This is a genomic window from Methanobacterium spitsbergense (assembly GCF_019931065.1).
In the GTDB taxonomy this organism is placed as follows: Archaea; Methanobacteriota; Methanobacteria; order Methanobacteriales; family Methanobacteriaceae; genus Methanobacterium_B; species Methanobacterium_B spitsbergense.
Genome location: NZ_JAIOUQ010000009.1, coordinates 248,531 through 305,412, shown reverse-complemented (window position 1 = coordinate 305,412; position 56,882 = coordinate 248,531). Strand labels below are relative to the sequence as shown.

General features: G+C 35.8%; 69 protein-coding genes, 2 tRNA genes and 1 pseudogene (2 of these 72 running past the window's edge). 6 read left to right on the top strand and 66 right to left on the bottom strand.

Going from position 1 to position 56,882, the window contains the following annotated elements; genetic code table 11:
* The 57 genes and pseudogenes from K8N75_RS09540 to K8N75_RS09260 all read right to left on the bottom strand — a co-directional run.
* Window positions 1-1,297: the 5' portion of a phage holin family protein gene (locus K8N75_RS09540; protein WP_223791810.1), read on the bottom strand. It extends 719 nt beyond the left edge of the window; only the first 1,297 of its 2,016 coding nucleotides appear in the window; the start codon lies at window positions 1,295-1,297; its stop codon lies off the left edge, out of view.
* Between the two features lie 429 nt (window positions 1,298-1,726).
* Complete coding sequence (locus K8N75_RS09535) at window positions 1,727-2,962, bottom strand: LL-diaminopimelate aminotransferase (protein ID WP_223791809.1); 1,236 nt, start codon at window positions 2,960-2,962, stop codon at window positions 1,727-1,729.
* 108 nt (window positions 2,963-3,070) lie between these two features.
* Window positions 3,071-4,750 (bottom strand): glutamate--tRNA ligase, encoded by a 1,680-nt coding sequence (locus K8N75_RS09530; protein ID WP_223791808.1) that lies wholly within the window; start codon window positions 4,748-4,750, stop codon window positions 3,071-3,073.
* Window positions 4,751-4,911: 161 nt separating this feature from the next.
* On the bottom strand, window positions 4,912-5,898 hold the full coding sequence (gene idsA, locus K8N75_RS09525) for a short chain isoprenyl diphosphate synthase IdsA (RefSeq protein WP_223791807.1): 987 nt from the start codon (window positions 5,896-5,898) through the stop codon (window positions 4,912-4,914).
* Window positions 5,898-7,247 (bottom strand): RNase J family beta-CASP ribonuclease, encoded by a 1,350-nt coding sequence (locus K8N75_RS09520; protein WP_223791806.1) that lies wholly within the window; start codon window positions 7,245-7,247, stop codon window positions 5,898-5,900. Before K8N75_RS09520 ends, idsA begins: the two co-directional genes overlap by 1 nt.
* Window positions 7,237-8,298 carry a type 2 isopentenyl-diphosphate Delta-isomerase gene (gene fni / locus K8N75_RS09515; protein WP_223791805.1) on the bottom strand — a complete coding sequence of 354 codons (1,062 nt, stop codon included), beginning with the start codon at window positions 8,296-8,298 and terminating at the stop codon, window positions 7,237-7,239. Before fni ends, K8N75_RS09520 begins: the two co-directional genes overlap by 11 nt.
* A 10-nt stretch (window positions 8,299-8,308) precedes the next feature.
* Complete coding sequence (locus K8N75_RS09510) at window positions 8,309-9,109, bottom strand: isopentenyl phosphate kinase (protein WP_223791804.1); 801 nt, start codon at window positions 9,107-9,109, stop codon at window positions 8,309-8,311.
* Window positions 9,110-9,256: 147 nt separating this feature from the next.
* Window positions 9,257-10,243, bottom strand: a complete 987-nt coding sequence (mvk, locus tag K8N75_RS09505; RefSeq protein WP_223791803.1) for a mevalonate kinase — start codon at window positions 10,241-10,243, stop codon at window positions 9,257-9,259.
* Between the two features lie 167 nt (window positions 10,244-10,410).
* Window positions 10,411-11,250, bottom strand: coding sequence for an AmmeMemoRadiSam system protein B (gene amrB, locus K8N75_RS09500; RefSeq protein WP_223791802.1), 840 nt, complete (start codon window positions 11,248-11,250; stop codon window positions 10,411-10,413).
* Between the two features lie 115 nt (window positions 11,251-11,365).
* Window positions 11,366-11,962, bottom strand: coding sequence for a 30S ribosomal protein S2 (rpsB, locus tag K8N75_RS09495; RefSeq protein ID WP_223791801.1), 597 nt, complete (start codon window positions 11,960-11,962; stop codon window positions 11,366-11,368).
* Between the two features lie 73 nt (window positions 11,963-12,035).
* A complete protein-coding gene (locus K8N75_RS09490) occupies window positions 12,036-12,230 on the bottom strand; it encodes a 4Fe-4S dicluster domain-containing protein (RefSeq protein WP_048191003.1) in 195 nt (64 codons plus the stop codon).
* Between the two features lie 150 nt (window positions 12,231-12,380).
* Window positions 12,381-13,637, bottom strand: coding sequence for a phosphopyruvate hydratase (gene eno, locus K8N75_RS09485; RefSeq protein WP_223791800.1), 1,257 nt, complete (start codon window positions 13,635-13,637; stop codon window positions 12,381-12,383).
* 130 nt (window positions 13,638-13,767) lie between these two features.
* Window positions 13,768-13,956 (bottom strand): DNA-directed RNA polymerase subunit K, encoded by a 189-nt coding sequence (locus K8N75_RS09480; RefSeq protein WP_223791799.1) that lies wholly within the window; start codon window positions 13,954-13,956, stop codon window positions 13,768-13,770.
* 54 nt (window positions 13,957-14,010) lie between these two features.
* Window positions 14,011-14,241 (bottom strand) — tRNA-Pro (locus K8N75_RS09475).
* Between the two features lie 13 nt (window positions 14,242-14,254).
* Window positions 14,255-14,422 (bottom strand): DNA-directed RNA polymerase subunit N, encoded by a 168-nt coding sequence (locus K8N75_RS09470; protein ID WP_223791798.1) that lies wholly within the window; start codon window positions 14,420-14,422, stop codon window positions 14,255-14,257.
* A gap of 11 nt (window positions 14,423-14,433) precedes the next feature.
* On the bottom strand, window positions 14,434-14,835 hold the full coding sequence (locus tag K8N75_RS09465; RefSeq protein WP_048191007.1) for a 30S ribosomal protein S9: 402 nt from the start codon (window positions 14,833-14,835) through the stop codon (window positions 14,434-14,436).
* A gap of 18 nt (window positions 14,836-14,853) precedes the next feature.
* Window positions 14,854-15,276: a 50S ribosomal protein L13 gene (locus K8N75_RS09460; protein WP_223791797.1), complete on the bottom strand. Its 423-nt coding sequence runs from the start codon at window positions 15,274-15,276 to the stop codon at window positions 14,854-14,856.
* 14 nt (window positions 15,277-15,290) lie between these two features.
* On the bottom strand, window positions 15,291-15,653 hold the full coding sequence (locus tag K8N75_RS09455) for a 50S ribosomal protein L18e (protein ID WP_048191009.1): 363 nt from the start codon (window positions 15,651-15,653) through the stop codon (window positions 15,291-15,293).
* Window positions 15,654-15,667: 14 nt separating this feature from the next.
* On the bottom strand, window positions 15,668-16,456 hold the full coding sequence (locus tag K8N75_RS09450) for a DNA-directed RNA polymerase subunit D (protein WP_223791796.1): 789 nt from the start codon (window positions 16,454-16,456) through the stop codon (window positions 15,668-15,670).
* 20 nt (window positions 16,457-16,476) lie between these two features.
* Window positions 16,477-16,869, bottom strand: coding sequence for a 30S ribosomal protein S11 (locus K8N75_RS09445; RefSeq protein WP_013644409.1), 393 nt, complete (start codon window positions 16,867-16,869; stop codon window positions 16,477-16,479).
* Between the two features lie 25 nt (window positions 16,870-16,894).
* Window positions 16,895-17,431, bottom strand: coding sequence for a 30S ribosomal protein S4 (locus K8N75_RS09440; RefSeq protein ID WP_223791795.1), 537 nt, complete (start codon window positions 17,429-17,431; stop codon window positions 16,895-16,897).
* Between the two features lie 12 nt (window positions 17,432-17,443).
* Window positions 17,444-17,902 (bottom strand): 30S ribosomal protein S13, encoded by a 459-nt coding sequence (locus K8N75_RS09435; RefSeq protein WP_223791794.1) that lies wholly within the window; start codon window positions 17,900-17,902, stop codon window positions 17,444-17,446.
* A 176-nt stretch (window positions 17,903-18,078) separates the two neighbouring features.
* Window positions 18,079-18,163, bottom strand: a tRNA-Ser gene (locus tag K8N75_RS09430).
* Between the two features lie 237 nt (window positions 18,164-18,400).
* The gene (locus K8N75_RS09425; RefSeq protein WP_223791793.1) at window positions 18,401-19,363 is read right to left on the bottom strand and encodes an RNA-guided pseudouridylation complex pseudouridine synthase subunit Cbf5; all 963 of its coding nucleotides are present in this window, start codon (window positions 19,361-19,363) and stop codon (window positions 18,401-18,403) included.
* 102 nt (window positions 19,364-19,465) lie between these two features.
* Window positions 19,466-19,696: a 50S ribosomal protein L14e gene (locus tag K8N75_RS09420; protein ID WP_048191014.1), complete on the bottom strand. Its 231-nt coding sequence runs from the start codon at window positions 19,694-19,696 to the stop codon at window positions 19,466-19,468.
* The gene (cmk, locus tag K8N75_RS09415) at window positions 19,684-20,214 is read right to left on the bottom strand and encodes a (d)CMP kinase (protein WP_223791861.1); all 531 of its coding nucleotides are present in this window, start codon (window positions 20,212-20,214) and stop codon (window positions 19,684-19,686) included. Before cmk ends, K8N75_RS09420 begins: the two co-directional genes overlap by 13 nt.
* Window positions 20,214-20,480: a 50S ribosomal protein L34e gene (locus K8N75_RS09410; RefSeq protein ID WP_048191016.1), complete on the bottom strand. Its 267-nt coding sequence runs from the start codon at window positions 20,478-20,480 to the stop codon at window positions 20,214-20,216. The genes cmk and K8N75_RS09410 overlap by 1 nt, the downstream gene beginning before the upstream one ends.
* A gap of 278 nt (window positions 20,481-20,758) precedes the next feature.
* Window positions 20,759-21,340 carry an EMC3/TMCO1 family protein gene (locus K8N75_RS09405; RefSeq protein WP_223791792.1) on the bottom strand — a complete coding sequence of 194 codons (582 nt, stop codon included), beginning with the start codon at window positions 21,338-21,340 and terminating at the stop codon, window positions 20,759-20,761.
* Window positions 21,341-21,374: 34 nt separating this feature from the next.
* Window positions 21,375-21,932, bottom strand: a complete 558-nt coding sequence (locus K8N75_RS09400; protein ID WP_223791791.1) for an adenylate kinase — start codon at window positions 21,930-21,932, stop codon at window positions 21,375-21,377.
* Complete coding sequence (secY, locus tag K8N75_RS09395; protein ID WP_223791790.1) at window positions 21,929-23,272, bottom strand: preprotein translocase subunit SecY; 1,344 nt, start codon at window positions 23,270-23,272, stop codon at window positions 21,929-21,931. The genes K8N75_RS09400 and secY overlap by 4 nt, the downstream gene beginning before the upstream one ends.
* 42 nt (window positions 23,273-23,314) lie before the next feature.
* On the bottom strand, window positions 23,315-23,752 hold the full coding sequence (locus tag K8N75_RS09390) for an uL15 family ribosomal protein (protein WP_048191020.1): 438 nt from the start codon (window positions 23,750-23,752) through the stop codon (window positions 23,315-23,317).
* Window positions 23,753-23,869: 117 nt separating this feature from the next.
* Complete coding sequence (gene rpmD / locus K8N75_RS09385) at window positions 23,870-24,325, bottom strand: 50S ribosomal protein L30 (RefSeq protein WP_223791789.1); 456 nt, start codon at window positions 24,323-24,325, stop codon at window positions 23,870-23,872.
* 9 nt (window positions 24,326-24,334) lie between these two features.
* On the bottom strand, window positions 24,335-24,982 hold the full coding sequence (rpsE, locus tag K8N75_RS09380) for a 30S ribosomal protein S5 (protein ID WP_223791788.1): 648 nt from the start codon (window positions 24,980-24,982) through the stop codon (window positions 24,335-24,337).
* Window positions 24,982-25,560: a 50S ribosomal protein L18 gene (locus K8N75_RS09375; protein WP_223791787.1), complete on the bottom strand. Its 579-nt coding sequence runs from the start codon at window positions 25,558-25,560 to the stop codon at window positions 24,982-24,984. The genes rpsE and K8N75_RS09375 overlap by 1 nt, the downstream gene beginning before the upstream one ends.
* A gap of 15 nt (window positions 25,561-25,575) precedes the next feature.
* Window positions 25,576-26,022 (bottom strand): 50S ribosomal protein L19e, encoded by a 447-nt coding sequence (locus K8N75_RS09370; protein ID WP_223791786.1) that lies wholly within the window; start codon window positions 26,020-26,022, stop codon window positions 25,576-25,578.
* A 312-nt stretch (window positions 26,023-26,334) separates the two neighbouring features.
* Window positions 26,335-26,682 (bottom strand): 50S ribosomal protein L32e, encoded by a 348-nt coding sequence (locus K8N75_RS09365; protein WP_223791785.1) that lies wholly within the window; start codon window positions 26,680-26,682, stop codon window positions 26,335-26,337.
* A 14-nt stretch (window positions 26,683-26,696) separates the two neighbouring features.
* Window positions 26,697-27,230: a 50S ribosomal protein L6 gene (locus K8N75_RS09360; RefSeq protein ID WP_048191025.1), complete on the bottom strand. Its 534-nt coding sequence runs from the start codon at window positions 27,228-27,230 to the stop codon at window positions 26,697-26,699.
* Window positions 27,231-27,239: 9 nt separating this feature from the next.
* Window positions 27,240-27,632 carry a 30S ribosomal protein S8 gene (locus K8N75_RS09355; protein ID WP_048191026.1) on the bottom strand — a complete coding sequence of 131 codons (393 nt, stop codon included), beginning with the start codon at window positions 27,630-27,632 and terminating at the stop codon, window positions 27,240-27,242.
* 12 nt (window positions 27,633-27,644) lie between these two features.
* Entirely contained in the window at window positions 27,645-27,788 is a 144-nt protein-coding gene (locus tag K8N75_RS09350) for a 30S ribosomal protein S14 (RefSeq protein ID WP_081882648.1), read from the bottom strand.
* 8 nt (window positions 27,789-27,796) lie between these two features.
* Window positions 27,797-28,303: a 50S ribosomal protein L5 gene (locus K8N75_RS09345; protein ID WP_223791784.1), complete on the bottom strand. Its 507-nt coding sequence runs from the start codon at window positions 28,301-28,303 to the stop codon at window positions 27,797-27,799.
* Window positions 28,304-29,029: a 30S ribosomal protein S4e gene (locus tag K8N75_RS09340; protein WP_048191028.1), complete on the bottom strand. Its 726-nt coding sequence runs from the start codon at window positions 29,027-29,029 to the stop codon at window positions 28,304-28,306.
* A gap of 1 nt (window position 29,030) precedes the next feature.
* Window positions 29,031-29,384, bottom strand: coding sequence for a 50S ribosomal protein L24 (gene rplX, locus K8N75_RS09335; protein ID WP_223791783.1), 354 nt, complete (start codon window positions 29,382-29,384; stop codon window positions 29,031-29,033).
* 18 nt (window positions 29,385-29,402) lie between these two features.
* Entirely contained in the window at window positions 29,403-29,801 is a 399-nt protein-coding gene (locus K8N75_RS09330; protein ID WP_048191030.1) for a 50S ribosomal protein L14, read from the bottom strand.
* Between the two features lie 2 nt (window positions 29,802-29,803).
* Window positions 29,804-30,124: a 30S ribosomal protein S17 gene (locus K8N75_RS09325; protein ID WP_223791782.1), complete on the bottom strand. Its 321-nt coding sequence runs from the start codon at window positions 30,122-30,124 to the stop codon at window positions 29,804-29,806.
* 108 nt (window positions 30,125-30,232) lie between these two features.
* Window positions 30,233-30,514, bottom strand: coding sequence for a ribonuclease P protein component 1 (gene rnp1, locus K8N75_RS09320; RefSeq protein ID WP_223791781.1), 282 nt, complete (start codon window positions 30,512-30,514; stop codon window positions 30,233-30,235).
* Between the two features lie 58 nt (window positions 30,515-30,572).
* Window positions 30,573-30,911 (bottom strand): stress response translation initiation inhibitor YciH, encoded by a 339-nt coding sequence (yciH, locus tag K8N75_RS09315; RefSeq protein ID WP_048191033.1) that lies wholly within the window; start codon window positions 30,909-30,911, stop codon window positions 30,573-30,575.
* 5 nt (window positions 30,912-30,916) lie between these two features.
* A complete protein-coding gene (rpmC, locus tag K8N75_RS09310) occupies window positions 30,917-31,123 on the bottom strand; it encodes a 50S ribosomal protein L29 (RefSeq protein WP_048191034.1) in 207 nt (68 codons plus the stop codon).
* Between the two features lie 255 nt (window positions 31,124-31,378).
* A pseudogene (locus K8N75_RS09305) lies at window positions 31,379-32,185 on the bottom strand (30S ribosomal protein S3); the annotation flags it as partial.
* A 5-nt stretch (window positions 32,186-32,190) separates the two neighbouring features.
* Window positions 32,191-32,652: a 50S ribosomal protein L22 gene (rplV, locus tag K8N75_RS09300; protein WP_048191036.1), complete on the bottom strand. Its 462-nt coding sequence runs from the start codon at window positions 32,650-32,652 to the stop codon at window positions 32,191-32,193.
* 12 nt (window positions 32,653-32,664) lie between these two features.
* Complete coding sequence (gene rpsS / locus K8N75_RS09295; RefSeq protein WP_223791780.1) at window positions 32,665-33,078, bottom strand: 30S ribosomal protein S19; 414 nt, start codon at window positions 33,076-33,078, stop codon at window positions 32,665-32,667.
* A gap of 55 nt (window positions 33,079-33,133) precedes the next feature.
* On the bottom strand, window positions 33,134-33,859 hold the full coding sequence (locus tag K8N75_RS09290; protein ID WP_048191038.1) for a 50S ribosomal protein L2: 726 nt from the start codon (window positions 33,857-33,859) through the stop codon (window positions 33,134-33,136).
* A gap of 72 nt (window positions 33,860-33,931) precedes the next feature.
* A complete protein-coding gene (locus K8N75_RS09285) occupies window positions 33,932-34,189 on the bottom strand; it encodes a 50S ribosomal protein L23 (protein ID WP_048191039.1) in 258 nt (85 codons plus the stop codon).
* A gap of 18 nt (window positions 34,190-34,207) precedes the next feature.
* Window positions 34,208-34,990, bottom strand: a complete 783-nt coding sequence (rpl4p, locus tag K8N75_RS09280) for a 50S ribosomal protein L4 (protein WP_223791779.1) — start codon at window positions 34,988-34,990, stop codon at window positions 34,208-34,210.
* Window positions 34,991-35,011: 21 nt separating this feature from the next.
* On the bottom strand, window positions 35,012-36,022 hold the full coding sequence (rpl3p, locus tag K8N75_RS09275) for a 50S ribosomal protein L3 (protein ID WP_223791778.1): 1,011 nt from the start codon (window positions 36,020-36,022) through the stop codon (window positions 35,012-35,014).
* A gap of 172 nt (window positions 36,023-36,194) precedes the next feature.
* Complete coding sequence (locus K8N75_RS09270) at window positions 36,195-37,019, bottom strand: putative RNA uridine N3 methyltransferase (RefSeq protein ID WP_223791777.1); 825 nt, start codon at window positions 37,017-37,019, stop codon at window positions 36,195-36,197.
* A 417-nt stretch (window positions 37,020-37,436) separates the two neighbouring features.
* Window positions 37,437-38,036 carry a nitroreductase family protein gene (locus K8N75_RS09265; protein ID WP_223791776.1) on the bottom strand — a complete coding sequence of 200 codons (600 nt, stop codon included), beginning with the start codon at window positions 38,034-38,036 and terminating at the stop codon, window positions 37,437-37,439.
* A gap of 124 nt (window positions 38,037-38,160) precedes the next feature.
* Window positions 38,161-38,526, bottom strand: coding sequence for a hypothetical protein (locus tag K8N75_RS09260; RefSeq protein ID WP_048191043.1), 366 nt, complete (start codon window positions 38,524-38,526; stop codon window positions 38,161-38,163).
* 224 nt (window positions 38,527-38,750) lie between these two features.
* On the opposite strand from K8N75_RS09260, the gene K8N75_RS09255 reads away from it, so the two are divergent.
* The 3 genes from K8N75_RS09255 (at window position 38,751) to gad (ending at window position 41,702) form a co-directional block, all read left to right on the top strand.
* Entirely contained in the window at window positions 38,751-39,263 is a 513-nt protein-coding gene (locus tag K8N75_RS09255; RefSeq protein WP_223791775.1) for a DUF308 domain-containing protein, read from the top strand.
* A 109-nt stretch (window positions 39,264-39,372) separates the two neighbouring features.
* Entirely contained in the window at window positions 39,373-40,218 is an 846-nt protein-coding gene (locus K8N75_RS09250) for a potassium channel family protein (protein WP_223791774.1), read from the top strand.
* Window positions 40,219-40,298: 80 nt separating this feature from the next.
* On the top strand, window positions 40,299-41,702 hold the full coding sequence (gene gad / locus K8N75_RS09245; protein ID WP_223791773.1) for a glutamate decarboxylase: 1,404 nt from the start codon (window positions 40,299-40,301) through the stop codon (window positions 41,700-41,702).
* Window positions 41,703-41,769: 67 nt separating this feature from the next.
* Here gad and K8N75_RS09240 read toward each other — a convergent pair whose 3' ends face one another.
* The 3 genes from K8N75_RS09240 to K8N75_RS09230 form a co-directional block, all read right to left on the bottom strand.
* Window positions 41,770-42,633: a hypothetical protein gene (locus K8N75_RS09240; RefSeq protein ID WP_223791772.1), complete on the bottom strand. Its 864-nt coding sequence runs from the start codon at window positions 42,631-42,633 to the stop codon at window positions 41,770-41,772.
* Between the two features lie 63 nt (window positions 42,634-42,696).
* Complete coding sequence (locus K8N75_RS09235; protein ID WP_223791771.1) at window positions 42,697-43,350, bottom strand: hypothetical protein; 654 nt, start codon at window positions 43,348-43,350, stop codon at window positions 42,697-42,699.
* Between the two features lie 233 nt (window positions 43,351-43,583).
* Complete coding sequence (locus tag K8N75_RS09230) at window positions 43,584-44,201, bottom strand: METTL5 family protein (RefSeq protein WP_048191048.1); 618 nt, start codon at window positions 44,199-44,201, stop codon at window positions 43,584-43,586.
* Between the two features lie 262 nt (window positions 44,202-44,463).
* Here K8N75_RS09230 and K8N75_RS09225 point away from each other — a divergent pair, with 262 nt between their 5' ends.
* The 3 genes from K8N75_RS09225 to K8N75_RS09215 all read left to right on the top strand — a co-directional run bounded on the left by K8N75_RS09225 (window position 44,464) and on the right by K8N75_RS09215 (window position 48,401).
* A complete protein-coding gene (locus K8N75_RS09225) occupies window positions 44,464-45,948 on the top strand; it encodes an acetyl-CoA carboxylase biotin carboxylase subunit (protein WP_223791770.1) in 1,485 nt (494 codons plus the stop codon).
* Between the two features lie 22 nt (window positions 45,949-45,970).
* On the top strand, window positions 45,971-46,945 hold the full coding sequence (locus tag K8N75_RS09220) for a biotin--[acetyl-CoA-carboxylase] ligase (protein WP_223791769.1): 975 nt from the start codon (window positions 45,971-45,973) through the stop codon (window positions 46,943-46,945).
* Window positions 46,946-47,057: 112 nt separating this feature from the next.
* On the top strand, window positions 47,058-48,401 hold the full coding sequence (locus K8N75_RS09215) for a PIG-L deacetylase family protein (protein ID WP_223791768.1): 1,344 nt from the start codon (window positions 47,058-47,060) through the stop codon (window positions 48,399-48,401).
* Between the two features lie 23 nt (window positions 48,402-48,424).
* On the opposite strand, the gene rtcA is transcribed toward K8N75_RS09215, so the two are convergent.
* The 6 genes from rtcA to K8N75_RS09185 all read right to left on the bottom strand — a co-directional run.
* Window positions 48,425-49,441, bottom strand: coding sequence for an RNA 3'-terminal phosphate cyclase (gene rtcA, locus K8N75_RS09210; protein WP_223791767.1), 1,017 nt, complete (start codon window positions 49,439-49,441; stop codon window positions 48,425-48,427).
* Between the two features lie 42 nt (window positions 49,442-49,483).
* Window positions 49,484-50,644, bottom strand: coding sequence for a TIGR03576 family pyridoxal phosphate-dependent enzyme (locus tag K8N75_RS09205; protein WP_223791766.1), 1,161 nt, complete (start codon window positions 50,642-50,644; stop codon window positions 49,484-49,486).
* 3 nt (window positions 50,645-50,647) lie between these two features.
* The gene (locus tag K8N75_RS09200; RefSeq protein ID WP_223791765.1) at window positions 50,648-51,154 is read right to left on the bottom strand and encodes a TIGR00288 family NYN domain-containing protein; all 507 of its coding nucleotides are present in this window, start codon (window positions 51,152-51,154) and stop codon (window positions 50,648-50,650) included.
* Window positions 51,155-51,490: 336 nt separating this feature from the next.
* Window positions 51,491-51,832, bottom strand: coding sequence for a hypothetical protein (locus K8N75_RS09195; RefSeq protein ID WP_223791764.1), 342 nt, complete (start codon window positions 51,830-51,832; stop codon window positions 51,491-51,493).
* Window positions 51,833-52,244: 412 nt separating this feature from the next.
* Window positions 52,245-55,256: a PAS domain S-box protein gene (locus K8N75_RS09190; protein WP_223791763.1), complete on the bottom strand. Its 3,012-nt coding sequence runs from the start codon at window positions 55,254-55,256 to the stop codon at window positions 52,245-52,247.
* A gap of 113 nt (window positions 55,257-55,369) precedes the next feature.
* Window positions 55,370-56,882, bottom strand: the 3' portion of a protein-coding gene (locus tag K8N75_RS09185; RefSeq protein ID WP_223791762.1) for a PAS domain S-box protein. It continues 680 nt past the right edge of the window; only the last 1,513 of its 2,193 coding nucleotides appear in the window; its start codon lies beyond the right edge, outside the window — the gene reads right to left on this strand; it ends in the stop codon at window positions 55,370-55,372.

The window sequence follows — 56,882 nt, the reverse complement described above, 5'->3', positions numbered from 1 at the left end:
AGCGTTGTTTGAATGTTGCACCATTAGTTTGACCATGATCAGAATGTATAACCAATTTATACTTTCTGTGGGCAAGTAATGAAGCCATTTCCACACGGTGGAACTGTTTATCAATACTTTTAAGGGCATTAAATGAATCTTTATCCCTTGTACCAGAATGGTGGGCAATTTCATCATAACCTAGATATGTAACATATGCCACGTCAACATGTCCTTTAAGAACATCACCAATCAGCGCTAAAGTTGTTATTTCTCGTAAAAATACATTGGCACCTGCCCTTACAAACGGATAGATAAATCCACGTTTAATACGTGGATTAATATTTTTTATTGTGTGCATTAACTGTGATTTGTAATCAAGAAGACAATCGTATAAAAATAGGGATATTATCCTGCTGAAGTTAGAGGAATTAGAAAAAACATAACGCCATGCACGGTTATAAAATTTTCCTAAATCTTTCATTTTACTGAATGTAAATATAACATCCTTTGCATCACCTGAAAAAAGATTTGATCTGCTTGCACCATTTAGTGAAAGTAATCCGTTTCCATCTGATATTCTCTCTTCAACAATTGGAGCATCACTTAACCCTGTTGATACCATGAATTTATTATTATTTTCCTTTTCAACCCAGCGAAATGCTACTATATCTCTATTGTTACCGTGTAAAATTCCTGCTTGGCTTGCACCTGTTTGGCTTGAAAGATCTGTTTCCCATCCACTTAATACATGTATACCCTCATCTAACCATCTTTTAAGAGTGGGCATGTATCCCTTTTCCACTGCTTCCAATAGAATGTTCTTTGCCAGGCCATCAATTTCCATGAATACAATGCCCGGTTTATCTTTTATATTTTTTTTATCAAATTTCTTGACATTTTTTCTTATTGCTCTATACCATGATGCATCATCATCTATGGTTATGATACCGGCGAGTAACGTTGAAATTGCAGCCATTCCTATAGGTGCTAAAATTAAGGCAGCACCATCAATGGAGATGCCTCCAACAAAAACCGTTGCAAACCAGATTAAAGCCCCATTTATCAACAAAGAACCTATCCCTACTGTAAAAACCATGAATGGGAGTAAAATACGAGATAAAATAGGCCAAAGTAATGCATTTAATATACCTACAATCCCTGCAGCAACAAAAGCACTTTCCCATGAATCTAATGATAATCCAACAGAAAGATAAGCAATCATGAGAAATCCTAATGAAGAACCTATCCAAAGTATTATTGTACGCCAAAACCAATAAAATCTTGATTTATGATATTTCTTGTCATAATCTTCCATGTGAACCACCAATTAAAATTCTTTCTGTTAGAAAATACTATTAGATATTAGATTTTATAAATTGTCTATAAATTTAAACTCTTTTAATATTTTAGCCACTTATACAGTAACAATAATGATTAATTGGGATAAGATTAAATAAAATTTTGCAAATTCTATTCATTTATATTTGTTAGTTGTAAATAACTTGTTAATAATAATAGTTATTCTAGCAATTTAATCATAAGTGATGATAATATAACAACAAAACTAGGAAAAGTTATTAAATTAAGAACTGAAGGAAAATAAGCATTAGATTGAAAATATTCCTAACTAATACTATTCCTTATATCAAAAATAGAATGAATATTCGGTGAATCAAAATAATAATTTAAACTATTATTTCATAATGAAATTTAATTAAAAAAAAATAGAAAAAAAGGGATTGGATTAAATAGAAAGTTTAGAAATTCTATTCATGGCTTCTATAGTATTTTCAAGTGTATTGAAAGCTGTTAACCTGAAATAACCTTCTCCACTTGGACCAAATCCTACACCAGGTGTTCCAACTATATTAGCCTTGTTAAGGAGTAAGTCGAAAAATTCCCATGAATCCATATTTTCCGGTGTTTTAACCCAAATATACGGTGAATTCATTCCACCGTAGACTTTTATACCAATTTTTTCCATACTTTCCCTTATTATTCCTGCATTTTTAAGGTAATATTCAATTGATTCCTTGATTTCTTTTTGACCCTCTGGTGAATAAACTGCTTTGGCAGCTACCTGTACCGGATAGGACACTCCATTGAATTTGGTTGTCTGACGTCTGTTCCATAATGAATTAAGATCATGTGTCTTCCCTTCAGAATCAACTGCTGTTATATCTTTTGGTACAACTGTAAATGCACATCTTGTACCTGTAAATCCTGCATTTTTTGAGAAACTTCTAAATTCTATTGCAACTTCTTTAGCACCTTCAATTTCATAAATACTTCGAGGTATATCTTCTTCAGTTACATATGCCTCGTAGGCTGCATCAAAGAGGATTATTGAATTATTTTCTTTTGCATAATCAATCCATTTAGTTAGCTCTTCTCTTGTAAGAGCTGTTCCAGTGGGATTGTTGGGCAGACAGAGATAAATTAGATCAACTGGTGTTTCTGGAAGTTCTGGTATGAAATTGTTTTCAGCTGTACATGGTAAATATACAATTCCTTTGTATTGTCCATTATCCTGCATTGGGCCGCTTCTCCCTGCCATTACATTACTATCAACATATACTGGGTAAACAGGGTCGGTAACTGCTATTATATTCTCAAGTCCAAATATTTCTTGTATATTGGCTGTGTCGCATTTGGCTGCATCACTTATAAAAATTTCATCTGTAGACAATTCAACTCCAAGTTTTTTATAATCTTTTTCTATTATTTCTTCTCTCAAAAATGAGTAGCCCTGTTCTGGTCCGTACCCCATAAATGATTCAACCTGTCCCATTTCAAGTACTGCACTCTCAAATGCATCTACAACTGCCTTAGGAAGTGGGCGTGTTACATCTCCTATTCCCATTTTAATTACCTGTGCATCTGGATTTTCTTTTTGAAATTTTTCAACTCTTCGGTTGATCTCGGCAAATATATAGTTGCTTTTCAAAAGCAGGTAGTTTTCATTGATTTTTACAGACATTTTAATTAAACCTCATTAAAATTTTTTTTATTATATTAAAAAGCTTTCATCCAATTTAGATCTAAATTAATTTTATTGAATAAGATTGCTCTTTTTATGTTGAATAATTCATTTATGTGCAAAGTAGAACTGGATCTCTTTATCTGTTACCTTATCTACACGTGCAAATCCAAACCTTTCAAACTGTACTACATCATCCACTTTAACATTTACAGCCGATGGTTCTACAAATCCTGTTGTAACAGTTGCATCGGGCATTACAACTTCGGCTTTTATGGATCCTTCTACAGGCACCCACTGTATGATCATTGCTTTGGCTTTTCTTGCCTCTTCAAGGTCATTGCTGTGATAAGAAGTTGTTCCTTTATTAAAACTCACGTTTACTGTATCAATAAGTCTTAATATTCTTCCATCCTGAGTTTTTTTAAGATCTTCTGTAGTGATATAAAGTTCTGGTCTAAATGGAATTTCACGACTGCCCCTTTCAGGATAGTCTGGGTGTAATGGCCTTTTTATTATTCCAATTTCAGATTCTGGAAGGTTTTCTATTTTTATCTTTGTGGGATTAGGGACATAGAAGTACCTGTTTGATGTTTCTTCGAGTATTGTACGGTTCAGTCCATATACTTTCTTCCAGCTTACTGTTGCATCTGATATTTTGGGTCCGATCTCCATCATTAATTCAGTTATTGCTTCCTGTTTTATTCCCCTACGTGCAATTGCACGTATAGTTCCTAATCTTGGATCATCCCACCCTGTATACAATCCGTCTTCAATTCCCTGCCTTGCTTTGGATGTGCTCAATGCTACATCTTCCATTTTAAGTCGTCCATAGTGTATGAAAACTGGTACCTTCCATCCAAAGTGGTTGTAGAGATATCTTTGTTTTTCACTGTTTGCAAGGTGATCTTTTCCTCTTAGTACATGTGTAACACCCATTAAATGGTCATCAACAGCTACAGAGAAATTCATCATTGGATAAATTTTATATTTATTTCCTGTTAGGGGATGTTTTTCATCTACAACTCTCATTGCTACCCAGTCTCTTATGGCAGGATTTTTATGTTGAATATCTGTTTTTACTCGGAGTACTGCTTCTCCTTCACCCATGGTTTCCATTTGTTTCCACAGTTTCATACTGTGTTCTACTGGTAGTTCGCGGCAAGGACATGGTTTTGATTCATCTTTAAGTATTTTAAAGTCTCCTCCCTTACATGTACACATGTAGGCCTTTCCCATTTCTATGAGTTTTTCAGCGTATTCATAGTATATTTCTATCCTGCTACTCTGTACATATTTTTCCTGCCATTCCACACCCAACCACTTTAGATCTTCCTCCATCATTTGGTAAGCGTTAGGGTCAACCCTTCGAGGGTCTGTGTCTTCAATCCTAAGAATTAGCTTACCTCCATAACGTTTAACATATTCTTTGTTCAACACTGCCGCCCTTGCATGTCCGATATGTAGGGGACCCGATGGATTTGGAGCAAAACGTAGCACAACTTCCCCTTTAACATCTGGAAGATCAACAAGTCCTTTCTCCTCTACAGGTTTCTTCTCTTTCATTCCGCCGAGTTTGTCCAGTTCTGATTTCTGAAGTTCAGGATCCATTGAATTTACCTTTGTAACAATTTGGGATGCAATTTGTGCAATTTTTTTGGCTTCACTTCTTAGTTCGGCATGTGTTGCCATTACAGAACCCATAATAGCACCATTACTTGCTTTACCCTTATGTTTCACTGCGTTTATCAGTGCATGTTTGTAAACAATTTCTTCAAGGTTACTCATGAAAATCAACTCCAGTATAAGCCTGATAATTTTTTATTATCATTAAATTTTGTGAAATAAACTTAATTATTTGATAATTATGAAAAAATTTTTTTAATATAAGAAAAAAATGTTATTTGATGAATTTTGAAGGAAATATTTATTTTGTTTTAAATATTTTCTTATTTGTTTCTCTGTAGAACATAGTCTGCAATCTTTGCAAGCGCAAATGTTGCTTCTGATTCTTCCAGTGTTTCCAGTAATTTTTTAGCATTTTCAACATGTTCATGTGCAATGTCATGAGTGTAGTTTATTGAACCATATTTCTCAAAAAGTTCCATTGCTCTTGCCACATTTGTATCTTTATCTGCCTTTAATATGGACACTAACTCCTCTTTATCCTTATTTGAGGCATTTGAAAGTGTGTGTACAACCATTAAGGTCATTTTTCCTTCGATAATGTCACTTCCAACAGGCTTTCCAAGATTTTCTTCATCGCTTATAACATCAAGGTAATCATCCTGTATCTGGAATGCGAGTCCAATAAGCCTACCATATTCTGTTAGAGTTTCAACTTGAACTGGTGATCCTCCACCAATTATTGCACCTGATCGTGTTGCAGCTGAAATAAGAGCCCCTGTTTTCTTGTAGATCATGTTCATATATTCATCTTCACTGACATCGAAGTTTCCCTCAAAGCACATGTCAGATGCCTGTCCTTCACATATTTTGATACATGAATCAACAACTGTTTTAAGGGCTTCTATAACACGTTCGTATGAAACACCATCTACTTCTGTTTGTAGAACAGTTTCAAAAGCTTTTGAGAATAGCGTATCACCTGCGAGTATTGCCATTGGCTCTCCCCACATTACATGTACACTTGGTCTTCCCCTTCTCTTATCATCTTTGTCCATTATATCGTCGTGTATCAATGAAAAAGTATGTATAAGTTCCACAGCAGCAGCGGTTTTAAGTGCTTCTTCTGCATGTCCACCAACTGCTTCTGAACTTAATACAACAAGGGAAGGGCGGATTTTCTTTCCACCAGCTTCTATAAGATGTAGTGTTGATTTTTGAAGTTCATCAGGGTCAACTGAGATAAGTGAATTTTTTATCTCTTCATCTATGCTTTTTGAATATTTCTTTAAAATGTCAACTACTTCCATCAAACTCCTCCATTAAACACCTGTGCCTGTCCATTACGTAATATATGAATATCATTACCTAATTTGTAACCTTCTTCCTCTGCAAGTTCTGTGTATGCAGCCAACATATTCAAATTACCATGTGATGGTATTAGATGTTTAGGGTCGAGCATTCTTATGAAATCACGATGGTCTTCTTTGCCTGCATGACCAGAAACATGTGCATTGGTAAATATTCTTGCACCACTTGATTTAAGTCTTCTTTCCATTAGGTTACGGTTGGCTATGTTCATGGGGTTGGGTATTACAGATGCAGATATAACAACATTGTCTCCGGGCCTTACATTGAACATGGTTTTACCATTTGCTATCCTTGGAAGGAGTGCATCTGGTTCTCCCTGGTGTCCTGTTGCAACAAGTACATATTCGGATCTGTTTTCATCTGCCCTTGCAAGAGCTCTGTTTACCGCCTTTGGACTTCCATAAACACTTGCAGTTTCTGGAAGTTTAAGTATTCCCATTGTTTCTGCCATTGTACAATAACGTTCCATTGACCTTCCTAAAAGTAGGATTTTACGGTTACTCTCATCTGCAATATTACAGATTGCCTGAATCCTCTCAATATGTGATGAAAAGGTTGTTATAAGCATTCCAGTATCTTCTTTTAATGGTTCTTCCATTATATCCTTGAGCACCAGTCTTGCAATTTTCTCTGAGTGAGTTTTCAATTGATCATCTTCAGCTGCTCGAGTCGTGTCAACTATAAGTGCTAAAACTCCTTTTCGCCCCAGTTCTCTGAATCTCTGATAGTCTGGTGGTGGTGAAAGTGTCTGGTGGTTGTCAAATTTAAAATCGTTTGAATATACAATTATACCCTCTGATGTGTGTAGTGCAGGTGTAACTGTCTGCGGTATACTGTGGGTTGTGCGTACAAATTCCAGTGTTATGTCTGGAGATATTTGAATTTTTTCTCCTGAATTTAATACTTGAAGTGGATTTGTGACTTTGAACTTCCTTTCTCCCTTTATGGTTTTCTCGATTAATGCCATTGTGTATGGTGTGGCTATTAATGGAGCTTCATATCTGTGTGCTAGTTTTGCAACTGCTCCTATATGGTCCAAATGTCCATGTGTAAATACTATTGCCCTTACCTTTCCATCTACATCCTTCATAAGTGTGTCGTCTGGTATGATTCCCCTTTCAATAAGGTCCAAACTGTGCATTCTTGCTATATCTGTGTCTTCATGGATATGAATTCTATCTAGGTGTATTCCCATGTCGAATATTACAACATCTTCACCCACCTTTATAGCAGACATGTTTTTGCCTACTTCTTCATATCCTCCTACTGCTATTACTTCAACGCTCATTCTGTGATCTCCTCGCGTATTTTTTTGTGTCGAAACCTCTTTCATTGAGCCATTCCCTTGTATTGCCTTTAATAATAAGGTCTGATTTTCTAAGTTCTGCTATGTTTGATGCTCCGACAAGGAACATTGCAACGCGGAGTTCCTCATTAAATTTATTAAGTTTATTAATTACTGATTCGTGTCCAATATAAGCTTCTTTCAAAAGTGGCAATGCAATACCTACTGCATCTGCCCCCAAAGCTAAAGCTTTGGCCGCATCTAAACCGCTTCTTATACCGCCGGATGATATTACTGGTATTTCAACTGACTCACAAACCTCTACAGTACTTGCTGCACTTGGTATTCCCCAGTCCCAGAAAAGATCTCCCATGGATCTGTCATTTGCCCGGTATGTTTCTACAGCTGCCCAACTTGTTCCACCAGAACCTGCAACGTCTATTGCACTAACTCCGGCACTTTCAAGTTTTATAGCATCTTCTGCTTTGATACCTGCACCAGTTTCCTTGGCTATAACCGGTAATTTAAGGGTTTTTGAAATTTCTTTTATTGCATTAATATGTCCTCTTGCATTTACATCACCCTCAGGCTGTATAGCTTCTTGTAATGGGTTTAAATGTACTGCAAGCGCATCTGCATTTATCATATCAACTGATCTTTGTGCCAATTCAATTTGTTGACAGCCAATGTTACCAATTATAAATGATGATGGTGCTTCTTCTCTCACAACTGTGTATGTTGATTCGAGTTCGGGATTTACTATTGCTGCTCTCTGGCTTCCAACACCCATCCCAATATTGAGTGTGTTCACTGCCTTTGCAAATTCCCTGTTAATGGATAATGCAGCTGGATGTCCTCCAGTAATAGCAGATATTAAAAAAGGTGAATCCAATTTTTTACCAAGGAATTCTATTGAAATATCAATGTCTCCCTTGTTCACCTCTGGAAGGGCTTTGTGGACGAGTTCTATCTCCTCAAATCCTGTTTTCTTCCTGTATTCAACTTCGCAGTTTTTACACAGGAGTAAATGTTCTAATTTTCTGTCTGAAATCATTTTTTTTCCTTCATTTTTCATTTCGTATTAAAGTTCCTATTCCTTTTTCACCGTTTAGGGCTTTTTTTATATTATTATCGTGATTTGCATTGATTATTTCCGATTCAATACCAATTTTGGCTAGTTCTAGTAGTTCACCGAGTTTTCCACCCATACCGCCAGTTACATCTACTGTCTGAATATTATCTGTTGATTCCAGTTCTTTGTAGGATGTAACCACTTTCATAAGATGTGCATCGGGATATTTCTTTGGATCCCTATTATATATCCCGTCAACATCAGAACCTAGAATAACCTTTTCAGGCTTCAGATTCTCTGCCAGATATTTCACAATCTGATCACCAGATAGTACTGCCATTTTAATTTTTTTGTCCATGTCAAGTACAACATCGCCGTATAGTACTGGAACAAATCCTAAGTCTAAATATTTTGAAATTAAATCCAAATCTGCATTTATTATACGTTTGTTATGTGTTTCTATGAATGATGATGGTTGTATTGACACTGCTGGGATTTCTTGTTCCAATAGATGTTGACATACCTGTGCATTCAGGTTTTTGACCGAATTTTGAGTTTTTGAGAACCCCATTTTTTTTCTGGTAAGTTCTTGTGTAGATTTTATTTCACTGCCTATGGCATACTCTTTGGCGTATGGATGGCCAAATGAACCTGCTCCATGCACCACAATTAATTTATGATGGGATGAGTTTGATATTTCTCTGGCAATTCTAGTTAGATTATTTGAATCCAGAGTAGGAGTTAATGAATCCTTGCGGGTTATAACGCTTCCACCAAGCTTTAAGATTATCAATTAAGCACCATTATTATTTGTAAATTTATTTTGTATAATTCATTATTATGTAACAAAAATTTTTTAGATAAATTATAATTAATTTTATATCTGCAAATTTTTGTTCTTATTTACTTTTATGATTTTATAATATTTTTTTTTTGGAATCTATTCTTTGGATTCCAGTCTAACTCCCTCAACGGATATATTTATTTTGAAAGCATTTTCAAATTTATTTATACAAGATATTACTTCTTCTACTCGTCCGGGGCAGTAGGCTATTATGCTTCCACCTCCACCTGCTCCTGTTATTTTTGATCCGAGTGCACCTGTTTTACGGGCAAAGTAAACCATTTTTGATAATTCTTCTGTATTTACGCCTAATGAATCCAGTAGTCCATGATTAATATTCATGAGTTCCCCAATCTTCTGTTGGTCTCCATTTACTAATGCTTCACGTGCATGGTTTGTAATTGATTCCATTGAGTTGAGTATTGGATTCATTATTTGTGGATATTTTTCCACTTTAAGTTTTACAGTTTCTACTAATTTTCCTGTGTTGCCTCTTTTGGATGTGTATCCAATTATTATTGGAATTTCTGTATTTATATCCAGGGTTATGATTTCTTCAGCATCTTTTGAAAGGTAGATTACTCCACCATGGGTGCTGAGAGTTGTGTCAATGGGACTTGCTGCACCCTGTACTTCCAGTTCAACCTGGTGGGCTTGTTTTGCTATTTCGTCCCTTGTAAGATTTATGTTGTTGTATATTGATGAAGATAATATTGTTGCAACTGTAACAGCTGCTGATGATCCTAATCCTGCACCTATGGGTATGTCAATATTTATGGTTACTTCCAATCCATCTTTTGTATTTGTTTTTATGAGGGATTTCAGAACGTATTCTAGGATATTTTTCTTCTCATATTCTCCATTATCAAATTCTATTAATCCTCTTTCAAGGTTTAAAAATCCTGATACTCTCAGTTCTTCTACATTTACATGGGTTCGGTTGTCTTCACGTTTTTCTATTTTTACGTAGACCCTTCTGTCAACTGCAGCTGCTATTGCTGGTTTGCCATAGACTACTGCGTGTTCACCGAACAGGATTGTTTTTCCTGGTGCAGATGTAGTAACATGCTTTGTATTTAACATGATGATCATTAAATGAATTTTAATAAATTTTAATGAAAAATTTATATTTAATATCAAGATTTTATTTGCTAGATTTTTATTATAAACCGGGGAATACCCATTTTTTTTATTTTCTAAATTTCTATTTTGATGAATTTTAAATAGGGACTATATTTTCTGGGATGATTTTATCTGAACACTGCGGATGCGTATGCAACCACAGAACTTTTATCTCCTGTTGTGTCCCCGCTTGTTGCATATTTTTTTACTTCGCAGTTAGTGGCTCCCATTTTCTTTGTTGCAACCATTGTTGCTGCTACTGGACCGTATCCACACATACTAACATTGAGCTGTTTTACACGGTTCATCATTAGTTTTTCATCCATTGCTTTAATTGCATCTATTACTTGCATATCCTGTGCTTCAGCAATGTTTTGAGGTTGGTAGTGTGTGAAGTCTGTGCTTGCAATTACAACTACATCCCTTCCAAGTTTACTGGCTGTTTTCTGGATTGAATCACCAATTTCAATTGCTGTTTCTAGGTCCTGCATCCACATGGTCACAGGAACAAATTGGAAATCTGGATTTAAATACTGGAGAAATGGCAGTTGAACCTCTGCACTATGTTCTTTTATATGTGCAGCAGGATTTACATCTATTATACCTGCATTTTCCACCATAAGGTCTGCAAATTCACTGTCTATATCTACTAATCCTAATGGTGTTTCCCATGATCCTTGGTTCATGGTAGATATTCCTGATCCCATTCCTGTGTGGTTGGGGCAGAGTATTATAAAGGTTTCTGGAAATCCATCCTCTGCAATTTCATAGTAACTGTGTGCTGCAACAGGTCCTGAGTAAATGTACCCTGCATGAGGTGCTATAACACCTTTAATATTTCTTTTGTCTCCAATTTGGGGAATGCTTCCAGGACCTAAATGGTGTTGGAAGCACCACTCTATTTGTTTTCTAAGTGAATCAGGATCTATTTCATAAAAAACTCCTGCAACTGCAGGTTTTCTTATCATAAAACCACCTCTACTTTTTTTATGTAAAACAAATTATTTTTGAGTTAAACAAAATTTTCATTAATGCGGGTATTATAGTTCCTTTGCACGGCTTAATTTCATTAATCTATCTATTTTACATCTTCAGTTCGAAGTCTGTTGGAGGAATATCTAGATCTTTGTCTTCTGCTAAGTCTCCTCTTCCTCTGAGTGTTTGTCTGGCTAATAACCAGTAGACTAATGCTATTGCTTTTCTTCCCTTGTTATTTACTGGTACAACAATATCCACATTTCCAAGAAGGTTTTCTGTATCGCATAATGCCACTACAGGAATTCCTATCTGTCTTGCTTCAATTATTGCCTGTGAATCTGATCTTGGATCTGTTACAACCAGTACTTTAGGTTCTATGAATTTAGCATAATTTGGATTGGTTAATGTTCCAGGTATGAATCTTCCAGGTATTGTTTTTGCTCCTGTGATCTGGCCGAATTTTTTAACTGGTGCCTGTCCATATTGTCTGGTTGATACAACCAGTATATCATCTGCGTCATATTTTGAAAGGAATTTTCCTGCAGCCACTATTCTGTCGTTAGTTTTTCTAACGTCAAGTACGTAAAGACCATCTGCCCTTACTCTGTATATATAGCGCTCCATATCCTTAGTTTTTTGCTGTGTACCAATGTGTAAACCTGCTGCTAAATATTTGTCCAATGGAATTAATAGTTCTGACAACTTATCACCCTCATATTTGATATTTAAATTTATTTGTAAAATTTTTTTTTTGTTGTATTTTTAGAATATGAATTTAATCATCATCTTCAACTACAACTGCTTCGTTTGGGCAGACATCCATGCATACTTCACATAGACTGCATTCTTCTTTGTTCTGTATTACAACTTTTTCCCCATCAAGTATGAGAACTTCCATTGGGCAGACATCTATGCATTCTGCGCAGTCTGCTCCTTCACATTTATCGTGGTCTATTGTTATTTTAACCATATTTTTTATCTCCAATACATTTTTTTTGTTCATCACATGGATGAATTAGCTTGCATAGATTATCAATGCTATTTTTCAATTGTTTTTATTTTTAATCCACAACATAATATCCTGTACAATAGTTACAAGGATGTTTGGTTTTTTTTTAGCTTACCTATATTTGGTTATATCTGCCATTTTAGGGTTGCTCATTTCTTCTTCTATTCTTATAAGTTCGTTGAGTTTGGCTATACGTTCTCCGCCAACAGCACCTGTCTTGATTATTGGACATGAAAATGCCACTGCAAGGTGGGCTATTGTATCGTCTGTTGTTTCACCTGAACGGTGTGATACAACTGGTACGTATTTATTATTACGGGCTAACTCAACTGTCTTGTAAGCATCAGTTAAAGTTCCTATCTGATTTGGTTTGATTATAATTGCATTTCCTGCCTGTTTATCTATTCCCTCTGCCAGTATTTCAGCATTGGTCACAAATAAGTCGTCACCACAGATAAGGGCTTTTTTACCGGATTTTTTGGTTAGATCTGCAAATCCTTCAAAGTCACCTTCTCGGATCGGGTCTTCAACAAAGTAGTAGCCATAGGTGTCTATTAATTCTGCAACATAGTCAACCTGTTCGCCTGTACTTCTTCGTATTCCTTCTTTTGCATAGACATATTCCTTTGTTTCTGAGTCCCAGAATTCACTTGCTGCCATGTCCATTGAAGGTTTTACAAGTACACCTGTTTCATTGCTCACTGTTTCACATGCCTTGACTTGTATTTCAATGGCTTCCTGATTGGTGAGGTTGGGTGCCCATCCTCCTTCATCTCCTTTTCCGCCTGTGAAAGTTTTATCCTTGGCTTGTATGAGTTCTCTGATCTTCTTGTGCACGTTCACGTTGGTAAACACTGCTTCAGTTATAGTTTCTGCACCCACTGGAACTACTAAAAATTCCTGAATATCTGGTGCATTTTTACCTGCGTGTGCTCCTCCGTTGATCATGTTTCCAAGGGGAAATGGAATTTCTGTCTGCATGTTTCCGCCCAGGAATCTGTAGAGTGGCATGTTGTAGGATGAAGCAGCTGCTTTGGCTGTTGCCATACTAACAGCAACTGTTGTGTTACCGCCGATGGAAGCTAGATTTTCTGTACCGTCGATTTCCTTTAAAACAAGGTCTATCTCGTTGAGGTCTTCTGCATCCATTCCAATAAGCTCTGATGAGATTATATCTTCAACTTCACCTATTATTTTGTCCACCCCTCCCTCAGGGAATGCAACTACTTCACGAGCTCCGGTACTTGCTCCGCTGGGAGCTGCAGCCCGTCCAAAACCGTTCCAGGTTACTACATCCACCTCTAGGGTTGGGTTTCCTCTGCTATCTAAAATTTTTCTTACACGAATGTCTTCAATAACGCTGTCCACAAAAACACCTCTTTCTAAAAAAATAGTGGTTATTTAGGTTGTTTTGGTTATTAAATTTGAATAATTTAATTAAATAAATTTATTTTTCCTCGAGAATCATAGAAAAACTTGGATTTCATTTAAATAGAAATTAAACAGTTTTTCTTCTGACATCTAGTGGTAATTTATTCTTTTTAAGTTCAAGCAAGGCAATGTCTATTGGATCAATAGAATCTGCTTGGGATACATCTACCTGTGGATCTGCACCCATAGATAATTGTAATGCTCTTGCACCTATTATTCTTGCTCTTTCAAACCTTGTGAGTTTTTTAGCAGCCATAATATCTTCTCCCTATTAAATTATTTTTTTTTTGTCATAGAAATGAAAGTGTAGTGGGGCCGCCGAGATTTGAACTCGGGTCTCCAGCGTTCCGGTGTATTAATTGACCATCCCCGTTCCAGTCGATGAAATATATTAACTTGGAAAATTATTCAAATTTGATCTAAACTTTTGGATAGAAATTTCGGTTACAGAAATTTAATTTTTAAGTGTAGAAATATAATTTCCTAGGCTGGATACTTCTTTCAATGGCTGAGAGGATGGACCAAGCTACCCTACGGCCCCTATGATAAATTTTTTACCATACCTCTACATGTGCTATGAACATTCTTCTGCAACAGTACCTTGAGATTCCAAGTTCATCTAAAACTTTCTTAGGGTCTTCCCCTTCTTCGGTTCTTTTTTGGTAGTCTTCAAAGTATGCAGATACCACTTTACCGCAGCTTAAACATCTTACAGGGATCATTTTGAATCAGCTTACCTGTAACTCTTTTGTTTCCTTGCTCTTGCTCCGGGACCACCATATTTTTTAGGTTCGGAACGGCGCGGATCTCCAACCAGCATGGTTCTGTCGTACTGGTTATATTTTTCTTTAAGTTCCATGTCGCTGGTCCATTGTACAAGTCCTTTGGCTATTACCATTCTGGCCGCCTCAGCCTGTCCCATAACTCCTCCACCTGCAACCCGTACGTCTATATCAACGTCATTTAAGAGGTCGCCTGCGAGTGTTAATGGTTCTTTTATTTTTAGTCTTGCAAGTTCTGGATCGTATAGTTCAACTGGACTTTTGTTGATCCTGACACGGCCTTTGCCTGTCCTGAATCTGCCCCTTGCTATGGCAGTTTTCCTTTTTCCACTTGTGTGTATTACCTTCTTCATCATTACACCTTTTTATCCTTAAAATTTAGATCCAAGTAATGTTGATACTGTTCCAAGTTCAATGCTCTTGGTTATGTTCTTTGGTTCTGCTTCAGGAATCCTTGTTAGTTCTGCAGATTCAAATTCCGTTGGAACTCCAACATATACCTTTAGTAACTTGAATGCTTCTCTTCCATGGGATTTTTTGTAAGGTATCATTCCTCTTACAGTTCTCCTGAAAATATCATCTGGTCTTCTAGGGTATTTTGGTCCCATATCTCTTGGGTTGGATATGCTAGCCCTGTCTATTCTCTGTTTATATTTATGGTAAGCCCAATCCCTGCCACCAGAAATCATTATTTTTTCAGCGTTTAAAACAGTTACACTCTCACCTGCGAGTATGATCTTGCTGATTTTACTTGCAAGTCTTCCCAGTACGAGTCCTTCTCCGTCTATGATCATATACTACACCTTCTTTATTCTATTATCCTTATTCCGCTTCCCTTAGGATTTTTTTCAACAGCCTCAAGAATGTTCATACATTCTCCTCCTGCTGTTGCAATTTTTTCCTCGGCACTCTTTGAGAAGCCCATGGCTGCAACTTTCACCTTGTGGTCAAGGCTTCCGTTTCCTAAAACTTTTCCTGGCACGAGTATTACTTCATCAGGAGATGTGTACCTGTTTATATCGGATATGTTGACTTCTGCAGTTTTTCTTGTTGGTCTTTCAAGTCTTTTTGCAATGTCCTTCCATATTGCAGCGTCTTCTGAATATGATTTTTCTTTAAGAGTCACCACAATCTTCTTCAGATTGGGGTTTGTCTTTGTAAGTTTCACCATCCTTAAATTCCTCCTTATTTACAAAATTCTATGATCTTCTCAGATTTATCAGATAGGATGTCGCAAGCTCTTTTTAGAACTTCTTCTGGAGATAGTGATCCATCGGTTTCGATTCTGAAAATGTATTTGCCTTCCTGGCCTTCAACAGTTATTGAATTTGTTGTGCATCCTCTTACACAAGTTTTGCACATTGAACAGTTTTCAAGATCAACCACTTTAACAAGGTTTTTCTTTTCATCAAATTCATATACTCCCCTTGGGCATTCTTTTGCACACAATCCACATTCCTCACATGTTTCGGTATCTATGGTTATCTGTGGATAATATTTGTATGCACAGGCTGTTGTTGGCTCCCATTTAGCATGCTCGAGTCCTTGTCCAAGTTTAGCAATTGCTATTAGCTCTACTTCTTCTCCTTCTTTGAGTTTGAGTAGTGGTATTGTATCATTGTAAGGTACTACTTGAGGATCCTGGGATTTTAGATCTCCAGAATATACTGTTTTAGGACCTTTTTCCTTTAGAAGGAGTGATACACTGCATCTTGGGCATGTTTCCTCACAATCACATTCTGATGCCAGTATCATTGATTCTATGTCTGTTGTTAGTGGTACTAGTCCCAGTCTATGTGCCAGGGCTTCGTCAAATATTTTGGCGTCGTTTTTTAAGATCTCCACCGTTTCAACTGCCATTGTTGGGACTTCCACTGTGGATATCCTTCTTATGGCATTTATAAAGGCATCGTTGACCCCTTCTATTGAAAACAACAGAAAGTTCTCATCCTTTTTTTTGATATCTATTTCCATTTTAGACACTCTTCACGCTTTTAAACCCTTCTGCCCCTCTTACCTCCAGGTCTGCCTGTACCGTCGTGTGGTATTGGGGTTACATCTTCAATTTTACCTATTCTTATTCCTGCCCTTGCAAGTGCCCTTATTGTGGCTTGTGCACCGGGTCCTGGAGTTCTTGGTCCATTTCCACCAGGAGCTCTTACTTTTATATGAAGTCCTATTATTCCCTTTTCCTTAACATCTTCAGCAGCACGTGTTGCAGCTTCCATAGCTGCAAATGGTGATGATTCCTGCCTGTCTGCACGAACAACCTTTCCACCAGACCACTGGGTAATGGTCTCTGCACCTGTGATATCTGTTACAGTAATTATGGTGTTGTTGAAGGATGAGTAAACGTTAGCTACGCCCCATTTCTCTTTTTCTGCCATTTATATCACCTTATTTTTATTAATATTACTCATTTTTTTCTTCTGCAGCTGCTGGCTTGGTTGCTTCCTTCATGATCTTTTCCATTGGGGAACCCGGATAAAATCCTATGGTTTGTTCCTCGCCTGTTTTGACCATGTAGCCTGGTGCATTTATTTTTCTGCCGTTCATTGCTATGTGTCCGTGTACAATGAAGATCCTTGCCTGTTTGGCTGTGTTTGCAAGTCCAAGGTTGTGTACAACTGTTTCCAGTCTTCTTCTAAGTACATCTTCAACTGTTAAATCGAGTATGTCTTCGAGTTTTGCATTTGCCTTGAGCATACCGAGTCTTTTTATATGGTTTAAGAGCTGTGCCTTTTCAAGTTCAGCATGTTCTGTATCCATACCGAGTAAGAACCTTGCATCTCTTCTGTACCTTTTAATGGTAGTCTCAGCTTTCCAAACTTCTTTTTTAGTTCTGAGCCCATATTTAACAACTAGCTTGTTTTCTGCTTTTATACGAGCTGCGTTCCATGGGTGTGATGGTGTATCATATTGCTTTCTTGCCTTTCTTGGATGTCCCATATCATAACCTCCTTACTGTGGTCTTCCTCTTCTCCTTCTAACTCCAACAGATTTACCTTTCCTGAAGGTTGACTTGGTTCTCTGACCCCTGACTGGGAGTCCTACCTCATGTCTTCTACCCTTGTAGCTTCTGGTTTTCTTCATTCTGTTTAAGTCGTCCCTTAACCTCATTGTAAGGTCAGATTCTATTAGGTGGACTGTTTCACCAGTTTCATAATCGTTACGCCTGTTTAACATCCATTCTGGTAAATCAAATTTTTGAGGTGCTTTAACAGCCTCTTCAAGAACCAGAACATCTTTATCTGGCAGGTATCCTATTTGCATTGTTGCATCAAATCCAGCAACTGTGCACAGTGCCCGTGATAATGCCCTTCCAATACCTTTGATATCTGCAAGAGCGTTTTCAATTGTTTTTTTACCGTCTACATCCCTACGGGAGATACGGACCATGTGTTTAAATTCCTCTTCCATAAATTAACCTCCACTCTTCGTGTACAATTTTGTAATCTTAGTTTAGTAAAAAATTTTTTTGATTATGATCCTCCAAAAAATTCATTATTTCCATATATCTCAAGAGATTATGAAAATTTTTGATATTTTTTTTCATCCAGATCTATGATCGTTTTTACTTCTAAAATATCTGTGAACGCCGGGACTGGGATTTGAACCCAGGCGGAGACGAACTCCACAAGATTTCCAGTCTTGCGCCTTACCAGGCTAGACTATCCCGGCATGAAAAACCGTCTTTAAACCCTTCAATTTCAACCGTACAGCACAGACAAATAGAAAATACTATTTATCATTCACACTTCACAGTCCTTACTGGTTTTTAAATTTTTAATATTTTTATTTAAATCCAGTACAGGGTTTAAAGTATATATTAATGTGTCTTTTGGCCTCGCCCCTAATGTTATTTTAGAGGTTCTACGGTGTAAATTTCTGGAAGTTAATGTTTAAAGAACAGAATTTTTACTTCCACATCTTTGGATATGTTTCAGGTTCCATAAATACCTTTTTTATATTTACCATTATTCCCTTATTTGATTTCAAGATCCCTGCTGAATTTTCAACAGTTTCACCTGCTGCAACGAGTTCACCTTTAAGTGTGAGTACTCTAACAGTTTCTCCTTTATCAATGTTAGGGGAAAGTTTCAGAATTCCTCCTGAAGCAAGATCTGCACCATGGCATATGGCATCCACAGCTGAATCCCTTACTATAACCTGTTTGAGATGTGTGACTGCTGCTTCCATTGGAAGTATGCATTCTCTGATTTGAGTTTCGTCATTTTCTACAGTTAGGTAATAGTAAGCATCTGTTAGATCTTGAAGTGTTTTAAGTGTTTCGTCTTCAGTGAATGGTCCTGACTTAGTTCTTCTGAGTTCTGCCATGTGGGCACCAATTCCAAGTGCTTCTCCAATATCATGACAGTACTTTCTGATGTAGGTTCCTCCTTCGCAATTTATAAGGAAGAGAACATCCTGTCCATCAATTTCTATGATGTCAATATTGTATATTGTTCGAACCCTTAACTCACGCTTTACAGCGGATTTGAGGGGTGGTGTCTGGAATATTTTCCCTGTAAATTCCTGGAGAATATCCCGAATTCTCTGTTCACTGATTTCCTCATGAAGCCTCATAAGGCATACATATTCCTTAGGAGCGCCTAAAAGCATCTGGATAACACGTGTTGCTTTGTTTATTCCTATGGGAAGTACACCTGTGACTCTAGGGTCGAGTGTTCCACCGTGGCCTGTTTTCTCTACGTGAAGAATCCTTTTTACCCATGAGTCAATCTCATGGGAGGTTGGGCCCATTGTTTTATCTAGATTCACAACTCCGTTGGAGATGTGTTCTTTTATTGGTCGCTCGTCGGGTTTAGATCCAAAATATGGATCTGTTTCACCTTCGGCTTTTATGAGAAGTTCTGCCATTAAAATGACCTGTTAAAGACGTTGCAATTTATTTTTTTTATCTAATATTTGTTTGGGGTTGACTATATTTTGAAACCCTATGTTTTACAACGTCGTATAAACTTAAGCTATTGCTGCTTCAAGTTCTTTTTTTATTGCTTCAACATCATCGGATTTTATTTCTATTGTCTGGTCAACTGGTTCGAGATGTTTTATGTTGCATTTTCTGTTTTTCATTGCTGTTCCAACTACTTCAACAAATTTGTCATCTATGACTTCAACGATAACACATTTCTCGCCTGCTTCCCTTCCTGCTATTTTAACACATATTCTTCCTACTTCTATTGCTGGCATGAAATCACCTCAGTTACTTTTAATATAATCTCTGCTATGCCTTCGGGCTTGAAACTGTGACTGTTTATAACAATGTCATAAACTTCCATATTTCCAATATCGATTCCGTGTATCTCTTGATAACGGGTGGCTTCGCTTTCTCCTCTTGTAATAATCTCTTTTTTTACAGTTTCTCTGGTTTTGCCTTCCCTCATACATATTCGTTCTGTTCGAATATCTTCGGGTGCTACAAACCATATTTTAAGGTCTGCTTCAACGAAGTGCGCTGAAAGTCTACCCTCAACAATTAAATCTGTATATTCTTTGGCTAACTGGGCCTGTCTTCTGTCGATTTCAAGGTCGATTTCATCGTTACCTTCGGCGAATTTACCAAACTCCATTATATCCATACCTTTTTCAACAGCCATTTGACGAAATATTTCGCCAGCTGATAGATAGGGTATTTGAAGTTTTTCCGACAGTATCTTTGCAGCAGTTGTTGTACCGCTTCCTGCCAGACCACCGATGGTGATGATCATTACAACCTTGCCTCTTGTTTGAAGACTTGGCGAGCACACTCTGAACAGAGGTTTCCACCATAAGGCCTGTTAGGTCTTTTCTTTGACTTTGATAGTTTTCTTATTTGGTATGGTCTTCCCCTTGGAACGGAGTGAAGTTGCTTACCACATTCAGCACATATATGCTTGGATGGTAATTTCTTCTTATAGTGAAGAACTGTTTTTCCTCCAGGGGTTTTTTTGAATGTTCTTTTGTATGATCTAGATCTGTACCTTCCTTCTGGCATACACACATCTCCTCAAATTTTTATTTATTTAAATTTATTATAAAGCAAGTAACATGATGTTTTAACCAATAATTGGTTTCATTATAATTTATTAATTATAATTAAATATCCATCGTTGATTTTACTTGCGATATTATCTTTAACTCTGTAAAACTGGTTTTTAAAACTTGTATTCTATATCTTAAAAAGTTTCCAGTAGAACTATAGTTCTGTGTAAAATTTATTTTAGTTACTTAAGATTGGATTTAAAATGTAAATATGTGGTTGAACCACTTTTTTTACATTGCTCCTCCCTTGAGTCCCAGTAATTTTCTCCATATCAGGGACATTGCAAATGAGCACAGTATGTACCATCCCAACCATTCAATTGCAACTACAGGAACTCCAGCAGATTGATGGTAGAATGTATGGAATATTGGTACCAGTAACACATAATATGCAAAGGTTGGCAAATTGAGCCACATTTGGTTTATGAGTGGATTCCCACCCATCCAGTAGAATATTATGATAATTGGCACGAATGTCACAATCATTGGTTTGAAAGAGTTGAACATCATCTCCTTCTGTAGACTCATAAATTCCGTCTGTTTTTTCTGCATATCTGCCATTGCCTTGGGGTCACCTGATTTCTGGGCAGCCATCATATCCTGTTGGAATCCTTTCATTTCCTTTTGCAGGAATTGTAAACGGTCCTGGTCAACTAGTAATTTGTTAGCCACTGTGATAACAAAAGCCACTACTGTAGCTATTATAAATACTCCTATGATTGCCCCGAAAAATGGATTGTTAGGATCGGAAACCAGTGTTAGAAGGGGGTTAAGTATAGGATTTAATACTTGGTTAAGAATTGAAAAGTCCATGTTTTTATTCCTCTCTTAATATAATCGTGTATAATCATTTTAATGTTTTCACCATCTCTTCAACAGCTTCATCTAATCTGTTGTCGTGGTTTTCTATGATCTTTACAGTTGCACCTGTTAGAACTGCATAGGCCATTGCTGCTGCCCTATTCATTTCCTGATGGATGTCAATATCCTTCAGTCTTTCTGAGTCCCTTGTTCTAGTTGTGTCGCTGATGCGTCTTTTTAGAATTTCATCGCCATCCGCTTCCAGGAGAACAAACATATCTGGTTTCAGCTGGTCTAACACCCATTTAGGAAGTCCTGGTAGAAATCCTGATGGTGTTTTTATGGTACAATGTGTGTCAACGATTATGTTACTTTGCTCGGACTTCTCTCTTATACTTTGTGCAGCATTTTCTTGAACTTCCTTTTGCAGGTCTGGTGAAAGTTTCCGGAGTGAATCCCTGTCTTCTACAAGACAGTCACTCTTTGCTATTTCTAGCATAACATCACCATAGTTCACATGCGTATAATCAAGTTCTTCTAATACTTTTGTAAGCACTGTTGTGCTTCCTGATCCTGGAATCCCTGCGATTACAACTAATTTCATTTTGAATCACCTAAAAAATTCCTTAGCATTGGGTGCATGTCCATGAGTTGTTCTTGGGCTATTTCTTCGTATAGTTTGTAGACTATACCAACTGTCAGAAGAACACCTGTTCCTCCTCCAAGTGCGCCTGTTAGATCTGCTCCAAATGCAAGTAATCCAACAAATGCCCCACCAAGTACTGTTATGGCAGGAATATACCGTTTGAGTATCTTTTCAAAGTGTGCTCTGCTGCTTCTGTGACCTGGTATCTGCATTCCCATTCCATGTAACTGTTTTGAAACCTGTTTAGGCCCTATACCACTTAATTCGACCCAAAGTATTGCAAACAATATACATGCTGCTATGAATACAACACCGTATATCAAAACTCTCAAGGGATCGGTAAATAGTATACCAATGGAGTTTGGTGGTGACAGAATATATGCAAGTCCATTTATGGCCTTACCATTGGTTACAGTTCCCAATATTGGGAAACCAAGCTTCTGGAACATGGCTGCGAAAAGTTGTACATTCAGTAATAATGCACTTGTTAATATAACTGGCATGTTACTTGCGTATATGAATTTGAGTGGGTATTTTCCCCTTGCTCCTTTGACTCCCCCATATGATAGGGGTATTTCAACACGCATACTTTCTGCGTAAACAACTATTAGGAATACTACGATGGTGGCTATTACAGGTAACAGTAGATAAAATCCAGGTTGTCCAACTGTTAGTGAGTAGATGAATCCTGGTATTGCTCCAGCTGGTGCCTGAGATCCTGCTGGAACTAGTGGGTTTAATGATCCAACCACTATCTGTTCTGCAACACCTGCTGCAATAAACAGTCCAACACCGCTTCCGAATCCCCATTTTGAAACAACTTCATCAAGGAATATTATTAATATTCCTCCAATAGTTATCTGTAGAATAAGAAGCCATTGAAATCCTGGTGTTGCAGGTAATGCCCCGGTTAGTACAAGGACTGATCCTTCAAATAATGTGAATATGATTGCAAGGAGTTTCTGTGTTCCCTGGAAAAATGCTTTGTCCTCGGGTTTTGAAAGGTCAAGATTAATTATCTTACCCCCAACCAGCAGCTGCAGTATAATGGATGCCGATACTATGGGTCCAATACCTAATGTTATTATTGAACCGAAATTACCAGCCATAACAGCTCTTAAATTAGCAAACTGGTCAACTGCACCTGAACTTAATCCAAATAGTGCTACTAAACCTAGTACGAAGTACAGGATTAATATCACACCTGTCCATTTGATTTTCTCTTTAAATGGTACCCTGTAGGTTGGAGATTTTACCTGGGGTAACAATGAGAAGATTGGTTGTATTATTTCTTTCAATGACCTTCAACTCCTTGCCCTAGAAATACATTAAAATTTCAATTAAAGGGTAATTGCTTCTCCTCCAGCTTCTTCAATTTTTTTGAGAGCTGACTTGGAAAATTGGGGGGATTTAATTGTTAGTGCTTTACTAATCCTGCCCTTCCCTAAAACTTTGTTGTAACCTATTTCAGTCACGTCTATTACTATTTTTTTCTTATCTTTAGTTGCTAATCCTTTGGAAACAAGTTCTTCACATTTTTCATCCAGATAGTCAACATTTACAGGGTTGTATTCATATACACTTCCCTGTGGTCTTTTAAAACCGTATTTACCGAAGTGGTTAGGATCGTACTTGACCATCCATGTCCAGTGGTGTTTGTGTCCACCGGCCAAACCTTTTCCACCTCTATGACCTGCGCCTCTGTTGTTCTTGGAACATCCGCCGGCCATTGTTCTGGAACCTCGCAATTTACATACTTTCCTTGTTTTTCTTATCATTAAATCACCTTGATGATATTTGTAAGTAGAATTTCTGGTAAAATTTTGGGGGATATTTAATTTGTTGTAGAAATATTTTAACAAAGATATGATTTAAACCTTTTAAAAAGGTTTGTTTTAGATCATCTTTGCAACAAGTTCGTTAATATTTCCCCTGTTTCCCAGGCTTCCTCCTTCTTTAAAGCTTTGTTTGGTTGCTTCGTATCCTTTCCTTGGAGGATGTAGTCTGAAAACTGGTTTTATTCCAGCATCTTCAACAGTAGCTTCTCCAGCTACAACAGCCTTTGCAAGTTCTTCTATTGAAGAGAAATCTGTGTTTTCTTTAATATATTCTTCTGTAACATTAACATTACCTGAGAGTTTTCCACGTTTGGTTATGATTTGGGTAATTGTTTCCTCATCAATTTCTCCCCAGGTGATGTAGTCCTTTGCCTTCACTAACATTCCTTTGTAAGTTGGATCTTCGTGTAGGAGGACTAGGTGGTTGATTCTTGTGAGTTTTAACATGGACATGGTGTCTTGTATACCTTTCTTTACACCGGTTCTGCCCCTCACTCTTACTGCTGCGATCATGTTATCACCTTATACTATACATCCTAGATTTTTGAGGTCTCTGGTAGTTGCTTTTACTTTGCTCAGTTCTTTAAGTGCTTCGAAAACTGCTCCTGCAAAGTTTATGGTTGTCTGTGTTTGGCCCATTGTTTGGGACCATACATCGTCTATACCTGCTAGTCCTAGGATCGTTTTTCCAACATTTCCTATTGCTAGACCTACTCCACCAGGTGCTGGTATTAGGGTGACACGAACACTTCCTTTTTTACCTTCAATTTTGAATGGTACTGTGTGTTCCCTACCACAGACACATCCCCAGTCACCGCAGCCTCTTCTAACTTTTATAATGTTAAATTTAGCATTGTCTACTGCTTTTCTTATTGCAGGTCCTACCTCTTTGGCTTTTCCCTGTCCAAGTCCTACGTAACCATTTTTATTTCCAACAGCTACAATAACTCTGAAGTTAACTTTACGACCAGACTTATGCATTCTCTGAACAAGGTTTACATCCATGACCTCTTCTTCAAGGTCGGGTAGTAGTGTGTCTACTATTCCCAGTTCCATTATTGGAAGGCCTTTCTCAAAGATCTCATCGATATCTGTTATTTTGCCTTCTTTAACCAAATGCCCTAACTGGGTTTTTGGTACAAATTCTTCTTTAGTGTAATTATTTGCCATTATACCCCTTCCTCAATCTTCTGTTTTATTGATTCAAAATGATCAGGGAGGTCTTTTGGAGATAGTCCATTTTTAATGTACTGTGAAAACTTTTTCTCCACCTCTTCATCACTTAGGGATTCAGCATATGCTGCAACATGTTCTCCCCTTATCCTTTCATCAACAGGTAATATTACATCGTTGTGAGGTACATTGAGTCCTCCATCAACTGCTCCCTTGAGAACTGCAAATATTTTTGCACCCCTGGTTGAGGATTTAAGGCCTATGTCTAATACAGCATTTTCTATTCCAGCTTTCAGTGCTTTTTTAGCAACTAAAAATCCTGTTAAATATGCTGCAGAAGTGTTCTTTCCACTTCCTAACCATCCCATTTTTTTAAGTTCATTTGAATGTGCAGAAACAATGGTTTCATCCCCATCCACATTAACATTAATTATTTGGGCTATTGTATGCTGGTTTGTAATTCTTACAACCAATCTAGACTTATCTAATCCTATAAGGTTCAGTCTTGCCCTGTAATCTGTTTTTCCTTCTCTTCTTCTTTTAAATGCGAGTTTATATCTTGAACTTTGTGCCAATTTCATTCCCCCGTCTTATCTGAGCAAGTCATGATCCCTAGCGTATGTTTTCATATAGGATTTACTCCTAAATGCTCCGCCTTTGGCCATTCTGTAAAGTTTACGATAGGTTGTTTTATTAATTTCCCTGTTTTCCCTCATATCTTTCAAATCAGTTCTGAGAGCCCTTATCGTAGTCATCCATGCTTTTTTCTTAGGGTTACGAGCTCCTTTAGCTCCTTTTATGCTACCCCTACCTTTCCTTCTACCTTTACTTTTTTGTTCCGCAATTTTCTTTGATCTGAAGCTGCTTATTCCTTTTTTTGGCTTAGCTTTTATGGCTCCGCTGTCTATCAACTGTTTAACACTTTCTCTAGTAATAGCCCGTGATACTTCTTCAACAGTTTCAGGGTCTATCCAGACCTTGTTAACTCCTACTTTGAGTATGTCTGCAGCTAATCTCTTTTGAGTAGTAAGATTCATAAAGAAACCTCCACATCAAACATTTAAGTTTGATCAACATTTTACCTGAAAATTTTTTTCAATGAAATTAATATATTTCATTGGATCTTCAGGATTTTTTTGAATCTATATAGTCGTTAAAACGACTTTTTTTGCATTTTTGCAAATCATTTATTTTCATGATTTTGCACAATCTTTTCCCTTCGCAATGCTGCTGGTTATTTATTAATTTGACATCTTCAGTTTTCATTGATCAATTTAATGTTCTACACATTTTTTTTCAATTCTACTGAAAATGTATTTAAATAACTCCTTAAACCATTGAAATTTGGTTTAAAGCCCCTTGTTCAAGATTTTTATTTTAAGTTCCCTTGCCTTTTCAAGCATGGTTATCTTCTTTCTGGTACCTACAGTGGAGCTGATCCTACCTGCCTGAGTACTTGGATCCAGTTTTTCAAGTTCTGCAACATTGCAGACAAGAATATCTTCGAATCCTGAAGGGTGAAGTCCCCTTAAATTTCTTGGGGTTCTGTAACCAATAGCGGGCATAGCCGGCTTTCGTGCCTCATATCTTCTTCTTTTACTTGTTTTACCCTTGGGTTTCCTGTATGTTTCCCCGAGTTTTTTGTACCTGAACCATTCTTGTCTTTTGAAGTTTGGTTTTTTGGTTTTTCTTATCATCATGGGATCACCGTTTATTCCTTGCTAACAAGGTATATTCCATCCTGGAACACCCTTGGGTCTCTTCCCTTTATTTTTGTAGCCTGTTCCATGTTGGCCATTGTCTGCCCAACATGTTCCTTGTTAATTCCGCTGACTATAACTTCGTCACCTTTAATCTGGACTTTAACATCCCCAACTATTTTAGATGATCTTGGATGCCTTTCACCAAGGAAGTTTTCGATGGTAATTTTATTTCCAGCAGTTTTAACTGTCATTGGGAAATGAGCGTAAACAATTTTCATATTGTAAGTAAACCCATCTGTTAATCCTATGATCATGTTCCTGATATGGGATCTTATGGTTCCTAACATGGCTTTATCCTTCTTTTTAGGGAAGCGTGCTTCAACCACTACTTTTTCATCTTCTACTTTAATCTGGATGGATTTATTGTTGAAGTTCCGTGTTAGAGTTCCCTTTGATCCTTTAACGGTCACTGCTTTGTCTACTGTGACATCTATTCCTTCTGGAATTGGGATTTCCTCCCTAAGAATCGTTACTTGAGCCATTTTATCACCTTAGTAAACATATACGAGTAATCTACCGCCAATACCCTTTTCTTTGGCTTCCCTGTGAGTCATAATACCCTCGGGGGTTGTTAATATAATTGTTCCAAAGTTTTTGGATGGTAGAAACCTCTTTTCAAATTTTTCAAATTCATCTTTCTTAACGGCGTGTCTTGGCTTTATTACACCGCACTTGTTTATGTTTCCTTCTAATTCGACCATGAACTGTCCTGCTTTGTCATCGTCGACGAATTCAAATTCACCGATATATCCTTCTTTTTGCATTGTCCTTAAAACATGGCCAATCATCTTGGATGCGGGTCGGATTGTACATCTTTTATTTCCCTGCATCTCGTTGTTTCTCATGTTTGTAAGTGCATCTGCAAGAGGATCCATAAGAGTCAAATTATACACCTCTTAGTTATATTTTTTAAATCCAATTCTAGCTGCAAGTTCTCTGAAGCATTGTCTGCACAACATAAGATTGTACCTTCTGACTAAAGCTGAATGATCATTACATCTGCTGCATTTCCTTGAAGCTTTTCCGTATTTTCTTGGCAATTTATCACCTATTCTATATTAACCTGGAATTCTTTCTTCATGAATTCCATTGTCTCTTCTTTCGTGACCTGGTGTTTACTTGGAACTTTTTTGTGCTGGATCCTTCTTCTTTTAATCCTGTAACCTGGTTTTTCAAAGGTTACTGCAACGTTCATACCAAATATACCTATATCAGGATCGTAACGCATTCCTGGAATGTCAATGTGCTCTTCTATACCGAATGCAACATTACCTTGCACATCAAACTGGCTGGCTTTTAACCTGTTTCCAATTCCATCAAGTACCATTTTAACAGCTTTATCAGCTTTTTCATTTCTGAGTGTAACTTTACATGCTATTGGCTGTCCCTTCCTTATTCCAAATTCAGGGTTGGTGACCTTACTTATGGTTCTTACCGGTTTCTGGTCTGTGATGTTTACTAGGAGTTGCTCAGCCCTTGCAAGTCTTTCTCCACTTTCGCCGACTCCAATGTTCACTGTTGCCTTTGCTATTTTCACGCCTTCCATCTGGTTCATTTACTTGCCCCCAGGTAGTGAAATAACTGGCTTATCTGTTCCAAGAACAAATACATAGTCTGCTAGTGTTAGAAATGTTCCATCGTCTGTCTCTATCTCTACAGTGTTTGGTTTGGATGATTTGGTTATGTTGATTTCTTTAACTTTACCAAGTTCTCCTATGTGTTTACCACCAGTAATGAGACCGACTGTACCACTTTCGAATTTTATGTGATCGGTAACTGTTTGATCTGGAATTTCCACAACAACAACATCTCCAGAACTGTATGCTTTTTCAACAACGGAGTTTCTTCCATCGTGGAGATTGAGTTGTGTTTTACCACCTTTTATTGTGGATATATCTGTGATCATACATAGTTTAAATTCTGCATTTTCCTTGCTTATTGGATGCAGTATGAGTCTTCCCTTGTGATCTGGAAGTACCCTGTAAACCTTTTCAGCTTTAGGTAATGAAATTACATCCATGAATCCCACTGGAAATTTGTAATCCTTTCTTGCACGGCCGTCCACAAGTATATCACCGTTGTTGATGATTATTTTTGCTTCCCTTGCATTGTCTGCAACCTTTAAAATGTCCCTTACAACAATGAGTAATGGTAATGATTCCTCAATTGCATGTGGTCCTGCACTTGGTTTTACAGTCCACTTATCCTCTTTAGGGTGAATGGGCCAGTGCACTGGTGATTTGAATCGTTTAAGATGTTTTCTTGATCCCATCTTTGCCATGTTATCCCTTCCTCTCTACTATATCGTTTCTTTCATTGTCTTCCATATCGAGTTCAATGATCATCAAATTTGATGGATGAACTGAATGGTAGACTTTGTTACCATCGGGTTTCTGTACTGACATACCCTCAATCATGACACGATAATTTTTAAGGTCCACTTTTTCAACTTTTCCTTCGTGGTCCTTGAAATCGCCACGCATAACCTTTACTGTGTCACCTTTTTTAACAGGAAGAGATCTTCTACTGTACTGCTCCCTGAGTTCTTCAGCAAGTGTTACGCTCATTAATTTATGGCGTATGTGTAATGGTGCCTTATAAATAAATTTCCTCTGTTTTCTTGGCTGTGTTGACATATATTATCACCTTTAATTTTATACTATGATGCTGGCAGCACTTCCAATAGCAGGCCATCTGTCAGCAGCTTCCTTTGCTATAGGTCCCCTTATTTCTGAACCTTTAAGCACACCTTCAGGACTTACTATCACTGCAGCGTTATCTTCAAATTTGATTCTTAAGCCGTCAGCCCTTTTGAATTCTTTTTTCTGTCTGACCACAACAGCTGTTGTGACCTCTTTTCTCATGTCAACGGTACCTTTTTTAACAGTAATTACAATCATGTCACCGACACCGGCAGGTGCTAATCTTCTTCTAACACCCTTGTATCCTTTAACTGCTATGATTTCTACTTCCCTTGCACCGGTGTTGTCTATACACTGTAATCTTGCACCTATTGGGAGTGCTTTTGTAACGTTGGAGGTAATTGCCTTCATTTTTACTCTTCTCCCTTAACTTCCACCAATACGAAATGTTTGGTTTTGCTCAAAGGTCTGCATTCTGCTATTTTAACAGAGTCTCCAATCTTAACTTCAAAACAGTCAGGTTTGTGAGCGCTAATCTTTGATTTCCTTTTTTCATATCTCTCGTATTTACTGATGAATTTATAATAACTCCTTTCTACTGTAATGGTCCTTTCTGCCTTATCACTTGTAACTATTCCTTCAAGAATTTGACCCCTCACTGGGAGGGTTCCATGAAAGGGACAGTTGGGATCATCACATTCTATTTTTGGTTCTTTAACATCGATACCAACCATTTTATCACCTGATATGTCCTTTTATTTTATTAATATACAATTTAAAATTTTATTGTTGAATTTTTTATGAGTATGTTCCATGAGATTGATTGTTTTTATTGCATGCTTTCAAAACTTTCTGAATTTCTTTTTAATTCTGTCTTCAGGGCGAGCAACGATTATGCTTCCGTCAATTTCAACAACCGTATTATCTGGCAGTGTGAATTGAAAAGTTACAACGTTTTTAGGGATGATTTTTTCACATCCCTCAACATCCTCCACCTTAATGGTGTTTTTTGTTTCGTCGATAACTTCTCCTTTGATTCCTGTAAAACCTTCATGTGAGCTTTTAACAACCTCAACATTCAGTCCCACAAGTTCGTGCCGGAATATGTTTTGTGGAGTTATCATGTTCCACCATGGAATTTATGGTAAGACATAGGCAAAAACATAGAAATTTTCCATGTTTCTATCTGCGTCTTTTTCTTCCCCTATCTTCTCTGTCTTTTATCTCGATGGTGTCTGAAGAAAAGCCCATGTTAGCCAGAACTTCTTTGACCCTTCTTTTATGGTCACCTTGAAGTTCGATTTGGCCTTTTTTGGCTGTTCCTCCACAGGCACATTTTGCCTTAAGTTCCTTTGTTAGTTCCTTTATATCAATATCGTGCTCATCTATACCCTCAACAATGGTCATCAGTTTTCCGAATCTTCTTCTAACTGTATAGACCTTTACCTTTTGAATTTCTCTGGCTATCTCCTCGCAGACGCAAAGTTCTTCAGGAAGACCGCATATCTCACAGACTTTCATCGATTTTATTTCTCCTGCTGTTTTTCATTCATTATGGTAAGGACACGTGCGATTGTTCGTTTAAGTTCCTTTATTTTACCTGGATTTTCATAAACCCCTGCAGCGGCACTCTTTGAGATATTCTTAGAATGTTCAGCTTTGAGTTCATCCAGTTTCTTCTGGATCTCATCCATCTCCATTACCCGTATTTCCTTGCTTCTTAATATTACCATTTCTCTACATCCTTTTATAACTTGTGATAATTTCACACAGATTATAGTTTATTCTGATTTATCGCCCTTTTCAGTGGTTTCTTCTGTTTTAGAAGCTTCCTGAGTTTTGGATTCATCATCATCTTCAGGTTTGGTTTCTTCTTCAGATTCCTCTTCTACTGGAGCCTCTTCAGTGGTTTCAGCTTTTGCTTTTTCCTCTACAGATTCTTCAGATGATTCTTCAACTGGAGCTTCTTCAGTGGTTTCAGCTTCTGGTTCTTCAGATGCTTTTTCAACTGGAGCCTCTTCTATTGTTTCTGGTTCCTCTGAAACTTCTTCCAGTTCTTCTACTGCTTCTTCGATGATGTCTACTTCTGCTGATTCTTCTGCTGCTTCTTCAACAATTTCTTCCACAACACTTTCAACTGTTTCCATCTTATCTGGTGTTGCTTCTACTTCAACAGTTTTTTCAACAACAGGTTCTTCAATTTCAATCTGTAAGATTTCAACTTTATCTGGTAAAACTACATCTGGAGGCATTATTCGAACGTTAATTCCAAGAACACCTGGCTTGAGTTGTACTGTTGCAAATCCATGTCTCACAAATCTGATGGATGGTTCTCCACATTTTTTGATGTAACCATCTGAAAATTTGGCACATGCAGATCTTGAACCCCTTATTTTACCAGAGATGGTTACTTCTACACCCTGGGCTCCTGCGCCCATAATTCTACGTAGTGCAGTGTAAGCAACTCTCCTGAAATGCATTCCCCTCTGGAGCATGGCAGCTATTTTATGTGCCATTATCTTAGGGTTGAGTTCTGGTATGTCGACCTCTTTAACCTCTACTTGAGGGTTTTCGAGACCGTAACCGGTTTTAAGATTTTGGGTTATGCTTCGGACGGTTTTTCCACCTCGTCCTATTACCATACCTGGTCTTTCTGCGTAAACAACAACCATTGTACCGAGAGGAGTTACTTGAATTTCCATTCCACCGTAACCTGCCCTTTCAAGCTCGTTTTCAAGGTATTCGTCTATTCTTGTTCTTTTAAGTCCTTCTGTTACGAAATCCTTTTCAATCATTGAATCTATGCCTCCCCTAGAACTACTTGTATATGGGTTGTTGGTGTGTTAAATGGACTAGCCCTTCCAAATGCCCTTGCAGTCCATCCCCTTATGATGTAACCGCGGTGGCTGGATATATGAACTATTTTAAGGTCTTCTGTATTTAGGCCCTTGTATTCTGCATTTGCCTCGGCGTTATCCAGTACCTGAAGTATATGTTCAGCTGCTTTTACTGGGTAACGTCCTGTTGGCCATCCTACAAGCCCTCTTTTATGTCCTACTTTTTTATTGTGTCTTTTAAATGGTACAGGAGTTTCTTTTTTCATAACTCTCTCTAGGAATTCCTTTGCATCGTCGAGGTGCATTCCCCTTATGGTACGGCATATCTCAACAGAATGCTTTGGGGAAATCTTAAGAGCTTTCCCTGCAGCCTTTGCTGTTTTTCCTTTGTACTCATCTTGATAAGCGTATTCGATCTTCGCCATTGTAACTTCTCCTTATTTAAGCGGCACAAACATGGATGATCTTGTTGCACCCATACCTGGATCTCCGTGCTGAACCCTCTGTCTAGTGATTGCAAATTCACCAAAGTAACATCCAATCATTTCTGGTTGAATAGTTACATTAACAAATTCCTTTCCACTGTAGATTCCGAAGGTCATTCCAACCATTTCAGGAAGTACAATCATGTCTCTGCAGTGTGTTTTTATTATCTGTGGCCTACCATCCTTTCTAGGTCCATCTTTTTTGATCTTCCTTATCTTCTCCAGAACCTTCTTTTGCCTAGGCAAAAATCCTCTTTTGAGGGATCTTCTCTGCCTTGATGGTAATAGTTGTATAACATTGTCCAGTGGCATGTCCTGCAGTTCTTCCAATGTGTAACCGCGATAGTTAAATACTTTTCTTGCCAATTAGTCTCCTCCTAATCCTTTTTTTATCCGTTTTATTCATTAATTTAATGGAGAATTATCTCCTTCTACCGGTTCTGCTAGCTGCTATTGAACCGACCTTTCTTCCTGCTGGTGCATGTCTTGATATTGTTGTAGGTTTACCAGGATGCTGCCTGTTTCCTCCACCATGCGGGTGATCCACTGCGTTCATTGCCACTCCTCTGACACTGACGTTCTTCTTACCCTTGGCTTTAAGTGCATGGTATCTATTACCTGCCTTAAGGAATGGTTTCTCCTTTCTTCCTCCACCTGCAACGACACCTACGGTGGCTCTGCAGCGGGGGTTGAATGCCTTTAATTCACCTGATGGTAATTCAACAATTGCCTTACCAACATCGTGTGTTATTAAAGAAGCGTAAGTTCCTGATGATCTAACGAATCTACCGCCATCACCAGGATGTTTTTCTAAGTTGTAAAGTGGTGTACCTTCAGGAATCTCTGCTAGTGGTAATGAGTTTCCAGGGTTAATTGGTGCTGAAATTCCACATGCAACTTCATCATCAATCTGTATTCCTTCAGGTGCTAAAATAAGACTTTTTTCTCCATTTTCAAATTTTACAAGTGCTACAGGAGCTGTTCTACCAGGGTCGTGTATAATATCTTTTACTTTACCCTTCAGACAGCCTTCCTTTTCAAGATCATCATAGGATCTGTAGGCTATTTTTCCCCTGAATCGGTGTGATGCACTCTTGTAAGTAGGAGTTCCTCTTCCTCTTCTCTGGATTATTAATCGTTTTCCCATTTTATTTCCTCCGTTGGGGTGTTAAGTGTCCATACTGGATTTAACATGATATAGTTATGATAAGAATAATACCTAGAATACTCCCATTTTAACTGCTATATCCTCTGCACTGTGTTCTGCAGCCAGTTTTATGTAGGCCAGTTTTTGTCCCTTTAATATCTGGGTGTTAACCCTTTCAACTTTAACAGCATAAAGATCCTCAAATGCGGACTTTATCACTGTTTTATTGGCAGTTCTGCGAACTACAAAGGTTAATTCATTCTTCTGATCAATTGAATTCATACTCTTTTCTGTTAGATGTGGTTTTATTATTACTGCGTAAGGATCCATTTTCACTACCCCTTTTAATTACTTGAAAAGTTCTCCTAACTTTTCTACAGCTGATTTTGTGTAAATAGTGAGTCTACCAGGATGTGTTCCGGGAGCCAGGAGTTCTGCGTTGAGATTGTTCACAACAACAACATCTACACCTGCATGGTTTCTTGCGCCGAGGCTAATACCCTTATCTTCTCCAACTACCACTAGGGGGCCTTTTGGATTTTTGTATTTCCTACCCCTCATTTTACCTCTTCCAGCTCTTATTGTTCGACCTGTTTTAGCTCTTGTAACATCGTCCATTAAACCAAGTTTTTCGAATATTTCACGGGTTTCTTTAGTTCTTTTAACTGTTTCGAGTTCGTCACCAATAACAAATGGTATTTGGTCTATGTTCGCTATTTTATGGCCCCTACCTTCAACCATTTCTCTGTTTGCGGTTGCTGCGACAGCTGATCTTATTGCGAGTCTTCTTTCCTTTCTGTTGATCTTCTCGTGTATGATCCTCTCTGTCTTAGGTGGGTGTGCCTTTCTACCACCAGTTGCCTGTGGTATGAATGCTGCCTTTGAACCTGCAGGGTGTCTTGATCCTTTAACACGTGGAACCATTGCTGCACCACGGCCTGAACCAAAGGATTTAGCTGTTGTTCTTTTACCTGCCTTTGGGTCTGTTCCCCATGGCTGTATCCTAGCTGTTTGTGATGATATAACCGCCCTTTTTATAAGGTCGGGTCTGAACACTTCCATGAAAATTTCAGGAAGTTCAATCTCTTCGACGACTTCGCCTTCCAATGAATAAACTTTGATCTTCTCCATTTAAATCACTCTTTATTAAGTTTAAACTCCCTGTTTTGAAGCTGTGCTTATGTATGTAATATTTGGTGCATCGTTATGTTTGCCTATTGGCCTTACAGCTTTTCTAAGCATTACAAGTCTTTTTGATGGTCCTGGTATTGAGCCTTTTAATACAACGTAGCCATTTTTAACTAGTCCATATTTAACAAACCCACCTTTTGGGTTTACCTCATCCACCTGGGAGGATTCAGCAATTTTTAGGATTTTCTTGTTGTATTCAGTCCTTTTATGGTATCCCATCTGACCAGCCATTGCAACTGTCCACATGGTTCTTGCAGGTGTCCATGGCCCAATTGAACCCACGTGACGTCCTTTACTGCTTCTTGCTGCTTTTCCGTACTGGATTCTGATACCGAACCTTTTAACAGGCCCTTGGAATCCTTTACCCTTGGTAACGGCTATGGTATCTACATGTTCACCGTCTGAAAATGAGTCTCCAGGGTTGATTTCCTTTCCTAGTACGCTTTGTGCAAATTCAAGTTTATCTTCAACGGATTTACCGCCTATTCCACATTCAATTATTTCTGGTTTCTTCTTTGGAACACTTGTGAGTCTTGGTTTGGTGTGTATAAGCACCCGTATATCCTCTACTTCATCAAGTTTTTCCTTCAATTCATCCAATTTTGCATCGGCATCGTCTTTCTTAGGCAAGGTTATTTTCCTTGCAAGATCCTCATGAAGACCAGTTGCCATGATGTCAGTCATTGTTTTTAACCCACGCGTGTCTTTTTTATAGGCACGTATACCCATTACAACTACAGGTGGTGTTTCCACTATAGTTACAGGGGAAGATACTTCCATTCCTTCGGTTGGTGAGTTTTTAACGTTGTCGAGCATGGTTAAATGGGTCATTCCCACTTTGTATCCTGGAAATCCTAAGAGACAAGCTTCTTCGGTTTCAGGCCATGATCTTATTTTTGGTGTTTCTTTGGCAGCTCGCTTTCTAGGACTGAATGCCACTGATCCACTTCTTGGTTGGTGATGTCTACTCATAATTTTACCTCCTTAATAAACTAATTTTCCAAATATCAGAGTTAATTTTTGTAAATCTGGTTTAAGAGCAAGTTAAACACAGATAAAGTTGATAACTACGTCTGAAACGTCAAACGCAGATAAAGTTGATTAGCTACATCTAGAGCAAATTAAACACAAATATATTTGTTTGTTACTCAGTGTTTAAAAGCAAGTTAAATACAGATAAAGTCGCTAAAACTGCTTCTTCAGTACGTACAGTTTTAGTTCCCTGTGAAGGGACTGTGTTAACTTCGAGATCTATAATTTCTTTTTCATTCTGACTAGAAATAAGTTCATCTAGGCCAGAATAAGGACCACCAAACAAAATTGCTGTGTGTTTGGAACCCTTTAATCTATCTTTTACTTCCTCTAAAACAGAAGTGATGGGCGTAGCATACCTTGAAGTTCCAATGACCAAATCTGGTCCTGGTTTCAATGTACGTATGCTTTCGTACAGGTTCTTATTGGTGGACAATACTTTATATCCCCAATAGAAATCAGGTACATCAGGATCTATTACTATTTCCTTCCCGAACTTTACTACCTTAAAGCTCATAACCTTATTTACGCTTAGTTTTTCTTTACAAAGCGCATTCCTATCAGCACCGATATCCACTACGGTACCTTTCTTAGTCCGTTTTAATGTCAATCCCTGTCTGTAGTCACCTTCACTGAGTTCTCCAGTTGGGTGATGGGGAGTTCTAAGTGGCGGAAGAATGCCGACATTTCGGAGCTCCCTTGTTATAGGAAATACCCTTTTTCTAAGGTATTGAGGCGTATTCATATAAGTGAGTACATCACTAATAAACTTTACCTCTTCTTTGTCTGAATTATCGCTGTAAATAACGATTCTGTCAGCCTTGAATATGGCTGCAGATCTTCCAATCAGTCCAATTTTATATGTTTTTATTCTTAAATCTTTCGTTTCAGATAATATTGATGCTGGAACGAAAATTGATAAACGCTTTCTTTCCATCTTTTAATGTTTGTTTTCCTGGCTTATATACTATATGGAGGACATTTTACAATTGATTAAAACCCCTCTAACAATATTTACCAAGAATTTTTCTATTTGAGTAACGAAAGAAGCTTAAAATCCCTCTTAAAAACTTGTTTGAAAAGAGATTAGTTATAGTATGTAAGTCTTAGCATATATACTCAATTTTTTTAGATTTTAATGCAATACAATATTATAAAGATAATTTGTTAAAATCAAAAGTCTGATGGTTGATATTTAATATTAATAATGAATTTAGGTCTAAATTATATATCATGATATTATGATTATATCATGATATTATGATCCCAAAAAAGGGAATACTAAAAAACTAATTTTATACCTTTTTTGTACATCAAATTATCAGTTATTCTATTAAAAATAAAAAAAATAGTATTAGAAGAATATTTCTTCTTTAGTGAATCTTAATTTGGGCATTTGTTTATCTGCAGGATATCCAATAGGAACCAATATGGTTGGCACCAGACTAGATGGAATTTCTAGAATTTTTGAATATTCTTCATTATTAAATCCCTGCATTGGACATGAATCAATACCGAGAGATTTGGCTGCATAAATAGCTGTAATGGCCGCTATAAACACATTACACTGAGCTTCATTAACTCCAGTTTCACTGTCAAAGTTACTTAGAAATATATTCATAATCATTTGGAATTGTTCTAAATTTTCTTCGGGAACACCGGCCTTCTTCATTAAATTGAGGGTCTTTTGAGCATTTCCATCCAGATCTGTATTGGCACAAAATACAAGTAAGTGGGAACATGTGATGATCTGAGCCTGTTCCATTGAAGCTGCAGATAATTTTTTCTTAGTTTCCACATCAGTAACAACTTTGATCTTCCATGGTTGTATGTTCAGTGCAGATGGTGCAAAACGTATCATCTCAAATAACTGCTCTAATTTATTTTCATCAATTATTTTACCATCAAATTTCTTAGTAGCATATCTAGACATTAATAACTCTTTAAACTCCATTTACTCACTCCCGTATTTCATAGACATTGAATTATATTTAAAAAAAAATATGAGATATTTTTATTTCAATTTGGATTTGTTAAAGCCGATAACCTTGTTCCAGTTTATTTTATCTTTTAAATAATTAATCCTCAGAAACTTCCTGGTTTTCAAGGGTTTCCTCGAGTTCTTCGAGTATTTCTTCAAGTTCATGTTTACGTTCCTGAACTATAGATAAAGTGTCAAGTAAAACATCCCGAAGATCGTTGGTGATGAGCACACTCCACATCTCATCCAAGTAGTTATACAGTGTTATTAAATTATCAGGAGATTCTTTATTTGTCTCCACATTATCTCTAACCAGTTGAACAAATACATCAAGCTCATTATCAAGGTGGTAAAGATTTTCAACGGTAAATGCTATTCTTTCTTCTATTTCTTGTTGTAACTCTTCCTTTAACAAACCTTCAACAGGTATAATTAATTCCCCTAAAGGATTTTCATCTGCCATATCCAATCATCTCCATAATTTTTATACTATATAATATATGATTCCATGGGAATAATAATTTTCTTTTAATTAAGGATTTTCTTAAGGATTTTCTTCACCTAAAAAATAATATTGCATCAATACCAGTGAAAAATCATATTATTATATTTTAATTTGGAAAAAAACTTACATTATGAGTATTAGAAATGTGATTATTAAATATTAAATTAATGGAGGAAGAATAAATGGTCAATGAAAAAAATTTATTGCTAGGTATACTAGGAATATTGCTGGGTATAATAGTTATTGTGTTCCCATTAATCAGCATTTTTACTGTTAATGCTATTGCAGGTATTGGAATTATATTTATTGGTATCTGGATTTTAATAAAAAGTTTGAAAAATGATAGTTTAGCAGCTGGTGCAGCCGGATTAATTGTTGCTGTATTTACTATAATGATGGGTATAGTATTTATTGGAGATATTAAAGCATTTGAATTCTTTACATTTATAGCATTATATGTTGTTGGATTTTTCATAGCATTAGCTGGAATAACATCACTAATCTCTGGAGAAGGACTTAAAGGAAAAGCAACAGGAGCTTTAGGCATTATAATTGGTATCCTTTTTGTTATAATAGGTACATATGCCGCCAATCCATTAGTATTAGCCGCTATGATAGGTGCATTCCTAATTATAGCAGGAATAATAGAAATAATCGCACCAGAAATGATCAATGCCCCTAAAACAGATAAATAATCAGTATTTGAATACAACCAAAAATTTCTTACATTTTTTTTTTTTAATCTTATTTTTTTTAGAACTCATTTAAAAACAAATTTATGCTTCAACTGTTCTAGATAATATTATGAATGCAAGAAACAGGCCGAGTATATTATGGCAGAACATACTCATTGTATTGATGATAATTGATGGGATACTACTCTTTTTAATTGTAATATCAATGAATTTAAGGGCATCAACCCTCCATAATATGGGTTTAATCGATTTATTGGTATCTCTTATCATTCTGTTGGTGTTTATTTGGAAAATTAAAGTAAATAAAACTTCTAAAGTCGATTTTCTTAAAAATAACTGGACAGATATCATTGCATTTATTCCAATCTATTTTATTGCATCAGAATTTGGAATGACATATCCCCATATTTTTATCAAGATATTTATAGTGATAAAACTGGTTGCAATGTATTTATTCATACAGAAAATTGGTTCAGAAGCCATAAAATATCAGGAAAAAACACGTCTTGATTATGCACTGGCCTTCTTCCTTGTGATTTTCTTTTTCTGTTCCTATGTATTTTACACAGCAGAACATGGTATAAATCCAGAAGTTGCAACTTACGATGATTCCATCTGGTTTGTTCTTCAAACAATTACCACTGTTGGTTATGGGGATATAATTCCCGTAACAGGTATAGGTAGGCTTATGGGTGTAATGTCCATGTTTAGCGCTCTTATACTTACAAGTATTGTAACTTCTGTTGCAACCTTTTCTTTGATAGAGAAGTTCAGAAAGGGAACAGAGATACTTGCAGAAAAAACCAGTTCCAATGTGAAAACTGTAAATGAAAAACTTAACCATATTAACACCCGTTTAGATGAACTTGATAAAATAAATGATATCAATATGAACATAGAAGATATGAAATCGGAAATCGAGAGTTTAAAGGAAATTATAAAAAATAAAAAGTAAATAATATTTGTTTGTAAATAAATTTACTTAAGGTAAAACATGATTTAAAAGAATAATGCAAATATTTAGGGGGATTGGGAATGTTTTTATCAGATAAAAAAAATTTGGATGAAATGGATGAGTCAGAAAGGGAATTCACAACAACCTATGGTAGCCGTTATTTCGCAAAAAGCGTACCCAAATATGAAATGCCAAAAACTGGTATGCCTGCAAGGGCAGCCTACCAAATTATACACGATGAATTGAATCTTGATGGTAATCCTTCTCTGAACTTAGCAAGTTTTGTTACCACTTGGATGGAACCTGAAGCAGATCTCTTGATAATGGAAAGCATCGGAAAAAACTATGTTGACAACGATGAATACCCCCAAACAGAAGTAATACAAGACAGGGTTGTAAACATGCTTGCAAGACTGTTCAACGCCCCAAATGATTGTAAATCAGTTGGAAGTGCAACAATAGGTTCTTCAGAATCTATAATGCTGGGACTTCTCGCCCATAAATGGACTTGGAAAAAAAGAAGAGAAGCCGAAGGCAAATCAGTTGATAAACCCAACATAGTAATGGGTGCAGATGTTCATACTGTATGGGAAAAATTTGCACGATACTTCGATGTAGAACTTAAACTCATACCTCTACGGGAAGATATATACACCATAACAGCAGAGGATGTAGTAGCAGAAATTGACGAAAACACTATTGCAGTTGGTGCGGTGGTTGGAACAACATTCACGGGGCAGATGGATCCAATAGAAGAAATTAACACTGCATTATTAGAAATTAAGAAAACCAAAGGATGGGACATACCCATACATGTTGATGGTGCAAGTGGAGGATTTATTCTACCATTCCTTATTCCGGATCTACAATGGGATTTCAGGTTGGAACAAGTAAGATCCATAAATGTATCAGGCCATAAATATGGGTTAGTATATCCTGGTATTGGTTGGTTAATATTTAAAGATAAAAGTGACCTGCCAGAAGAGCTTATTTTTAATATAAATTATCTTGGAGGGCTCATGCCCAACTACTCCCTAAATTTTTCAAAAGGCAGTAGTACAATTATTGCACAGTACTATAACTTCATAAGGCTGGGAATAGAAGGTTATACAGATATTATGAAGAATATGCAAGAAAATGCACGTTATCTTGCTTCAAAACTTGAGGCTACTGGTAATTTCAAGATAATAAATAAGAGAGTAATATTTCCACTGGTAGCTGTAGAGCTTCAAAACTGTGAATTTAATGCATTTCATCTTTCTGAAAAGCTTAGACAGAAGGGATGGATTGTACCTGCTTACACACTTCCACCAAATGCCAATGACATTGCTGTTTTAAGAATGGTTGTAAAAGAAAGTTTTAGTAAAGATATGGTTGAAATGTTCTTTGACGATATAATGGAATCAATTGAAAAGCTCAATCAGTCCAGTGAAGAAAGAAAAGAGATAATTGATAAAAAAGAAAATCCAACACTGCTTTATTAGAAAAATAATTCAGTTATTTTTTTTAGCGAAAATAAATTTAATAAATTTTTTTTTTATTCTTTTTGAATCAGATTTTTTCAGGATGGGTACGTTCTGGAAGTAGTAGTAATGCACCTATTAAGAAACATAGACCACCTGTAAATGTTCCAAGATTAACAAGAGTTATATTGACAGGATTGCCTGTTAGTGGAAGTATGAATGCGGAAATTGCAGAAATACCAAATGCTATTGACCCTATTAGGTTTAAAGCTGCTATTTGCCATGAAAGACTTCCGATTTTCCAGGAGAATAGGGAGTGTCCTACTTCTATCCAAACAAGTCCACTTGCAACTAAAAAGCATATTGATCCAAATGCATCAGGAGTCCATACTTGACTGTTTATCTGTTGGACAGTCATTAAGCTGTTCAGTGCATAAAAAGTACTGATATTGAAAAATATTGTTCCAATAAACTGGACAACTACAGCCAACCAATCAATTCTTCTTGGTTCCCATGTAAATAAACGTATTTTTTCCTTTAATTTTAAACCTTTAGGAGTTTGACGTGCATTTATTGTTTCAATATACTGAGCTAGGGCTGCTGTTGTGAAAAATAATGACCCAATAAAAAAAGTCATTCCATCCAGGTTATTACCAACAATTTTGGGATAGACTGGTGATGAACCCAATGTAAAACATACAGCGCCTATTGCAAAGATCACACCAACCCACCATCCTATTGCTTTAGGTGCCCACCATGTGGATTTGGTATCGCTGTCTAAAAGATTGTGATGTTTACGATGATCTCTTGAAGCCCATCCTATATGAGATCCATTAGGATGTTTAAGTATAGCCTTTGTTACAAATGGCCCTATGCCCTCTGCTTTAATACATGACCATCCTTCTGGTAGATCAAGTGAGGGAATATTACAGATTAATTTCTTTTCCTTCAATTGATCCCCCATTTTTCCTATTATTTCATTAATAAAAAATTAGATAAATGACTAGATATAATTCTACTTTTGTTTAGTTTGAGATTTATTAATAGTTTTTCTTCCTTCCTTTATTCCATACAAACCATAATGTACCAATGGATTTATATTTAAGTTCTTTAAATCAGCATTTTCTTTAATATAATAATCTCCATCAAAGTTGGGGTTTGGTTTTCTACCTTCCTTGTACCCGTAATATATATATTGCATTATAGGATCATCACCAGATGATCTGACATCAGGATTATTTTTCAGGTAGTATCCAATATCTAATAATTGCTTATTTTTTATTGCTCTATAACCTCTAATATTGATTATTGCATTTTTAATGCCTCTATTTTTCTTTTTTGTAAGAAGATAAACCATATAAAATTTTGTTTCAAGTCTTTGTTTAATGGTTCTCCCTTTATGATTTAGATACCCCATTTCGTATAGATCTGAAGATAATTTATTGATCTGTAAATTTAGTTTATGGATATGTGAGTGATATTTTTGTTTTAATTCCTCTAAGGTTAATTCTTTTTCTTTAATTAATCCACGTGACCTTTTTAATTCAGTATCAGTCTGATCCAGTTTCATTTTAGTTTTTTCTAATTCTTTCTTAACATTTTCTAAAAGATAGGTATCATCACTCATATCATTTATTTTGGTTTCTAACTCTTCTTCTTTAGGATACAAAATTCCATAAACCCCCATAATTTTACAATAAATCTTCTTTTAGTTTACTAAATATAATATTGATTATTAGAAATAAGTTTTGGGTTTAAATAATTTTTACATTAGATAATGTTAGTTTTAATAAAAAGTAAAAATCATACCGAAAATTGAGTATTCAAATTCGATTAGAAAAGTTGAAATAAATATATGAAATTCATTAATTTATTTTATAACCTTCTCTAAACATTACCCCACTATATTTCTGCTCTTAGTAGCACTACCTTCACATTTACCTTATCCTTTGTATGGAAATCATATGTCCGAGGTATTGGAAAGGTATAGTGAAACGCATGAGATATGGTTGCTCCTTCTTTTTTGAAGAAATTGGTGATAAATTCCTCTGTTTCCCCAATATGAAATGAATAAACAACAGGAGCAATTTCAAGGGCTTTTATTATGAACAATCGGTCAGCTCCTTTCCTGTTAGCTTTTTGAGCCCCAAATGGAGGGTTTTGTATTACTGTATCTGCAGTTTCATGGAAATCCTTAATGTCACTTGTTACAAAATTTGTTTTAGATTTAACACCCAGTTTTTCCGCCTGTGAATTTGCAATTGAGATTGCATCAATATCAATATCCACACCAACAGATTCTTCAGCACCCAAAAGTGCAGATCCAATTGCAAAGATACCTGTTCCACAACCAAGATCTACTACCTTCATGCCCTTAATATCACCAATTGAATTTGCATTCCATAGAACATCTGCAGCTATAACAGAAGGTGTTGAATACTGTTCAAGATTTATTTTTGGACTTTCATGGTATGGAATATCCTGTAAAACCATTTCGAGTTGTCTTTTTTTTGTGAACATTTAATCTCATCTTGTAATCAATAATTTAATGTATTTATTTTCGAATTATGATAATATATTTAGGGATATTATAATTTGCTTTAACGTGTTAATAGAAATATTCATAACAACTCATTTATAAACAAGGTTTGGTAATGGAAATGAAAATATAAAATTTATTACACAGTTCAAATAAAAATAAATATATAATAATTAGTTAAAAAAAGATTTTAAATCTAATAAACTTGTAATATGGGAAATAAAATTCTCAAGGAAGGATATCATGTTTAAAAAGGTCTTAATTGCCAATCGTGGTGAAATCGCAATAAGAGTAATGAGAGCGTGCAGAGAACTAGATATTAAAAGTATTGCAGTATACTCCGATGCAGATAAAAACTCTCTTTTTAGAAAATACGCCGACGAAGCATACAATATTGGTGAACCTGCACCTGCTAAAAGTTATTTGAATATTGATAAAATAATTGATGTAGCGCTTAAATCAGGAGCCGAAGCAATACACCCCGGATATGGATTTCTAGCAGAAAACTCCCTTCTGGGAGAAGAATGTGAAAAACATGGAATAAAATTGGTAGGCCCTAGTGGACGGGTTATTGAAGAAATGGGAAGTAAAATAACTTCTAAAAAGCTCATGAAAAAAGCAGGAGTTCCTGTAATACCTGGTGCCAGCAAAAGAATAGAAACAGCCGAAGAAGCAGCTAAAATGGCGGAAGCCATAGGTTATCCTGTTATTATTAAAGCATCTGCTGGTGGTGGTGGAATTGGTATGAGAACTGTCTACGAAGAAGACGAACTTGTAAGAGCCATAGAATCCACACAGTCTGTTGCTGCATCTGCATTTGGTGATTCAACTGTTTACGTTGAGAAATATATTGAAGAACCCCGACACATAGAATTCCAGATACTTGCAGATGAACACGGAAACACCATACATGTAGCTGACAGAGAATGTTCAATTCAAAGAAGGCATCAGAAACTTATTGAAGAAGCTCCTTCCCCTATAATGACCGAAGAACTCCGAAATGAAATGGGCGGCACTGCTGTGAAGGCTGCATCATCCATAGGATATACAAATGCAGGTACAGTAGAATTCATATATTCAGATGGTGAATATTACTTCTTGGAAATGAATACCAGAATTCAGGTGGAACATCCTATAACCGAAGTAATAACTGGAGTTGATCTTGTTAAAGAACAGCTTAAAATAGCTTCAGGTAAAGAATTATGCTGTGCTCAAGATGAAATATCGGTTAGAGGTCATGCCATTGAATGCAGAATAAATGCAGAGGATCCACTTAATGATTTTGCACCCAATCCTGGTAAAATTACTGGTTATCGTTCTCCTGGTGGTAATGGTGTTAGGGTAGATAGTGGTGTTTACAACAATTATACAATACCTCCATATTATGATTCAATGATATCCAAACTCATTGTATGGGGAAGAACCCGTAACGAAGCAATTGCACGTATGCAGAGGGCCCTATCAGAATATATAATTCTTGGTGTTAAAACAACCATTCCATTTCACAAATCAATGATGTCCAATCAACATTTCAAGGATGCAAGCTTACATACCCACTTTGTTGATCAGTACAAAAATGAGATTATTGAAAATATTGAAAAAGTTATCCAGAAGGATAAAGAGATGGAAGCTCGTCTTAAATCTACATTTTTACCTTCTAGAAAGGTTGCTGCAGTATCTGCTGCTGTATCAAGTTATATGGCCGATTCAATTAAAAAAACCGAATAGAATACTGGTAAGAGGATTTTAAATGACTAAAAAGAAAATATTAAAAACCCTTTACGAAAAAAAGGATGAATACATTCCTGTTGAAGAATTTGTAAATGAAACTGGTAAATCTCAAAAAGAGGTTGAGAATGAATTTCTCACACTTGAAGATGAAGGTTATATTATAAACTACTCTAAATCAGGTTATAGGCTCATAAAAACTCCAAATCTTCTGTTACCATATGAAGTGAAAAGGGAACTTAAAACAAACTTTATTGGTCATGATATTCATTATTTCAAAGAAGTAGATTCAACTAACGACGTAGCCAAGTACCTTGCCGAGGAGGGTGCAGAGGAAGGAACAATAGTTATAGCAGAAATCCAAAATAGAGGGAAGGGCAGAAGAGGTAAAACATGGATATCACCACCGGGAGGAGTTTGGATGTCCATAATACTCAGACCAGATATACCTCCTTTCAATGCACCGCAGCTAACACTGGTTACAGGAGTGGCAGTTGCAGAAACACTGCAAAAAGAATGTAACTTGGATGTGGGCATTAAATGGCCTAATGACATATTGATAGGAAATAAAAAGGTATGTGGTATATTAACAGAAGTTAATGCCAGTATTGAAAAGGTTAACTACGTTGTAGTTGGAATAGGAATAGATATGAATGTGGATGTTCCTCTGTTCCCACCAGACCTTCAGAAGGGTGCCACATCTCTTAAAAATGAATTAAACACAGAAATTAATGGGGCAATTCTTGTACAAAAGTTTCTACTAGAATTTGAAACTATATACAACGAATTTAAGGCAGGCAAATTTCCAGAAATTCTCAAAGAATGGCGTTCATTATCAAAAACAATCGGTAACAATGTTGAAGTAAGAACTAGGGGCAAAACTATACGTGGAGAAGCCGTGGGAATTAATAAAGAGGGAATACTAATATTGGAACTTGAAGATGGCAGTCTGAGAAAGATCATTTCTGGTGAGTGTCTACACATCAACAACAGTTAAAATACATCAAATATCTAATTTTAATTTTTTTTTATAATGATAGATAAATTAATACTTAATGTTAACAATATAATAATTATGTATTTAGCTAATTCAATACTTTAGAGGATCAATGAATAAAAAAATAATTACCATTATAACACTTTTTATAATAATTTTTGGGTTAGCTGTGTATTTATACAGTAGCAGTATTCATGTAACCCCATTGACCCAAGGCCCTAATATAACCTCTTCTGATAGGGTACTTATTGTTGCACCACATCCTGACGATGAAACAGTTGCATGTGGAGGATTAATAAGATACTGTGTTAAAAATAACATACCACTATCTGTTGTGGTTGTTACAAATGGTGGAAAAGGACATATGGGAGTTGTAAGGCATCAAGAGTCTATTAATGCAACTATGACTTTGGGACTTCCACCAGAAAATATAACATTTTTAGATTATCCCCAGGCACTTCAATATCTATTCAATGATAATTGGAACCATCCTTGGGAAGAAGATGGTAACTCCACTCAAAATGTATTTGCTTACCAAAAAAATGCTCTTAACACAGGAGATAACATTGAAAAAAATTTGGAAAGCACCATCAAGGATTTCAATCCAACCATAATTATTTATCCATATCCCAATGACGCAAATCCAGATCACTGGGGAACAAGTTCATTTGTTGAATATGCAACCAATAACCTCAATTATACTGGTAAAAAGTATAGCTATCCTGTACATGTTGCTTCGCAATGGCCATTTCCAAGATCATATTTTCCACAAATTAATCTGTTACCTCCTTCATTCCTGAAAAATCAAATTAATTGGCTAGTATTTCCAATAAATGATTCAGATGAAAAAATCAAATACAAAGCTATTAATAATTATAAAAGCCAATTACAAGGAGATCCGACCTTTTTATTATCATATGTCCGGAAAAATGAGTTGTTTATACCCTATGAACAGGATACTGTCCAGAAAAAGCCTGTTTCAATAGATTATATTAATAACAACCAATTTCCACCAACACTATTCAAGGATCCTGTTGGTGATACACTCGTTAAACCTCCCCTTGATACTTTTTACTCAACTGTAAGTAACCTCAATTTAATGGATTTAACAGATATTGGATTTGATGAAGACAATAACACTATCTGGATGTCATTGAAGACAGTGGGAGGTCCATCAAAAATAGGAATATACAATTTTCATATCCGGGGCTTTGGAAGTTCTGGTGTAAACAGAATAGATGTTAAAGTACAGAATGGAACCTGTAATTATGTGATGTTAGCATCTAACAGTTTAAAACCAGATTCATTGAAAGTTAAGGTTAATGATAATGGAATAATCATAGGCATACCATCAAATCTATTGAATGATCAAAAATACATGTTAAGTGTTGATGATATGAGAAACAATCAGTTCCTTGATAGAACTGGATGGTACACAGTAAATATTATATCATAATTTCAATATAATTGTTCAAAATATCAATTCACACTAATAATTGCAGATTCACCCATTGATCCTTTAATATGAAATTTTTTATCAATAAACTTCTCAGTCACATGGATATTGGTAACAGCATGCTGTGTAAGTTCAGATGTTTTAATAGTTGAATCACCTGCAAGTGCAAGATATGGAATGATCTGATCACCCATATATCTATCAACTGCAGACTTCCTTGAAATATTATATAAAATATCATTTGCAGCTTCATAGCCTATTATCTCGGCTTTTTTACCAGGTTCTCCTATTGAACTTCCACTTACAGAAGTTATTCCATTTGTCCATAATAAAATACCAGAACCTGGCCCCATAGCCCTTTGAGAATGATAAATTTCAATTTTTGATTTGTAACCTGCTTTTGACAATATCTCTTCAGCACTATTTGCCTGTCTCACTGCTACGTGTTCTGGAAGTTTAACTGCATGGGAAATTCCATTGATGCTGTTAAAATTCAATTCACATAAGTTTAATGGTCTCAATTTTTTAACTGGATCAATTTCAAGTTCAAAAATTCCCCCTCCACGAGGATAATGCCCTCTCTGTACCAGTTTAGGTTTTGCATCATATCCCATCAATTTTAAAACCGGTAAGGTAACATTTATGAGGTAATCTATACTTGGAGACCACCTAACATCGGTACCTCCAATAATTGTGATCTTCACAGGGCTGTCAGCAAAAACTGCAGGTACCATAAAAGCTTGGAGTATTAAAGTTATACTGCCCGCGGTTCCAATATCGATTTTAAAGTCTCCCCCTATCAGTTGATTGGGACTAAAAAACAGTTCAGTTGAACCTAATTCCAATCCACTAATTGATGCTCTTGATAAATCTGCAACAGCTTTTACAGCATTCAAATGTTGAGGCATAAGTCCTGGTTTTGGTCTTCCAGAACGTATATTAGTAATATGAACTGGTTTAGATGTTACAGCTGATAATGCCGTTGCAATTCTAAGAACAGCTCCTCCACCTTCACCGTATGATCCATCAACTTCGATCATTTTTATCACCAAATTTAAAAAAAGAATCATTCCATGATAACTTTATTTGTAAAGTACTGCATTGCATGCATCGGTATCATCAATGATATTAACCAGATTGGAAAGAGTATCTAAAAAGGATTTCACTATTTCTTCTGTTGTTATTCTTGCCGCATCATTTGAAGCTAGATCTATACGTATAGTAGCAGATGCACCAGGCATACCCACTGCAGGGATAGTTATTATGCCATTATTTCTTAATAACAACATTGCAAAGAGAAAAGCCAAATCAGTCGGACTTAGATCTGTTTTTATTCCCCTGTCTGTCAATTCTAATTTAAGAGATTCTGGAGTTAACATCAACCCTGTCGGAGTTTCTTTAACATGTTTGAAATTATTTTTTAAAGCATTGTAAAGATCGTGTTTATTTATGAATGCTTCGAGAATTATTTCAGGGCTTAAATTTTCAAGAGCTCTAACCATACCTGCAACTAATGGTGATTGGGCTTCCAAACCAAACTGATGGGCCTTTGATTTAACTTGAATCATAATATCAGCTTTTCCCGACATTAATCCTCCTCTTGGACCACCCATCAATTTATCAGTACTAGTAATAGCAATATCCGCGCCCATATCCATTGCACGAGGTTGTTTGTATACAATTGTACGTAGTCTGGCTCCAGAAGCATCATCTACAAAAACAGGAATTTCCAATGACTTTGAAATTTCAATTACCTTTAAAAAATCTTCTTTGGAAATTACATCATGATCCATGGTGGATCCTGTTATAAAAACAAGCGAAGTATTTTCTCCCACTTTAAAATCATTGATATCTTCGAATTCTTTGTAGGTTGCACCAACAAGTTCTGCACTTCTTGGTATGGATGGGTGGGCTGGTGATTTAGGGAGATAATGAACAATTTCATCACCTTCTTTTACAAGTGCAATAATAGCTGCAAATATACCAGAACTAGTCCTGTTGAGAGCTAAAATCTTTTCCCCACCTAAGTGAATTTTTCCAAGTGTTTGGATTGCATCTTCAAATACTGCGGATCCAGCATAAGTTTCAAGAAGATCTTTATCCTCGGGTAATATTGGAAATCCACCAGCTAACCCTGTAAGATCAAAAAATCCATTTCTTCCCTTTGTCTGCAGTATTTTTTTGATAATTTTGAGAGCATTCTCTCTCCTATTAACTTCGTCAACTAAAGAATTAACAAGCATTTTTTAATCCTTATCATTCTTTTTATTGATATTTTCAGACTTTAGAATGATTGCACTATCAGCAGAATTCTGTAGGGCTGCACTGAAACCTGGTTCTGCACCTATAACAATAGTTTCCTTTCCATTTTCTTTAGCCTTATTGATTATGGGTAAAAAATCAGCATCACGAGTCATGAGAGCAATAATATCAATATTAGGATTATAAATAAGTTCCATGGCTTCAACCGCCATATAAACATCAGTATCTCCAGCAACTACTATGGGTGTGAACCCCTGATTAACTATTGCTTCGATTAATTTATCTGAAGCATATTGATTTAAAAGGACTTTACCAACCCTCATATTTCCATATTCTGCAATTATGTCTCTAACTAAATCCAGATTAAGACTGAACTCTTTTCTTAACATATTAGGGCCATCAACTAGAAGACCAATATTCTTCCCTCCAGATTCACTCCTCTTAAGAGGAATATAATCCTTTAAGGAACTTAATTTTTCAAAACTGCGCATTATAACTATGCCTCCATGTACACTAATCGAGAAAATTTATGTATAGCTGTAAATCAGAAATGAAAGTCATTAACTGAGCTTGTATATCTTTATTAATTACTAAAACAATTTTCACTCCTGAAATTTCTGTACAATAGATTATTAATTTATATCAAATTCTAGTTTATTCAAACTTAATATATGAACCTCATGGATATATAACTTTTACAAATTAGGTTTAATATTAATCTTTTATCCAAAAAAACATGTAAATGGTTCTAAAAAAAATATTTTAAAAATTTTTACCCTTTAAAAAAAAAAGAATTAATGAAATTGCAAAACCCCTAAAAAGGGAGATTATTCAATTTCTAACGAAAATGAATCGTTAAATAGTTCTTTAACAACCTTTAAATCATTTGGTTTAAGTTTTGATACAGTAATATTATCCTCAATTTTTATATAGTATTCTGCATCAACTATTTCACCAGAATCATTCATATACAAGAAAAGACCATCTGCAAATTTCAATGGATCCCTTGAGGGAAGGAAAACTTCGAATCTGATGAGCACCTCAGAGCCATATATACTGTCGTGTAATTCAATCTTTTTTTCCTCACTTTTAAGAGCTTCTTTGAATATTTTCATCCGTGCTTTAAATTCTTTATCAATTGTTATCGTATCATTCTTCTTTGCTGCCATAAATGCCACCATTTTATTTTATAAGAAAAAATTTTAACTCGCTGAATATAATGAGTTTAACAAACCTATATAAAAACTCATTGTATTTAAAAACTAATTTTTGGAATATAAATATATTATTTTATCTTAATGTTGGAGAATACCCCATGTGTTAAGGTGGGGATGAATCCAACTACTACATATAAATAATAGTTTAACAATAATTAATAGTATCGTATGCGATAACCAAGCATACTGCACTTAATCTAATCAGTACCGTAGGAACTACGGAAATTAAAGCTTCTCTGAAAAAAACCACATTAGTGGATTTAATGAAGGAAGAAGCTCCTTCCGAAAGGGAGGGGTAGTTCACAGTTAATAAGTTGTTATGAAAAAATGAATATTAAATTCATATGATAATCTCAAATACCAGTTAGTACGATGCTTCTTCAAATTTAATAGTGAATTCTGTGCCATTTTTTTTATTGAGTTCTATTTCACCGTCAATTTGTTGAGTTAAATTGTTTACTAGCTGAAGCCCCAAAGAATCAGTATTTCTAAAATCAATATCATCAGGTATGCCCACTCCAGTGTCTCCAACAATCAATATATATTCACCATCCTCTGCTCTCAGACTAATATTTATCTCTCCTTCTCTTCCATCGGGAAATGCGTACTTCATGGAGTTTGATACTAACTCATTTACTATGAGCCCTAAAGGAATTGATGTATTGATATCAAGATTTAAACTTTGAAGGTCCAAATTCAGTTTTAAACGGAATGGATCATGGATATACGTATTGAAAAGATCTTTTATTAGAGTACGCATATAATCTCCAAAGTCTATGCTTTTAAGATCATCTGATCTGTAGAGAAGTTCATGGATAAGTGCCATTGACTTTGCACGGTTTTGACTTTCCCGGAACATATCAAAATCTTCTTTATTTTTAATATAATTTGATTGAAGATTTAAAAGACTTGAAATAACCATTAAATTATTTTTAACCCTATGGTGGATCTCCTTTAATAGCATCTCTTTTTCATTTAATGATTTTTTTAACTTTTCTTCCATCTCCTTCCGTTTTGTTATGTCGGTTAACATTCCCAATGATCCAATGAATTTATTGTTTTTATAGAGAGGTTTTGCTGAAATTATAGTCCATACACTAGATCCATTTTTATGAATGAATTTAAAATCATATTTTTCCCCAATTCCCTTTTTACGTCTTTCAAGTTTTTCCTTTGCATAATTTTTATTTTCATCATCCATAAATTCAAAAAATGAATGTCCCATCATTTCGTTCCTTGTATAACCTAATATTTTTAGCATAGCATCGTTTACATAGTTCGTTTTGGCTTTTTCATCAATAATCCAAACCCCTTCCTCTGCTGTTTCAATAAAAGACCGGAACTTTGCTTCACTTTCACGTAATTCTCTTTCTACCTTTTCTTTTTCAAAACGAGCCCTCATGGCTTTAAGCCCAAATGATAAATCATTAGATAATTCCTCTAACAACTTCACTTCTCCAGGATCAAATGCATCTATCTCCTCTGCATAAATACCCATGGCACCGTAAACTTCTCCATCCATTTTTAGTGGCAAAACTATGAGCGATGAAAAACCATGTCTTTTGGCTTCTTCTCTCCACGGTGAAAACGTGCCATTTGTAGTAACATCACGACACACTATAGTATTTCCTGTTTTTATAGCATTTCCACCAGGCCCACGGCCAATCTCGTCATCTGCCCAATATATACGTGTTTTTTTGAGATATTCTTCATCAAATCCTGCTGATGCAATTGGTTTAATAGTTTTCTTTTCATCATACTCAGCAAATCCAATCCATGCGAATTTATAGCCACCATTTTCAACTATTACACTGCAAATTTTATTCATCAGCTCATATTCTGTTGTTGCACGTGTCATCACCTCATCACTGTAACGTATCACTCTAAGTGCACGATTAGCACGTAACAATTCATTTTCAATTTTTTTACGTTTTGTTATATCCCTTGCAGCAGCAAAAACACCGACAACATCACCTGATTCATCCCTATAAATGGAAGCATTATACAAAACAGGTGTAATACCACCATCAAAATGCTGAATTTCAAGAGGATAATCTTTTACATATCCTTTACGAAAAACCTCTTCGTAACCTTCCTTAGCCTTATCAGGTTCTGTAAAATAATCTGAAAAATCTGATCCAATAATTTCATTCTGAGAACAACCAGTAACCTTTTCAGTAGCTTTATTAACATCGGTAACCTTCCCATCAGGACCAATTGTTACCAATGGATCAATATTTGCCTCAATTAAACTACGATTATACTGATTTGCCTGTTTTAATGCTTTTTGAGCTATTTTAAGTTCAGTAATATCACGAATCGCTGCAAAAACACCTAATATCTCACCTTTTTCATCATAATATAATGAAGCATTTATTAAAACATAAACGATATGCCCTTCTTTATGCATCATTTTAAGGGGATAATTTTCAACAAAACCATTTTTGAATACCTTTTTGAATCCCTCTAATGCATAACCTGGGTCGGTGAAGTAATTTGAAAAATTAGTTCCTATAACTTGTTTCAGATTATACCCCGTTACAGTTTCAACTGCTTTATTAGCATCAGTTATTTCGCCATTGGGATTAACCGTTATAAATGGATCTATACTTGCATCAATTAAAACTCGATTATATGAATTTATGGTGATAAATGCTTTTTCATCATCTTTACGCTTTGTAATATCCTGACTGTTTACAACAATACGTTTAACTATACCATTATCTGACAGAGGTAGTAATGTATGATGAAAACAAGTTCCATCCCTAATATCTTCGAATTCAATTATTTTATTCAACCTTATTGTTCTTTCAATGTATTTACCTCTCAATTCTGCTGTTTCCGGAGGAATAATATCTTTATAGTTAGAACCAACCAGATCATTTTTAGTTCTTCCTAATCTTTTGGTTGAAGCTTCATTAATATCTAATATCTTGCCTGAAGTATCAATTACAAATAAAGAATCATGAAAAGCATCTAAAACTTCTTTAGAGAATTTTCCGTCATTTCTAAATTCTTTTAAAATGTTTTGTTTGTAAATTGCAATTTCTACTGAAGACTTATATTCATCAAAACTAAATGGAACGTATAAAATAGTGTAATCTTCCATAAACAAATTCTTATCTATTTTTCGGTTTTCAAAATCCTTTTTGAGATAAACTAAAGGAAATTTCAATTCCGACTCGATTATGTTATCAAATTCCGTTTTAAAATTAATATCCATCAATACTACATCAAACTCATATGCTATATTAAGGACTTTTTCAGTGGATTTGACAACAGATGGACTATTATAGCCCCAGGACTCTATGGTTTCACATATTTTTTTTGCTTCTGTTGAATCTCCTGTTACCAATAAAACATTCAACGATTTCATTTTTCACCTGAAAAATTTTATATATGCTTATTTGTATATTACTGATCTAAATTTAAATGAATCTATGGGTAAATGTCAGTAAAAAAATTGAAATAAAAAAAAAATATTTTTTTTTAGACTCTATCTTTGTATACTAATTCTTGGAATTTTATTTTAAATTCTGTTCCATTAGTATTATCAAGCTCTATTTCACCATCAATTTGATCTGTCAAGCTATTTACCAGTTGTAAACCTAATGATTCTGTATTTTTAAAGTCGATATTTTCAGGGAAACCAATACCATTATCACTGATGTTTAACTCGTAATAATCGTCTTTAATTTTAAGAGATACTTTTAATTCTCCTTGACGTCCATCAGGAAATGCATATTTCAAGCAGTTTGATACTAATTCGGTTATAATAAGTCCACAAGGTACAGAAGTTTCAATATTCAGTTTAATATCATCTATGTCAAGGACAGGTTTGATGGTTCCCTTTATAATTGAGTAGGAATAAAATAGATCCCAAACCAAACTTTCAATATAATCAACAAAATATATTTTGTTGAAGGATCGGGAATTGTATAACTTCTCATGGATCATGGCCATGGATTTAACACGATTTTGACTTTCTTTAAGCACATCTACCGACTCTGCATCATCAACATACCTTGTTTGAATGTTTAATAGACTGGATATTATCTGCATATTATTTTTAACTCTATGGTGAATTTCCTGTAAGAGCACTTCCTTTTCCCTGATAGAGTTTGTTAGCTCAATTTCAAATTGTTTACTTTCAGTTATATCAATTGCAATAATCAGTATGAAAGAAGTTTTACCATTTTTTTCTATTGTAGTGATTTGAACATTGATCCATCTCAATTTTCCATCTTTATCAATTAATCTAACCTCAAATGGTTTAATAGGGTGTCCATCTAACATTTCGGGAAGATTTACAATATTATTCAGGTCTTCTTTTAAGATAATATCTAGATCTGATATTTGTTTTCCAATAAACTCTTCCTTAGATAAACCTAGTACGTTAAGTGATGCTTGATTAACATCCACTATTTTCCCATCTGTATCTAAAAGGAGTGTATAATCCGGATTTGATTCAAATAATGTTCTGTATTTCTCTTCACTTTCAATTAATGATTCTTCAATAGTTCTGCGTTCGCTAATATCCCTACTAACACCTAATATTTCGTTAATCTGTCCTTCTTTGTTTATTATAAGAGTGGTTACAACTTCTGTTGGTACAATCTTCTCATCTTTATCAATCTGATCAATGAAATGAGTCATTACTTGAAAATTATCATTTCCAGATAAAAAACCTTTAATTCTAATAGACATGTTATTAGATATGAATTTATAAGCTTCTTGAGTTATAACATCCTTTATGGACCTATTTAAAATTTCTTCTGATGTATATCCGAGTAAATGATAAACTGATGGACTGACATAGGTAAATTTACCTGTTACTATGTTCATTATCCATATGACATCACCTGTATTTTCTGAAATCAATTTATAACGAGATTCACTTTCTTTAAGAGCATTTTCAGCTTGTATTTGGTCAGTAACATCTTTAACAAATCCTTCAAGATAAATTATACTGGAATTTTCATCCCTTACTGCTCTGAAAGAC

Coding starts and splice junctions, on each gene's coding strand:
- K8N75_RS09535 (WP_223791809.1), bottom strand. CDS start 2,962: ATGTCTGTAAAAATCAATGAAAACTACCTGCTTTTGAAAAGCAACTAT.
- K8N75_RS09530 (WP_223791808.1), bottom strand. CDS start 4,750: ATGAGTAACCTTGAAGAAATTGTTTACAAACATGCACTGATAAACGCA.
- idsA (WP_223791807.1), bottom strand. CDS start 5,898: ATGGAAGTAGTTGACATTTTAAAGAAATATTCAAAAAGCATAGATGAA.
- K8N75_RS09520 (WP_223791806.1), bottom strand. CDS start 7,247: ATGAGCGTTGAAGTAATAGCAGTAGGAGGATATGAAGAAGTAGGCAAA.
- fni (WP_223791805.1), bottom strand. CDS start 8,298: ATGATTTCAGACAGAAAATTAGAACATTTACTCCTGTGTAAAAACTGC.
- mvk (WP_223791803.1), bottom strand. CDS start 10,243: ATGTTAAATACAAAGCATGTTACTACATCTGCACCAGGAAAAACAATC.
- amrB (WP_223791802.1), bottom strand. CDS start 11,250: ATGATAAGAAAACCTGCAGTTGCAGGAGTTTTTTATGAAATAGATCCT.
- K8N75_RS09490 (WP_048191003.1), bottom strand. CDS start 12,230: ATGGTTAAAATAACAATAGACCACGATAAATGTGAAGGAGCAGACTGC.
- K8N75_RS09480 (WP_223791799.1), bottom strand. CDS start 13,956: ATGGCTGCTAAAAAACTCACAAGGTTTGAAAGAGCAAGAATAATAGGT.
- K8N75_RS09470 (WP_223791798.1), bottom strand. CDS start 14,422: ATGATCCCTGTAAGATGTTTAAGCTGCGGTAAAGTGGTATCTGCATAC.
- K8N75_RS09465 (WP_048191007.1), bottom strand. CDS start 14,835: ATGAAGAAGGTAATACACACAAGTGGAAAAAGGAAAACTGCCATAGCA.
- K8N75_RS09460 (WP_223791797.1), bottom strand. CDS start 15,276: ATGATCATAGACGGAGAAGGACTCGTACTGGGAAGACTTGCAAGTAAA.
- K8N75_RS09455 (WP_048191009.1), bottom strand. CDS start 15,653: ATGGTGAAACTTACAAAGACAAACCCCAATCTGAAGAAGATTGTGGTG.
- K8N75_RS09450 (WP_223791796.1), bottom strand. CDS start 16,456: ATGGAAATAGATATCAAAAAAAAGGATGAGAACTTTCTGTTGTTTTCA.
- K8N75_RS09445 (WP_013644409.1), bottom strand. CDS start 16,869: ATGGCAGAAAAAGAGAAATGGGGCGTAGCTAACGTTTACTCATCCTTC.
- K8N75_RS09440 (WP_223791795.1), bottom strand. CDS start 17,431: ATGGGACATCCAAGAAAGGCAAGAAAGCAATATGATACACCATCACAC.
- K8N75_RS09435 (WP_223791794.1), bottom strand. CDS start 17,902: ATGGAAGAGGAATTTAAACACATGGTCCGTATCTCCCGTAGGGATGTA.
- K8N75_RS09425 (WP_223791793.1), bottom strand. CDS start 19,363: ATGGCAGAACTTCTCATAAAAGCCGAAGGTGAAACAGATCCATATTTT.
- K8N75_RS09420 (WP_048191014.1), bottom strand. CDS start 19,696: ATGCCAGCAATAGAAGTAGGAAGAATATGTGTTAAAATAGCAGGAAGG.
- cmk (WP_223791861.1), bottom strand. CDS start 20,214: ATGATCATCACCATCGGTGGTCTGGCAGGAAGCGGTACAACAACTGCT.
- K8N75_RS09410 (WP_048191016.1), bottom strand. CDS start 20,480: ATGCCAGAAGGAAGGTACAGATCTAGATCATACAAAAGAACATTCAAA.
- K8N75_RS09405 (WP_223791792.1), bottom strand. CDS start 21,340: ATGGACTTTTCAATTCTTAACCAAGTATTAAATCCTATACTTAACCCC.
- K8N75_RS09400 (WP_223791791.1), bottom strand. CDS start 21,932: ATGAAATTAGTTGTAATCGCAGGGATTCCAGGATCAGGAAGCACAACA.
- K8N75_RS09390 (WP_048191020.1), bottom strand. CDS start 23,752: ATGATAAGAAAAACAAGGAAAGTATGTAAATTGCGAGGTTCCAGAACA.
- rpmD (WP_223791789.1), bottom strand. CDS start 24,325: ATGATCGCAGCAGTAAGAGTGAGGGGCAGAACCGGTGTAAAGAAAGGT.
- rpsE (WP_223791788.1), bottom strand. CDS start 24,982: ATGGCAAATAATTACACTAAAGAAGAATTTGTACCAAAAACCCAGTTA.
- K8N75_RS09370 (WP_223791786.1), bottom strand. CDS start 26,022: ATGAATCTTACTACTCAAAAGAGATTAGCTGCAGACATACTCAAAGTA.
- K8N75_RS09365 (WP_223791785.1), bottom strand. CDS start 26,682: ATGATAAGAAAAACCAAAAAACCAAACTTCAAAAGACAAGAATGGTTC.
- K8N75_RS09360 (WP_048191025.1), bottom strand. CDS start 27,230: ATGGCTCAAGTAACGATTCTTAGGGAGGAAATCCCAATTCCAGAAGGA.
- K8N75_RS09345 (WP_223791784.1), bottom strand. CDS start 28,303: ATGAACCAGATGGAAGGCGTGAAAATAGCAAAGGCAACAGTGAACATT.
- K8N75_RS09340 (WP_048191028.1), bottom strand. CDS start 29,029: ATGGCAAAGATGGGATCAAGAAAACATCTTAAACGATTCAAATCACCA.
- rplX (WP_223791783.1), bottom strand. CDS start 29,384: ATGTCAACACAGCCAAGAAAACAGAGGAAATTTATTTATAAGGCACCA.
- K8N75_RS09330 (WP_048191030.1), bottom strand. CDS start 29,801: ATGAAGGCAATTACCTCCAACGTTACAAAAGCACTCCCAATAGGTGCA.
- K8N75_RS09325 (WP_223791782.1), bottom strand. CDS start 30,124: ATGGTTGGTATCGATGTTAAAGAACCAAAAATAGAATGTGATGATCCC.
- rnp1 (WP_223791781.1), bottom strand. CDS start 30,514: ATGATAACTCCACAAAACATATTCCGGCACGAACTTGTGGGACTGAAT.
- yciH (WP_048191033.1), bottom strand. CDS start 30,911: ATGAAAGTCTGTGAGATATGCGGTCTTCCTGAAGAACTTTGCGTCTGC.
- rpmC (WP_048191034.1), bottom strand. CDS start 31,123: ATGGTAATATTAAGAAGCAAGGAAATACGGGTAATGGAGATGGATGAG.
- rplV (WP_048191036.1), bottom strand. CDS start 32,652: ATGGCGAAGATCGAATACGCTTATCAAGATGAGTACAAAGGAAAAACA.
- K8N75_RS09290 (WP_048191038.1), bottom strand. CDS start 33,859: ATGGGAAAACGATTAATAATCCAGAGAAGAGGAAGAGGAACTCCTACT.
- K8N75_RS09285 (WP_048191039.1), bottom strand. CDS start 34,189: ATGGATCCTTACGCAGTAATAATAAAACCACATCTAACAGAAAAGAGT.
- rpl4p (WP_223791779.1), bottom strand. CDS start 34,990: ATGGAGAAGATCAAAGTTTATTCATTGGAAGGCGAAGTCGTCGAAGAG.
- rpl3p (WP_223791778.1), bottom strand. CDS start 36,022: ATGAGTAGACATCACCAACCAAGAAGTGGATCAGTGGCATTCAGTCCT.
- K8N75_RS09270 (WP_223791777.1), bottom strand. CDS start 37,019: ATGGAAAGAAAGCGTTTATCAATTTTCGTTCCAGCATCAATATTATCT.
- K8N75_RS09265 (WP_223791776.1), bottom strand. CDS start 38,036: ATGGAGTTTAAAGAGTTATTAATGTCTAGATATGCTACTAAGAAATTT.
- K8N75_RS09260 (WP_048191043.1), bottom strand. CDS start 38,526: ATGGCAGATGAAAATCCTTTAGGGGAATTAATTATACCTGTTGAAGGT.
- K8N75_RS09255 (WP_223791775.1), top strand. CDS start 38,751: ATGGTCAATGAAAAAAATTTATTGCTAGGTATACTAGGAATATTGCTG.
- K8N75_RS09250 (WP_223791774.1), top strand. CDS start 39,373: ATGAATGCAAGAAACAGGCCGAGTATATTATGGCAGAACATACTCATT.
- gad (WP_223791773.1), top strand. CDS start 40,299: ATGTTTTTATCAGATAAAAAAAATTTGGATGAAATGGATGAGTCAGAA.
- K8N75_RS09230 (WP_048191048.1), bottom strand. CDS start 44,201: ATGTTCACAAAAAAAAGACAACTCGAAATGGTTTTACAGGATATTCCA.
- K8N75_RS09225 (WP_223791770.1), top strand. CDS start 44,464: ATGTTTAAAAAGGTCTTAATTGCCAATCGTGGTGAAATCGCAATAAGA.
- K8N75_RS09220 (WP_223791769.1), top strand. CDS start 45,971: ATGACTAAAAAGAAAATATTAAAAACCCTTTACGAAAAAAAGGATGAA.
- K8N75_RS09215 (WP_223791768.1), top strand. CDS start 47,058: ATGAATAAAAAAATAATTACCATTATAACACTTTTTATAATAATTTTT.
- rtcA (WP_223791767.1), bottom strand. CDS start 49,441: ATGATCGAAGTTGATGGATCATACGGTGAAGGTGGAGGAGCTGTTCTT.
- K8N75_RS09205 (WP_223791766.1), bottom strand. CDS start 50,644: ATGCTTGTTAATTCTTTAGTTGACGAAGTTAATAGGAGAGAGAATGCT.
- K8N75_RS09200 (WP_223791765.1), bottom strand. CDS start 51,154: ATGCGCAGTTTTGAAAAATTAAGTTCCTTAAAGGATTATATTCCTCTT.
- K8N75_RS09195 (WP_223791764.1), bottom strand. CDS start 51,832: ATGGCAGCAAAGAAGAATGATACGATAACAATTGATAAAGAATTTAAA.
- K8N75_RS09190 (WP_223791763.1), bottom strand. CDS start 55,256: ATGAAATCGTTGAATGTTTTATTGGTAACAGGAGATTCAACAGAAGCA.